This is a genomic window from Bradyrhizobium canariense (assembly GCF_019402665.1).
Lineage (GTDB): Bacteria > Pseudomonadota > Alphaproteobacteria > Rhizobiales > Xanthobacteraceae > Bradyrhizobium > Bradyrhizobium canariense.
Window position 1 is genome coordinate 1 of sequence record NZ_VSST01000027.1, and the last position, 57671, is coordinate 57671.

The window sequence follows — 57671 nt, forward strand, 5'->3', positions numbered from 1 at the left end:
GCCGATCGACTACATCGAGAGGCGCAACGCCATCGTCGATGCGGTGACGTTTGACGATGCCAAGGCGGCGGCCAAGCGCCTGTGGGGCCAGGGCTTGCTCAGTGTCATCGTCGGCCGCTCTTCACCGGCAGCAGCCGAGTCGAGCACTGCGCCATCGGCCGCGAAGCCGGCGACCCAAAATTAACTTTTCAAGTAGCTCGGGGCGGCATAGCCCCGAGCCTGGCGCTGCCTTGTCCCCGCTTGCAGTGTTCGCGCCGGTCGCGTCGTTGTTCCTGGAGAGCTTGGCACGCTCCTCGCGTGGCCAGCTCTGCCGCTCGATAATCAACGGGCGGCGACGCTCGTGACAGGCGCCTAGGCGCTCCCGCGGGCCAGCAAGCGCTCCAGAACAAGTTGAGCTTCTCGTGCTTGGACCAGCATCGTCGGCAACCCGTCTCAACGGCTTCGAGTCGCCCCGACCTGGCGCCCTGACCTTACCACGTATCCATAATGACAGTTCATCGGATTCGCACCCCAGATCGAGTACCGCCGCGCCGGGCTCGATATGCCACTTCGAGATCAGTGCGTTCGGTGCGTGACCTACCGGGCTGTTCCAACCATAGGATCGAGCGCGAAAAATCCGCGATCCAGGAGACGCTGATAAGCAACCTAATCGTGAGGTCATCGTCCCGGCTTTTAGTCCCTTCTAATGCGATCCAGAGCCAATGGACTTGCTTTGGCTGCATAACTAAATCCGTCCGCCAGCCAAGCGGCGCTTTGATCAATCGGATTCTCAAGCATCATTTTTCTTCTGCGTTGAGGTGCAGCATAACGGCTTCCGGATGACCGAAATACCGCGTCGTGCTAGTAGGTGCAAGGTTCCTTCCAAAGAGTTCTGCTCGCACTCGATGACAGCGACAAGAAGTCCGTCTCGAGGCGATATCGATGCACGTTCGTGCCGCGGTGCTGCGCCTGTGCCGGGTCCCGCGCCTGCCGGCATGAATGTCCGTGATGTGCCCGAATTCGAACGGCTCGAAGCCGAACTGCGGCGCATGGATGCCGGCGGACCAACTGCGGTTGATTGGAGCAAAGTCAGTACGCTGTCGTTCCATATCCTGGCGAACCAGTCGAAAGACATTCTGGTTGCCTGTTGGGCCGCCTATGGTCTCTTTCGGACCAAAGGATACCAGGGCCGACCAAGCGGGGACGGGCGCGGATCGGAGCGATCGATTGGCTCGTTTGCCGCGTTGCCGGCCGAAGTCGGCAGCACAACCACTGACCTTTCGCTGGTCGATCAAGTCCTCGCCGAAAATATCTGCTGATTCCCCAGGGTGCGAAGCTGATCGGCCAACACGACAGCTCTGTCGGTTCGGCCAGAGCCGCATCCTCTTGGTCTGGACCGGCGCCATCATGCCCGACGGCAACTCGATTATGCTGGAACGCCAACCCGGCGCCTGCCGCAGCAGCCGCTGAGCTGGCGAGAGACGGTCCGAGGCGCTTCCTCAGACGGGGCGGTTTTCGCTTCTGTTCTTTACCGGCTCCATTTTGGCCAGGCCGTCCTCGTATGAGATCTCCGTGTATGATCCATCGATGTCCTTGGCTGCGTCGAGCAAGTAGTCGAGTCTACCGGCGGTACCGAGCTTCTTGATGTCATTCTTGTCGACGCCGGCGAGGTCCATCATCTCTTTCCACACAGTTGATTCATCGCAAGGCAGAATGCGGAAGGTGATCTCGCCTATCTTGGTGCGGTACTTCGCGAGCAGATCAACGTTGTTGCAGAAGATGAAATAGCTGCCTTTGGGGCTCAACCTGCCGTCCAGCACCTTTGCGGCCTCAGGTAGATATGCGAAGGAATGCAGATATCCGGCAAGAACTGGAATGGTGGGTTCGCCCTCCTGCGCGATTGCAAGAACTTGTTCGATAGAATAGTCCGGCGGTCGTTTTTCGTCGGCGAGCTGGGATTGAAACTTCAGCGCGATGTCGCCTCGAAATCCAAATCGCCCCGACTTCGTTGTTTCACTCTTAAGCACCGCATTCAGCAACCGCCCCTCCTTGTCCAGCGGGCCAAGAGCGGTGTTGTCGATCGAGGTCATGGAAGGCTCCCCATCAATGTGTGGTGTGCACGCGTCGCCCAATGCGACGTGTCCGCTACCTTCATGCAAGTTGTTTGCCGTCCCCCTATGTCTGCGTCGACGTAGAGCGTAAGCGGCGGCTTGGCGCGATGTGCATGGATACGTGCTGGCACCATCACCAGGTCTCGGCCGGATGATGTTGGGATGCTGGAAAGCCGCCTGTCGCGAACCCGACAGGTCGCAAATCGAATGGGTCGTCGCCTGCAAGACCAAGTGATTTCAGCTGCATCTCGACTGGCATGGGATTTGCGAAGTGTACCTTGCCACAGAAGTGAGAGCGAGCCAGAGATGATCAACCTAACGGTTAGCGCCATCAACGCACTGAAGGCCGCAATCTCCTCGACAGCGCAGCCGGCGAGCGGTTTGCGGATCATGATCGAAGGCGGCGGCTGCCAAGGGTTCACATACAAAATGGGCCTTGCCGATGAGCCGAGCTCCGATGAGACCGTGTTCGAGCAAGGCGGGATTAAAGTCTTCGTCGACAACGCGAGCCGGGCGCATCTGAGCGGCACCACGATCGATTTCGTGGTGTCACTCGAAGGATCAGGGTTCCGCTTCGATAACCCAAATGCCAAATCGAGCTGCTCCTGCGGCAAATCGTTCGGCTAAGTTGCCTTGGGACCATTGGCGATGGAAGGAGCATCGAACATGGCCCTGAAGGCTGAACGAACGAATCAGTCTTCGACTATCGAGCCTGCCGATCGCGAGCGGATTGTCAGCGCCGTGCTCGATGAGATTCGGCCAAGCCTCAGGCGTGATCGTGGAGATTGTGAGCTCGTCGAAATCGACGGCAACAAGATCATGGTCAGGCTTACCGGCGCCTGCATGTTATGCAAGCTTGCGGGCACGACGCTCGCGGCCATTCAGGCGCGCCTGGTCGAGCGGCTCGGCGAGTTCGTCCGCCTGATCCCGCTCCCCGGAGCTGCCAAAGTGGGACATTAAGTGCAGAGCGGAGAGTCCGTGCGGCCGATCTACCTGGATAACAACGCGACGACCCGTGTACATCCCTTGGTGGTTGCGGCGATGCTGCCGTTCTTCTCTGCGCAATTCGGCAATGCGTCGTCCGCGCACGCATTCGGCATTGAGGTTGCGCCCGCATTAAAACAAGCGCGCCGGAAGGTGCAGGCCCTCATTGGCGCGGCATTCGATCACGAGATCGTCTTCACCTCGGGCGCGACTGAATCCGACAACACGGCGATCCTGTCGGCGCTCGCCGTACAGAAGGGACGCGACGAGATCGTCACAACGGCCGTTGAGCATCCGGCCGTGTTGTCTCTTGCCGAGGAGCTGGGCCGACGAGGAGTCAAGACCCATGTCATTCCGGTCGATGCAAGCGGCCGATTGGACATCGAGGCTTATCGCAACGCATTGTCGAGGCGCACGTCAATCGCCTCGGTCATGTGGGCCAATAATGAGACGGGTACGATCTTTCCGGTGAAATCCCTCGCCCAGATGGCGCGCTCAGTCGGCGCGCTCTTTCACACCGACGCGGTCCAGGCGGTCGGGCGGATTCCGATTGACCTGAAGACCACGGACATCGACATGCTGTCGCTCTCCGGCCACAAGCTCCATGGTCCGAAGGGGATCGGCGCGCTGTATCTGCGCAGCGGCATCAAGTTCCGGCCGCTGATCTTCGGCGGCGTTCAGGAGCGGCGTCGCCGCGCTGGCAGCCAAAACGTTCCGGGCATTATTGGGCTCGGCAAAGCGGCGGAACTCGCAGCAGCACACCTCATACAAGAGCAGATGCAGATTGGCGCCCTTCGCGACCGGCTGGAGCAAGGCATTCTCGCTGTCGGCTGTTGCATGGTGCTTGGCCATATCAAGAATCGCTTGCCAAATACGTCAAACATTGCCTTCGAGCATCTCGAAGCAGAGGCAATCGTCCACCACCTGAACCGCAACGGAATTGCCGTCTCACTCGGTTCGGCCTGCGCGTCCGGCTCGATGGAACCGTCCCACGTCCTGCGCGCGATGAGAGTACCACCGGCCTTCTTGCGCGGTGCGGTTCGCTTCTCGCTGTCGCGCGAGACGGCGCCGGATGAGATCGATCGTGTCCTACAGGTCATGCCGGACATCACTGCCAAACAGAGAGCCATGTGGCGTGCGCGTCAGGAGCGCGCGGGCGAGAGCTCACAACTTGCGGAGCTCCCATGAAGGTCATGATTCGCCGTTCGCCCGAGACGGGCCTTTCGATTTATGTGCCCAAGAAGGATCTTGAGGAGCCGATTGTCGAATGGGAGCACGAGACGCTGTGGGGTGGTTGGATTAGAATCGCGAACGGCTGGGTGCTCGACCTACCGGCGATGGCGAGTGACACCACTCTACCAATCACTATCAACGCCAGGAAGCGCGGCGGCGAAGCAACCGAATGATGAATGCTGCGGTTCCACAGACTTCGCCAAACCAGCGATGCGGAAGCTATTCTTGCCGGGGCGGTCCGGCATCTGCGAGGAAGGCCACTTCGTTCCTTGGGCTTGGGCCTGGCGTAGCGGAAGGTTTCAGCCGAGCGCGCTGATCACTCCGGAAGCGCTCGAAGCGTTCTTCGGAACCAAGATCGCGGCGGCGCACGGTGGCAAACGCAACATCTCGGCCTAGGCCAGCACTGAGGCGTCGGGCCAGCGCGTTGGCGTTGATGGGGGAAACCCTCGCGACGCCCATTGCACTGACATCGCCAGCCCGGTCGTCGCATTAACGGCGTCAGGCCAATTGCTGCAACTCCGCAACATTCAGTGTCGAGAGGATTGAATGTCGCGCCGGGCCAGGTCGTAGCTGAAAAATCGTGATGCAACGTTCGCGATGCAAATCCTTGAACCATCTCGGAGCTACGCGTCAATGCCAAGGTTGTAATGAAGCATGGTCACAGAAAGAGCCTCGACGAAGTCGCGAACCGGAAGGCCAACGCCTTCCGCTCCTGACGATGATCCCTATCTATGGCTGGAACAGATCGAAGGCGCGCGTGCGCTGAACTTCGTCGAGCGGCAGAATAGCAGAACACTTCAGGTGTTTGGCGGACCGGCAGCCGAACGAGACAGAGATGCGCTGACGGCGATTTACGACCGACCTGACAATATCCCCTATGTCAGCCGGCGCGGCGGGTATCTCTACAATCTGTGGAGGGACGCCAACAATCCACGCGGCCTCTGGCGGCGAACCACCCTGGAAGAGTATCGCTCGCTGAAGCCGTCATGGGACGTCTTGCTCGACCTCGATCAACTTGCCGTCAGCGAAGGCGAAGACTGGCTTCTAAACGCCACGGTCGCACCGCCTGGAAGTCACTCGCGGTGGATCTTGAGTCTATCGCGCGGTGGCAGCGATGCCGTGACCTTGCGTGAATTCGACACTGATACGAAGCTCTTCATCCGCGATGGCTTTATCTTGCCCGAAGCCAAAGGCAGCGGCGTATGGTTCGATTCTGATACGCTGGTGTTGTTAAGCTCCTATGGCGACGGCATGGCCGCGACCACCGGCTATGCGCGCACGGTGAGGCTGTGGCGGCGCGGTACGCATGTTGACCAAGCGGCAGTGATCTTTGAGACCAAGGTTGCTCATGTGTCAGTCGATTGCAGTGTTGACGACACCGTCGTGCCGCCCAGGATCTGGTTCCTCGATGCGACAGACGTCTCCAATTGCGTGGTCTGGCTCGGCGATGAAACGGGCGCCAAGACGAGGCTCGATCTGCCAAGTAACATCTGGATGCGGTCGCATCGCAACTGGCTTGCCCTGAAGCCGCGCGAATCCTGGTCTGTGGCAGGGCAGACCTATGCGGCGGATACGGTGCTCGTCATCCCGCTGCCGGCATTCCTGGCGGGCAGCCGCCAATTCGAGGTTCTCTTCGAGCCGGGTCTGCGCCGTGCGCTGCAGAGCTTCTTTTGGGCTGCGGGCAAGCTCGTGCTTTGCATTCTCGACGAACTCCGGCCAGTCTTCGAGATCTGCACACCATCCGATTATGGCTGGAACCGCGAGCAATTGGCCGGGCTTCCTGATCTTGGCGTCGTCGAAATCTGGTCTTTCGATCGCGATCCGTCAGAGAGCAATGGCGACTTGCTGGCCCACGTCGAGGATCCGCTCACGCCGCCGTCCCTCATCCTGATGGAGCGCGGCGTTACCAGTCCCGCCGTGCTGAAGCAGGCGCCGAAGACGTTTGCCGCGGAGCAATGCGTGGTCACGTGGCACGAGGCCATCTCGATCGACGGTGAGCGAATTCCCTATCTGCAGACCGGTCCCGTCAGGCAGCCCGGCAACGCGCCGGTCCATATGAGCGGATATGGCGGGTTTGGGATCTCCGTGAAACCGTACTACAATTCCGCTCGGTAAGCTTTGGCTCGATTGCGGCGGCACCACGGTTCAGGCAAATTTGCGCGGCGGCGGCGAGTTCGGCACGCGCTGGCACGACGCCGGTCGGCTCGCCGGCAAGAGATTGTCGCATGATGATTTCGCAGCGGTTGCCGCCGATCTCGTTAGGCGCGGCGTGACACAGGCCAAGCGGATCGCGGCCGAGAGTGGATCAAACGGCGGCATCCTCATCACCAATATGCTAACGCGATATCCCGAGCGCTTTGGCGCGCTGTTCTGCGCGATCCCGCTGATTGACATGCGCCGCTACACAAAACTGCTCGCCGGGGCGAGCTGGCTCGCCGAATATGGCGATCCCGACAACGCTGAGGAGTGGGAGTGGCTGAAGACCTATTCTGCGTATCATACCGCAAGACCCGGGCAGTCCTATCCACCGATCCTGATGGCCACCAGGCGGCGGGACGATCGCGTCCATCCCGGACATGCGCGCAAAATGGTAGCGAAGCTGCAGGCGATGGGCTATGAGGCGTATTTCTACGAGCATGCCGCTGGAGGCCACGGCTACGGCAAGGACAACCGGGAGCACGCCGAGTTGCTGGTGCTGGGCCTCCGTTTCCTGAAGAGCAGGATCGGCTGGCTGGATGCCGAGACCTCAGCGATGTTGGTAGTTGTTGGACGGCAGTTCGAGCGATGTCGACCGAGGCGGCTGCAGCTCGTGAATCTGATCGGCATCTACACCCCCGCGATCTATTCGAGACCCAGCCAACGTTTGGACGCACGATCGAATTCGTGGCTGTCGGCACCGTGGCCACCAGGCGTTTCTCTTCACCTGCCTGACAATGCCTTCCGGAATGTCACGTAGAGGCCCGCGTGATCTTCGGCATAGGTCGGTAACGGGGCTGCTTCTTGTCTGCAACTACGAAGAATCGCCACACCAAGTTGTCCTTCAAAGCGTCCGGAACGTCTTTTGCGGATTGTGCTTTGCACTGGCGTCACATTTTGGCGACAAGATCAACTTTACAGGACGCCAGCCGCCCTGCTCTTCCAAGCGCCTAGATGAAGCAGCCTACCCGTCGCCAAAACAACGCTGCCAGCGCTCTTGTGATCGCAATCTCTGTCAGCTTTCCAACATGAGTTGATAACACCGACATACGAGCAACGTGACCTAACTGCTTGAAGCGAACGCAAAAATCATTTGTGGCAGACATGGCACGCCAGTTGCTCTTGGCTCTTCAGAAACGACTCTGGGGATGTTTGCCGGAAAAGTTCGGCCTGCGGAGAGAATTGGAAGAATGAGTACTTCAGCGCAACACCAGCTATCCTGCGGCGGCGGCGAGATCAGAGAGACCATGCAAGTTATGGCTAAGCACAAGGGCTGCGGTACGATCGGTGGCAGCGGGAAGGCGAGCTGCGGATCTCAGGCCGGCATCGGCAATCTGCCAAACGAGGTCTGGGAAAAGGCGAAGAACCATCCCTGCTACAGCGAGGAGGCGCACCACCATTATGCCCGCATGCATGTCGCGGTCGCACCCGCCTGCAATATCCAGTGCAATTACTGCAATCGCAAATACGATTGCGCCAACGAATCGCGCCCAGGCATTGCCAGCGAGAAGTTGACGCCAGAGCAGGCCGCCAAGAAGGTGCTGGCGGTCGCTTCCGCGATCCCTCAGATGAGCGTGGTCGGCGTTGCCGGCCCTGGCGACCCCCTGGCGAATCCGGACAAGACATTCAAGACGTTCGAGCTCGTCAACAAGCTCGCGCCAGATATCAAGCTGTGCCTCTCGACGAACGGTCTTGCGCTAGCCGATCATGTCGACACGATCACCAGACTCAAGGTCGATCACGTGACGATCACGATCAACATGATCGATCCCGAAATTGGTGCAAAGATCTATCCATGGATCTTTTACCGCCACAAGCGCTACACCGGAATTGAAGCCGCAAGCATCCTCAGCAATCGGCAGCTCCAGGGCCTGGAGATGCTGACCGCGCGCGGCATCCTGTGCAAAGTCAACTCGGTGATGATTCCCGGGATTAACGATCAGCATCTGGTTGAGGTTAACAAGGCCGTGAAGTCGCGCGGCGCCTTCCTGCATAACGTGATGCCGCTGATATCGTCGCCCGAGCACGGCACCGTGTTCGGTCTCGGTGGGCAACGCGGCCCGACCGCACGGGAAGTGACCGCGTTGCAGGACAGCTGCGAAAGCGAGATGAACATGATGCGTCATTGTCGCCAGTGCCGGGCCGACGCCGTCGGACTGCTCGGGGAGGACCGCGGCGCAGAGTTCACCATGGAAAAGATCATGGCCATGAACATCAAATACGACCAGCAGGCCCGAAAGGAGTATCAGGCCAAGGTCGAGAAGGCGCGCATTGCAAAGCTTGCGGCCAAGCAGGAGAAGCTTGCAGAGCTCGCCAGCGCGTCCAGCGAAATCAAGGTGCTGGTGGCGGTTGCAACCAAGGGCTCGGGATTGATCAACCAGCACTTCGGTCATGCCAAGGAGTTCCAGATCTACGAGCTCTCGACTTCCGGCGCAAAATTCATTGGTCATCGTCCTATCCACCCCTATTGCCAGGACGGCCATGGCGAGGACAGCAAGCTCGAAATCGCCATCGGCGCCATCAAGGATTGCCACGCCGTATTCGTCTCAAAGATCGGCGGCTGCCCGAAGGCCGAATTGATCAAGGCCGGCATCGAGCCGGTCGATCAGTACGCCTGGGAGTCCATTGATGGGTCAGCAATCGCCTGGTTCAAACTCTATCTCGATAAAGTCAATGAGGGAAAGATCAAGCACGTTGAGCGGGTCGATTCGGCGGCCAGCCACAACGCGCTGATTTCCGCCGCCTGAGGATGGGTTCAGATAATGCCGTTCAAGATCATCGCCTCACAATGCACGGGCTGTTCGGCGTGCGAAACACAATGCCCGAATCTCGCTATTTCCGAGCGAGCCGGCGTTTTCCTGATCGATCCTGAGAAATGCACCGAGTGCGCCGCCTACTTTGATGAACCGCAATGCGTGGCGGTTTGCCCGGTTGACAATACGTGCGTGCTCGACACGGCGCTGCCGCGTCACCAGATGCCTGCGTGAGGGCCACGATGGATGTCACCACGACACGAACGGTTCAGAAACTCTGGCGGGTAATGCTCGACGAGGCGCCGGTCGCGCCGGTCGCCTTGTCATACCGGGTGGACGGTTCGCCCTGGTCGCCGGCTTTTTCGCCAGTTGCTAAGCCATATTCTGGAGACGCGAATATCGGCGGGAGCGCGTTAAGCTATTCCTGTCGACCCGAAGGCCGCTTTCTCCAGCGCCAAGGGACGATTTCGCCGATGGGCCGACGAAGAGCGGACCCGTCTTCAGCGATATCAATCCAGTCACCTGCGGCCAGCCTTGCGCAGGCGACATTCATGCCCAAGGCCTTTAGTCGGTCATCCGAGAGAAACGAGGGCGTCCACACCGAGTCCTGTGTTGGTCGCACGGTGTCGAGCCGGCCCAGCATCATCCCAAGGCGGCAGAGCTATCCTATCACCTCGATGAAAGTGCCGAAATCTACCTGCGCCAAGCCAAGCCGTTGGCACCCGACCACGTGATGCGGAGACGAATTTCCTGCCACCGGCGCGGTCGGCCCCACCAAGCCGGAATTCGGCTGCAATGAGAGCACCTCGCGTGGGACTTCCAGTTCTCGGTCAAGGCTTGTTGCCTACTTGGAGATGCGTCTCGGGCAACTCGGGGAAGGACGGCAGCTGTCGAGAGACTGCTCGGGCTCGGTCACGCGGGGGTTGGCGCCAAGGTGTTGTTAGGCACGCTCGAGCGTATCGGCGGGACCGTGAGTGGTGACGTCCACAACGCCCTCAGTTGCCGGGGTAATCAGGTCGACTCTGCCGGCTGTGCGCATCCCGCGCTGAAACGCGCGGCTCGCCGCCGGCTCAAGCACGCCCCCGTCGAGGACGAACGCGCGTGCCGCGTCGACGGCTTCTTCAACATCAACCATGGGCTGACGGACGGTTATCTCAAGCATCTGGATCTTAAGTTGCGGGCGTTGATTTTGCTGCACTGGGATCCCGAAAGGCTCATGCAACTCATGATCACAGCCGCGCCGCCGTGCGGGGATCGAACGCGGTTGATCGAGGATCATGATAGGGCGCTCCGTAAGGCCGGGCGCTCGCGAGGCGCGGTACAGTTGAAGCATGGAACGGAGACGACAGCATGAGCAACATCGTCCGTGATAGTGACATCGTCGAGTTGACGGACGCCCCCTTCTTTGATTATGGCGACAAGGTGCAGGCAAACCGCACCATCCGCAACGACGGCACCTATGTGGGCAAGGAGATCGGTGAGGTTCTGGTCAAGAAAGGCGAGCTTGGTTATGTCGTCTCGATCGGCACGTTCCTGCAACAATTTTATATCTATGGCGTCGAATTCCTCGACTCCGGCTATCGCGTCGGCATGAAATGCAAGGAGCTCGATCTAGTCACGCGAAGTCACGGAGGCGAGGAGCCTTGCTTGTCAGGAAGGGCACCCCGATGATCGAACCGAGGTTGCCAAAATACCGCTCAGGCCAACGTGTCAAGGCTGCAATCGATCTGCTCAACGACGGTTCCTTTCCCGACGCGTCGGCGGAACAGTGTCTGGTCAGCGTCGGACACATTGGTGAGATCGTACAGGTCGGTCGCCATACGGAAGCGAACCTACCCATTTATATGGTCGACTTCGGCAAGCAGTTGGTGGTTGGCTGCCTCGAGGCAGAAATTTCCGCAGTCCAGGACATCGCGCAATGAACGCCGCCATCATCAGACGACATCATTCCGGATTGCCCGCGCATCCCAACGAGCTCGACCGGTGGCGGCTCGTGCGCGCGCTGACGAGGCGCGAGCGCTACCGATATGTCTCGCCAAAGGTGACAGCGATTGCTGGCGGCTATCTGGTCGAGAGCCCGTGCTGCTCAGGCAATATCGATGCGGAGGGAGGTCTCGTCGACGTCGCGCTGTTGCACCACGATAGGACTGGGGCGGCATGGCAGCTGTTCCGCAAAGATCACCGCAAGGGCGTCTGGGAGTGGCATTCGACCCATCAACGGCTTGGCTTGGCGACAGCGGTTCTGAACGCCGACCCTGAACGTTTGTTCTGGCAATAAGGATTATGCAGATGGTGCTCGCCGCAGGCGAATTGACGAACATCGAGCAGACGCTCGCCGCTATTGATACAGCGTCTGAGCCCTGCCTCACGCTCCGGCAGAAATTTCCACATCTCGCCTGGATTTGTTGCGAGGCCTCTGACATGACGCAGAGTCCGTTCCACCGCGTTGGACAGTTCGACCTGCATCTGCTCGACAGTGGCGGTCAATGTGCACAGATTACGAATGATCCGCAGCGCGCCACCGGCATTGTGCTGGCCAAGCGCTCTGGCAAGTCATGATCAAGCAATCGCCTGCCGGTGCCAAGCTCACCCAGGACGGCTAGGCCCGCGGGTTGTTTACCATGCGGTAGTGACCAGTCCGGGGAATATCACGACGCTGGTTCGTCGGGTCCATGAGACGGGGGCAGCGATCGTTCTCGCCGCGGAATTGCCTGGGTATCTCAACGTGGCTAGTTAGATCAAGAATACTGCGGCAGATCAAATTAGGACGGGCGAGCCGTGCTCGATCAGCTGACGAGGATCCGGCATCGCAAGATTTGCCATTGTGAGTACTTTCACTTAAAGCCGCTGGGCTTCGGAAAATAGGACAAGACGTTTGTTCTTCGCGCGGTAACGCCGTGCACTCGCCGTGGAGGCCGGTTAATGATGCGCGCTCAAGTGAGGCAGTGCGAGTGTCCCGCGATCCAGCGCTACTCCATCAATACTGGCGCCTGAAAATATCATTCTACGAAATGTCTTGGTGAGCTGAGGTCGGAGCATTCAAGAAGCGCTTTTCGAGTTGTCTTTCGATGGCGCATCGAGCGTCCCTTCTCTATTGCTCGCTTCCATGTTGAAGCTGGGTGACGTGCATGTCGAGAATCGGGTTTGTCACGCAGATAAAAATCCAGGGAGGACAAATTCGCGTGTAGTTCCAGTTCTTATCTCGAAGAGAAAAATCCGCTTGAATAGTTGTCGATGACCATTGATATGGTAATGGGAAGCAGCTGCGTCTTCGCCAAAAACAAGGCGCTGCAAATGTGCAAAGTGAAATCGGAGAACACCACGTGGCAAAAACCGCCAAGCGCAAAGAGTATAGTAAGGATGACGTCAAGCTGCTCAAAGCGCACTCAAAGGCTCGCACCCCTGTAGCTAGGGTTTCAAAGCTGATGAAGCGATCCGAGGGGTCTCTACGACAGAAAGCACGTACCTTGGGGATTGGCTTGGGTCACCAGCGCTGAGATATGATTCAATTTTCGGAAATTGACCGGCGTGATGGACGACCGCTAGGGCAGCTGATCGTTTCAGGTCCTGCGTCCGAGGGTCAGCTCGCGCGATGAACGAGCTGACTGGTCTGCCGATAGACCGGCCCGCTTGGCCTAGACCTCATCGGTTGTCATGGTTTTAATCAGCGACTGATAAAGGCGCGTCTGTGAATATAGATCTACCACCCGGAAATGCGGTCCGCGAGCGTGCCGGCGGATCATCAGCTCGGCCGGCAGACGTCATTCGGCGCTAAGCTGTCTCTCGCTGCTAGGGTCTGAACCTAAATAGCGCCACGTGATTCTCTTGCCTCCGTGTTCTTGATTCGGGAGCGAGACAATGCTCGCGGGGTAGGCAATGGGCTCGTATCGAACCTCATCTGCCGACGGGACTGACGGGGCCGGATCGGGACGACGATCGGCGCATCATCAGCGGTATTGTTCACATGCTGCTATCGGGTGCGCGATGGCGCGATTGTCCGCGCGAATACGGTCCTTACACGATGATCTACAACCGCTTCAATCACGGGGCCAAGCGCGAACGATGGTGCGCAATCTTTCAAGCACTGCTCAAAGCTGGCAAAGATGCCGTCGTGCTGTCGCTCGACTCGACTTCGATCAAAGCTCATCGGTGTGCCTCCGGCGGAAAAGGGGGAGCACAATCAGGCAATCGGCCGCTCGCGGGGAGGCCGTACGACAAAAATCCATGCGCTGAGCGATCCGCTCTGCCGACCGGTCGTCCTGCATCTGGCCCTCAGGTCAGGATGCCGACATCGCTGCCGCGCCCGATGTTCTGGCGCTCGCACCGCCCATGAGCGCGCTTCTCGCTGACAAAGGGTACGACGGGGACAACCTTCGGCCGAAATCGCTGGTCGCGGCGCCAAGCCCGTCATTCCCAATGATCCAACGTGTCGTCATTCATCGTTTCAACAAACGCGACGGAGGCCGAAATGTCATCGAACGCTGCTTTTGCCGGCTCAAGGACTTCCGCCGCATCGCCACATGATACGACAAGCTCGCCCGGAATTTCTTGGCCGCTGTTCAGCTCGCCGCTCTCGTCGCATATTGGCTCAATTGAGTCTGTACCCTAGTTTGCTGTAAGCGGCGCGAGACCGTGAAATCCTCTTGCAGCTGTTGGCGGTAGCCCACCGCAAGTCTCTTAGGGCGCCGCGCGCATTGCCAAAAAGGAATTGCCTTCAACCCGGATCAAGTCCGTGGGGCAAGGTCCGGATGCGTCAGCCCCTCGATCCTTGTCCGCTTTCTGACGGCGGTGCACAAAGCTGTGAGATTCAAAACACCCTGCGCCGTTTGCGTATCGCGAACCGTTTCAAAGCACAATCAGGCGCTTAGTGCGCGCGAGGAGCGCTGGCACGGCCCTTGCTGTATCTCGCCGTAGGGCAGGAGGCGCCAATCGCTGCGATGCTCAATTCCAAATGGAGAAAAAGTGAATGCGTAAACTAATAATCGGCGTCCTCGCGCTGTTCATTTCAAACACTACCGCGTTCGCCGGCTCCGGGGCCATCGCATACTCCAAACCAGATGACGTGGTCGGTGTCTCGCACGGGTGTAGATCACAAAGGGGCGCTAAACGGTGGGCCCTGCTCGACTGTCGCCGCAAGGGCGGCTCGGATTGCAAAATCGAAGCTTACGAAAACAACGCTTGCGCCGCCGTTGCCATAGGCAATGGACGCGGGCTGGGACGTGCGTGGTGGTCCCACCCATTTGGTGAATTTGAAGAGGAGCTATCGCAGCAAGGCGCGGTGGCCGGATGCAATGAGACCGGCGACGTGGACTGCAAGCTGCGGGCCAGGGTTTGCCACTAAGGCCCCTCAGTAAGCCAACGCCCTAAGGAAGGAGGTCAGGCGAACCCAATTTTTAGCAGACATCCAGCCGAACTCCGCGACTGAAGAGAGTTCTGTGCGTCAAGTTCAGCAAAGTCGGTCATGGGATCCGGCCGAGCCATCCCCTCGGAGCCGCCGTCGCTCGCCTCACCCAGAAGCGCAGCGGGCGAGCGACGGCGGCGGGGGGGGGTGGCGTCCATCCCTTTGGTGGGCCCGAGCATTGTCAGGCCACTTGGCGTAGCGCCTCCTTCTTGTGGTCCTTCAACAGATCCATGTTCAGCTAGCGACGGTCGTCGAGCCAAGGCTCATGGCGATTCGACGGTCAACGCACGGACGAGCCGTAGACAGCTCTCGCCATTGGGGAAGATACGTACCACATAGGTGCGTCGCCTGATCTCCTCGTTGAGCCGCTCCAGCATGTTGGTCGACTTCATGTGCTTGCGAGTGTGCCGGCGGCAGGCGGAAGTGGGTGTCCGCCATCCATCGCCGTCCCGCGCCACAACCCAGATCCGACGCTCCTGCTGTCTCTACGCCCGACGATCTCTCGGCCTAGCTGCACCGCTGCCGCGCGCTTCGCCCCCAGGATGCCGAAGATCCGCATTGCCAGGCGGTCTGGGAGGAGAACCGCGCGCGGTTGTTCGGCGGGCCGGCGCGGCCCGTGCCGCAACAGGCCGCGCCAGCCACACCGTCGACGACGAACGCTGCGGAGGGAGATAACGATGAACAACGTCGGCGTCATCGACACCTTCCTCAACACCTTCACCACCTATATCGATTCAGGCTTCGGCCTGATCCAAGGCGAGACCACTTCTCTCGCCTCGACGCTGATCGTCACTCGACATCACCTTGGCCGGCCGTTCTGGGCGTGGGGCGCCGACGAAGGCATCCTCCAGCGGCTGGTGAAGATGACGCTCTACATCGGATTCTTCGCCTTCAACACTCTCTCGGGCATCATCTTCAATAGCTTCGCCGGCCTTGGCCTGAAGGCCGGCGGCTCCTCCATCTCGACAGCCGATTTTCTGGGGCCCGGCCGGCTCGCGCAGGTCGGTCTCGACGCGGGGCACCCACTGCTGAACGCCGCAAGCCAGATGCTGGGCTTCACCAGCTTCTTTGCAGTTGCGGTGCTGATGGTGTCCTGGCTCCTGGTCCTGATCGCCTTCTTCATTCTGGCGGTGCAGCTATTCGTCACGCTGATCGAGTTCAAGCCGACAACGCTGGCCAGCTTCATCCTGATTCCCTTCGCCCTCTACAACAAGACTGCCTTTCTCGCTGAGAAGGTGCTGGGCAATGTCGTCGCCTCCGGCGTGAAGGTGATGGTGCTCGCTGTCTCGTTGGCATCGGCACCGGACTGTCTCGCAGTTCACCACCACCTATGGCGCCGGCCAGCCGACGATCGAGCGGGGGTTTTCTGTCGTGCTCGCCGCACTCACCATGCTCGGCCACGGCGCCCGGCATCGCTAACGGTCTGTTCCTGGCGCGCCGCAGCTTGGCACGGGCGCTGCTGTCGGAGCTAGCTCGCCGTCGCCGGCACGGCGATGGCGGCGCTTCGCTCGCTCTCGCCGGAAGGGGAGCGATGGCGGCGGCCTCGGGTGCGGCGGCCGCCGCGCGTGGTGGTGCGGCGATGGCGGGAGGCGTGTCCTCCCCCTACAGCCTCGCCTCGGCCGGTCGGTCCGGCACGGGCCACGTTGCGTCCGGCCTTAGCGGCGCGGGCCGTGCGGCGGCCAGTGCTGTCGCCGCACACGTCAGGCGCGCCGCCGAGCAAGCAACCGGGGCAATGCAGGAGAGCTTCGCCTCAGGCGCCCGCGCCAGTTTCGCTAACACGGGTGGCTTCTCGACTACGGGAGTCGTTGAGGGTGGCGAGGCCGCAAGAGCGACCGCTTCCCAAGGAGCGAGCGAGGTTTGCCCACCTGGGTCCAGCGCATGAAACGCAATGAGGCGGTTGTTCGCAGCGCGCAGTCCGCCGCGCAAGCCCTCAAATCCGGCGATAGCCATGGCGGCGGCCACTCCGTCGACCTCTCGGGAGGAGAATAACGAATGTCAGTCTTTCGGCGATCGTCGGTCCGCTACGGCCGCACGCCCGAACCCGCAACTCCGTATCAGCGCGCGGCGCAAGTTTGGGATGAGCGCATCAGCTCGGCCCGCGTGCAAGCCAAGAACTGGCAGCTGATGGGCCTTCGGTTCGCTGATCGTGGCTTGCGGCCTGGTCGGCGGGCTCGTCTGGCAGTCCACGCACGGCACCGTCGTTCCCTGGGTGTACAGGTCGACAAGCTCGGCGAGGCGCCAGCCATGGCGCCGGCTGCGGCCGACTACAGGCCGAGCGACCCGCAGATTGCCTGGTACCTCGCCCACTTCATCATGATGGTGCGCTCGCTTCCAGCCGATCCGACCATCGTGCGGCAGAACTGGCCGCAGGCCTACGATTTCACGACCAGGGCGGGCGCATTGGCGCTGAACGACTACGCCCGCGCCAATGACCCCTTCGCTAGTCTCGGCAAGCAGCAGTTCGCGATCGACGTCTCCAGCGTCATCCGCGCTTCGCCCGACAGCTTCCGCGTCGCCTGGGTCGAGCACCGCTATCAGGATGGGGCGCTCGCCGGCACCACAGACTGCGATCCTTACCATCGCGATTCGGCCTCCAACCGACGCCGATCGGCTGCGCAAGAATCCGCTCGGCGTCTACGTCAACGCCATCAACTGGTCGAAGGAGCTGGGACAATGACCCCGCCGATTTCCGTAAGCGCCGGCGGTCCGGCTTCGCCTCTCTCAATCGTTCAGCAAAGCCGGAAAGACAGGGATACGTGCTTCCGTAAATCCGCACTTACGGCTTTGCTGCTGTCGTCGCGACGCTCGGCGGCTGCGCACAATTTCATCCCCCGACATCAACTACGATACCGCGGAGCCGGCAACGCTCACCGCCGATCCGCCGTCGCCCGTCAAGATCGTGGAATTGCCAAACCCCTGCCGCTACCCGGGCAGTTGAAACCGCTCGCCGCCGGCAAACGAATCCCGGAAGCTGCTGATCCGAAGGTTCGCGTCAAACAGGCCAACGCCGCAGCACGGGTGCAGCCGGTCCGCACCGGTTTCATCAACGCGGTCCAGGTGTATCCGTTCTCCGGCGGCGCTCTCTACCTAGGTTTATACGGCACCGGGTCAGATCACCGCCCAGATCACGGAGGCGGTCTATGGCAGTCCGTCCGGCAAATATCTTCTGGTCCCGCAAGGTGCGAAGCTAATCGGCCAATACGACAGCTCCGTGGCTTTCGGCCCGAGTCGGATCCTCTTGGTCTGGACCCGCATCATCATGCCCGACGGCAACTCGATCGTCTTGGAGCGCCAGCCCGGCGCCGACACCGGTGGTCATGCTGGGCTCGAGGACGAGGTCGAAAACCATTGGGGCATGCTGTTCAAGACCGCCGGTCTTTCGACCATGCTCAGCGTCGGAGCCGAGGCGGGCACGAGCCAGGACGAGAACAACCTTGTTCAAGCGATCCGCAGCGGCGCATCCAACAGCATCAGCCAGACCGGGCAGCAGGTCGTGCAGCGCCAGCTCAACATCCAGCCGACGCTAACTATCCGGCCACGCGTCCCGGTCCGCGTGATCGTCACGCGCGATTTGGTACTGGCGCCCGACGGCAAGGGAGGAACACCATGACGAAGCTGAAACTTGGGCCGCTTGAAGACGACAAGCCGGTCAAGCTCACCATCGAGCTTCCAGCGGCGGTCTTCAGGGACATCAAAAGCTATGCCGAGATTCTGACGCGTAGCGGAGGCGCGACGGCGCCGACCGATCCTGCCAAATTGATCACGCCGATGATCGAGCGGTTCATGGCGACCGACCGCGCCTTTGCGAAGGCGCGGCGAAATGCTGCTCAGCCCGCACCTGCGTCACCGGAAAGATCCGGATAGCGCTCGCGAAGCAGGTCGAGGACGGACGCAGCGATGGATTGCAGTTGGCCTGCCGCCAATAGGCGCGGAAGCTCAGCCGCGTCGGACCCTCGGCATCATGCACCTCGCGGAAGGTGACACCCGGATAGACTGCGCCAGTCGCACTTTCCAATATCAGTAGAATGCCCCAGCCCACGCCGACCAAGGAGAGGAGCGGTCGAGCACGACATCATGGCGAAGCAGCAGGCAAGGGTCGGAGGATCCCAATTTGCTGATGAGGAGCTTCAGGAATTCCGGTCCCAGCCTCGCTGTGACATTAAAAGCGATTCGCGCCTCAGTTCGCCCCAGTGAACTACTCCACGGCCCGTCAACGGATGGTTCGCGGGGAGGGCGGCAACGACACGCTCGCTCCAGAGCAACAATGACCTGTCACTCCATTTCGGGTTGGGCTCGGCCACCAAGGCGACGTCAACGGCGGAGCTGGCGAGATCCGAGATCAGATGGTCGCTCGCTCCGTCGACCAGTTGTCTATCGACATCGGGGAAGCGGTGCCGGTGCTCGAGGAGAGTGGCCCGGAGATTGCCGGCTGAGAGGGAGGTGTGGATGCCGATGGTCAACCGACCGCTCTCGCCACGCGAGCGGGTCTTGAGACGAGCGCTCATTGCATCAGCTTCGCCCACGACGCGCCGGGCGGCATCGAGGAATTCCTGACCTTCAATGGTCGGTCGCGTACCGCCATTTGTGCGCTCGAACAGAGTGCTGCCCAACTTGCATTCGAGATTGCGCAAGCGGCGACTAAGAGTCGACTGCTTGATGTTGAGCGTCTCCGCCGCTTGCCGCAGGCTTCGGTGCTGGGATGCGGCGATCGCCCAGCGTAGATCTCGAAATTCCACAGGCGCGGTCGAAGCCCTATGGCGAGTTGCCGGTAACAAAATTGTTTCTTGAATGGGTCACTCCATTTGCTTGCGCTTCTTCAGCACCCCTGCCAGCGAATTCGTTGACTACTGTGAGGTGCGGTCAATTCGGAATAGCTAGGATTCCGGTTCCGGCGTCGACCCAGACGAGGACACCACCGAAATTTTGGAAGCTTTGATCTTGCGCTTGAGCGCCCGCCTTTTCATGGTAGCCGTCAATCGAGCTTTCTCAGTCCTCTCTTTCGATGTGTTCAGAGGTGGGTTGCGAACCGATAGCCTCAGACTGGACATGCTGGTCTCCTTCATTTTCCTCATATGTGTCGATGAGGCCGCAGCCCACCTATTGCCTCCTATCGCGAGTTGAGTGGACTTCCACGGTGGCTTGCCTCTCTTGGCCGTTCAAATCAGTCAGCCCTCTGGAGGGCAGGCGCAATCGATGAGCCTCTCCAGAGCGGGGATCTCGTTATCTGGCCTCCATTGCGCAGAAAATTTGAGCGTCTCGGCCCGCGGAAGTGTTCCTGATCGCTCAGCCGTAGTCAGGTCGATTTGGGAATCATTGCCTGAATTCAAGCATGGCGCACGCAGATTTCTGGCGCTGAGAGACCTCCATGTTTTCGAGTATGAACCGCGCAATACGAAAAAAGTACGACTTGCGGCTGTCGACGAATGCCAGCGTTCGACCGCTCAAAAATCGCAATACCCACGAGATGCTCGAACTGTCGTATCGAGCGGCTAAGCGTCGTTTGTTTGACAAGAGGTACGTCAGCCGCCTGTCGGAGACTTCCGAAGTCCGCGGCTATAACAGCATAGCGAAGTTGCCGAGGATCAAGGTTCGGAATGCGAGGTGCTTCGATAGACAGTCGCGAGCCTGGATCATCCATCGCACACTTACCAAATTAATCGAAGGTACCGAAGCTGTGCGCAGGGATTGTGACGAGTTTTAGTTGTGTGGGACGGTCCGCCAGCGGCCGAGCTCAGCCAGATGACCCACCGCGGGCCCGCCGGCTTTGCATGCTCAGCACAGGCTCACATTCGGGATTGCGAAAGATGGGTCCGGTCGAGATCAATGCGCTGCTCATGATCGACCGACTACGCACAAATGCTTGAGAGATTTGATGCATTTGCGAAGCTCTAAGCGCTCCCCTGTTACTGTGAGAGGGTCGCCGCTCAAGGCGTCTCACGGACCTGCATCGGGCTTACGTCATCGGCCGCTGCCATGCTGCAAGACGCGCTCAGATTGTAGCCCGAGCCCAACGGAGGGCGGATGTCATCCATCGCAAAACCAGGGCGTTTCATCAAACGATTCGATGTCTGTTGCGCGATGCGAGATCGTGAATCTAACTATCGATCAGGGCGGATGCTTTGAGACACGCCGTCCGAAGTTACGCGCTGATCCGGGTATAGCCAGAGCTGTCGCGCTCACGTCGAGCTAGGCGCCAACAACCGACGCACCTATTTGGTTTGGCTTGCGCCAACAAGGGAGCTTCCACCGTGCTCGAAAATCCGCATCTGAGCGCCGGAGATCAGTCCGACAAGGATGAGAGCATGCGCGCTTCCTGCGTTTTGGCCTTCGCGATTACACGAGGCGTTGCGCGTTGCGCCAGTCCGGCGATGTTGCGTCATCGTGACTGAAGCGCTCGCGCGCTCGCGGGCTATACACGCGCCGAAGCGTTTCCTGCGCGTTGCGCGGCGATCCGGCTTCGTCCCCTTCGCGTGTCGGAGCGGCGCGCTCCGTCACGCTTTTGCGAAATCTGATTAGACTAGCTAGATCAGAGTCCAGCGGTCGATGGGCCTTGGCGCGACAAGCTAGTGAGTGGTGGCGCAATCAGCTCTTCAGCCAACCAATAAGTCGGATTAGAGATGACCATCTGGAGATTCCACGATAGCCTCATGCGATATCAAGCGGCTTCCGGAAGGGTGGCCTTTTTACAAAGGCGGACGAGCCAACGGCAAAACGCACGAGCGAGTTCGGGATTGTCACTGCGGTCGACGGCATAGGCCCGATAGTGCATGCCGCTGGGAGCACGTGATCCTGGTATCACATGTAGAGCGCCCCCGCGCACCAGATCGCTGACAATGATTTCGGGCGCTACCAGAAGGCATTTTCCCGTCATGACCGCCGGCAGAGCCAGGTAATTGTGATCATAACGCGCCCCCGAGCTTATGTCTTTAGTGGTCAGGTTCATCGCCCGCAACCATGTGGGCAGTATGTCGGGCCTGGATGTGATATTCAGAATCGGCATCGCGCGAACAATCGAGAGGCCTTTGCCATCGACGTGATCTGGAGAGCCCACACAGACCAGTTGCTCGTTGTAGATTTCCCAATCGTCGGCCGGTTCGACGATGGAAAGATCGCGTGTAATCAGGATGTCGAAATCGTCGGAGGATATCGGCAGCGACAGTGAGCTGATCACATCCACGATGACGCCGCCCATTTCAGTGGAAAACGCCTGGAGATTCGGAATCACAAGAGAGTACGCGAAGGTCGAAAGCGACGTGCGGACCACAAGCCGATTGACGTCTGGACGATCCCGCCGGCGCATTCTCTTAGCGGTGAAGCACACGGTGTCTAGCGGCTCGGCGACTGTGTTCGCAAAGAGCCGTCCGAATTCGGTCAATTCGCTCCGCTTGCCGCGTCGTTGCATGAGGTCTGTGCCCAGATGGTCCTGCAGCACGGCCAGGTAGCGGCTGACGGAGCTCTGGGTCATTCCCAATGCGTGAGCCGCGCGCGTGACGCTTCCTTCTCGCGCGATCGTCACGAACACGCGGATCGCGTTGAGGGGCACTTCATTATCTTCGGTGGCCATCCTCTATTCCGGAAAATTGTCGCCAGTTCGTACTGGCAGCAGGCCACGACAAAATGAAAGTTCCCAGCACATTATTCGATGTCTATCGCCGGATTACTGCTTATAAACGATATATCGCGCGCAAAAACGGCTTAAGCCAACACGAACGGCGTAATGGCCTATGGCGCTGAAAACCTCGCCATTCGCGGCGCGGCTGGAACGGATCAGCAAAGGAAGCGGGATTCGGCTGATTTAATCTCGTCCATCCTCTGAAGTCTAAAAATCTCCTCCACCGGCAGAATGTCCTTGTGAACGTTCTGGACGCCGCCATCGGCGATGATCCGGCGGAAGGTTTCCTGCAGGCCAGTTGCAGCAGCGCGGATCCCGTAGTTGCCGTAGATCGTCATGCGAATATTGCCGAGTGCCTTGACGCGCTCGGCATTAAGTTCCGGGTACGCGTTCGGCACGATCGCCAGCGGCACCGATCCGGTCCAGGCGCGCGAAAAGCTTTCGATCTCGGAAGGATCCTTCTTTTTCGAATGGATCAAGATCATGTCGGCGCCAGCGTCCACATAGGCTTGCGCACGCTGCAGGGCTTCGGTTTCGCCGAGGCCTGCGATCAGCGCTTCGGTGCGCGCGATCACGAGAAAATCCGGATCCCGTCTTGTCGTGACGGCGGCCGCGATTTTGCCCTTGAACTCCTCAATGCGCAGCAGTTCCTGGCGCCCACTGGCAACGAGGCTCGTCACTTTCGGAAAGGTCTTGTCTTCGATGACGACGGCACTCGCACCGGCCCGCTCGTATTCGCCGATCGCATGGATGACATTGATTGCGTTGCCGTAGCCGGTATCGATATCGGCGACGATCGACAGCGTCGTGCGTCCGGCGATCGCCCGCAGCATGTCGAGATGCTGGGTCATCGAGATCAGGCTCATGTCCGGAAGGCCGTAAAGCGCCGACAACTCGAAGCCGGAGGCCCATAGGCCATCGAATCCGGCTTCTTCCGCGAGAATGGCCGAAAGCGGGCTGTGGGCGGCCATGATGTGGACAAGGCTGGTCTGGGTCATGCGAGCGCGAAGGCGTTTGGCAGGAGACATCCGGAGATCTTTCAGGACAGGGCTGCGCAGGCGGCGATGATGCGGTCGCAGGCGCGGGTGAGGTCCTCGAGCGATGAGGCGTAGGAAATGCGGATATAGGGCGAGGCCATGAATCCGCTTCCGGGCACGACGGCTACGGCGAATGCGTCGAGCAGGTACATGGCAAAATCGGTGTCGGTTTCGATCACCTTGCCGCCCGGTCTGCGCTTGCCGATAACACCCGCGCAAGAGGGAAAAACGTAGAAGGCGCCGTCCGGCACGCGACACGAAAGCCCCGCGGCCTGGTTCAGCTTGGCAACGACGAGGTCGCGGCGCTGCAGAAAGGCGCTCGCGAATTCCTGGATATGCTTCCGCCCGCCAGACAGCGCCTCGATGGCAGCATATTGAGAAATCGAGCTGGTGTGCGAGGAGGTCTGGCCCTGGATGAGGTTCATGGCCTTGATCAGCGCCAGAGGCCCTGCGCCATAACCGACGCGCCAGCCAGTCATCGCGTCAGCCTTGGACACGCCGTTGACCGTCAGCGTGCGCTCGTGGAGGTCCGGCGCGACCGCCGCCATGCTAGCAAAGTCGGCGTTGTAGGTGAGCTTTTCATAAATATCGTCGGAGAGCACATGGACATGGCCATGGCGGCGCAACACCGCAGCGAGCGCGAGCAATTCGCCTCGGCTGTACACCGCACCGGTCGGGTTGGACGGCGAATTCAGCATGAGCCACTTGGTGCGCGGCGTGATCGCAGCTTCCAGTGCCTCGGGGCGTAGCTTGAAGCCATGGAATTCATCGCAGGCGACGAGAACCGGCTTGCCGCCAGCCAGCGCCACCATATCGGGATAGGAGACCCAGCAGGGTGTCGGGATCACCACCTCCTCGCCCGGGTCGAGGGTGGCGAACAGTGCGTTGAATACCACCTGCTTGGCCCCACAGCCGACCGTAATCTGGTCGATACCGTAATCGAGCCCGTGATCGCGGCGGAAGCTCTCGCCGATCGCCTTGCGCAGCGGCTTGATACCGGCGACCGCCGTGTATTTCGTCCGCCCCTCGCGGATCGCCCGGATACCGGCTTCGCAGACAGCAGACGGCGTGTCGAAATCCGGTTCGCCCTGGCTGAGCGTGATCACATCGGCGCCCTGATCTTTCAGTTCGGCGGCGCGGGCCGTCATGGCCTTGGTTTCGGAGGGACGGACGGCATTGAGCCGTTCTGCAACGAGAGACAAGATCGAATACCTGCGAAGTTCAAAGCAAAAATTCCCGACGACTTCTACTCGTTCCTTGATGGGTTAACCAATCAGATCATCGCGTTTTCAAATGAAGGCATCGAGAACTACGATCATTTACGCCCGTCGCGTCGACATGCCTTTCTCGCAGGCGCGCCATCCAGCGGTCGAAGCCGCGAGCAAGACAAGATCAGAACACTGATGACGTTGGTCACGGCTCGTCCCACCTCGGACAAGTGAGACTGAAGATTTGAACGAGCGCGCCCAGAAAAACATTGTGAGATAGGTGCGTACGCCGGTACGGTTCGCTTCCGTTTTGTCGCGCCGATGCATGCGCTCCGCAGTAAACAGGATCGCTCGCTTCGCGAGGGCGTCGCCGGAGGCCGACAATTCGCTGTTCGGCTGCCCAACTCGGCGACCTTTGACTCGAGATAGTTTTCCCGACAGCGAGGATGCTGGCCGAAACTCCGGCTGATACCGAGGCCTTTGCCACCCGCGTCGCCCACGAGACCTTCCCACCAAAGTTGCGCACCGCGCTCACCGATTGCACTTATTTTCCGTCGTTCTCCCCAAGAGCGGAACACGTCATCGCATCTGCGGATGTACAAATCGAATTATTCGATGAGCGTCATCCGACTGTAGCAGTACGAGTTTCTAACGTCTGCCACGGCAGCGTACACGTCCAGACGGGATGATCTCGTTACCGTGCTCTGCGGGGTTTTTCATGACGATGTGGAGGTAACGGCGATGGCATCCGTATCGATTGACAGCATCCATAAGAATTACGGCGCGACATCCGTCCTGCGTGGTGTTTCGCTGTCGATAGCGGATGGCGAGTTCCTGACGCTGTTGGGACCATCGGGGTGTGGGAAGTCGACGCTGCTGCGTATCCTGGCGGGACTCGAGATGCAGGATGCAGGTTCGCTCTCGATCGGCGAGCGGGCGGTCGACAACCTCAGGCCGAAGTGCCGGGACGTAGCGATGGTGTTCCAGTCTTACGCGCTCTATCCCCATATGACGGTTGCCTCCAACATGGGCCTGCCGCTTCGAATGCGCCGGCTCTCGACCTTCCAGAGGCTTCCTCTTCTGGGCCGTCTGCTGCCGGGAACGGCGCGGATCGCTGCCGAGATCGACGCGGAAGTCACCCGTACGGCCAAGTCCCTCGGCATCGGCCACCTGCTGGCCCGCAAACCGGGGCAGCTCTCCGGCGGCCAGCGCCAGCGCGTGGCGGTCGGCCGGGCAATGGTGCGTCATCCGGCTGTTTTCCTGATGGATGAGCCGCTGTCCAACCTCGACGCCAAGCTCCGTGTGCAGATGCGCGCCGAAATCAAGGAACTGCACCAGCGGCTCGGGGTCACCTTCGTCTATGTCACTCATGACCAAGCCGAGGCCATGACGCTGTCGGACCGCGTGGCTGTGATGCTCGACGGCGAGTTGTTGCAGGTCGCTCCGCCGCAGGAGATCTATGCCGATCCGGACGACCGGCGCGTCGCCGAATTCATCGGTTCGCCCAAGATCAACATGCTCGACGGTGTGGTGCGCGAACGTGGCCTGATCGATGTGGCCGGATCGACGCTTGCTATCGGGGCTGATGCGCTTGCCGGAGCGCATCTCACACTCGGTATTCGCCCCGAGGCTTTTCATCTCGCCGAACGCGGCGGGCAGGGCGTACTGACCGGTTCCGTGCGCATGATCGAGCATATGGGCTCCGATCTCTTCGTCCATTTCGATCTGGCGGGTGGCGATCATCCGTTGATCGCAAGGCTGCTCGCCGAACGGGCGCCTGATATCGCCCCCGGCCAGACCCTACACGTCGGCGTCAGGCCAGACCGTGTGCTTCTGTTTGATCGTAACGGGCGGCGTTTGCGCCAAGAAGTCGAATCCGGCCGCGCATCGGTCACGCCGATCCGGGAGGTAGCCCGATGAGCGAGCCTCTTGCTCTTACCGGCGCTCCCAACGAGCCATCTGCGACCGGTAGCGTTCGAACACTTCCGCCATCCCTTGCCGCCGCACCGGCCCGCAGGCGGGCCTTTACAGAAGCGCTGGCCGCTTGGGCGCTGGCCGGGCCGGCGGTCTTCTTTCTGCTCGCCCTGTTCTTCCTGCCGGTGATCGGCGTCTTTGTCATCGCGATCACCGACTGGCAGTTCGGCGGGCTGACGCTCTCCTTTGTCGGCCTCGCCAACTTCCGCGAGATCTTCGCTGACGATGGTTTTAGGGCCTCGCTCGTCAACACAATCGTCTACGTTCTGATCGTCGTGCCGGGCACCCTCGTCTTTGGCCTTCTGATCGCACTTCTGATCGAAAGCGGAAAGTCCTGCCGCTCCTTTTACCGCGCCATCCACTTCCTGCCCTTCATGGCGACGCTTACGGCCATGGCGGTCGCTTGGGAGGCATTGCTGCATCCCACGATCGGCCTCGTCAACCAGACGCTCGCCGCCATGGGCCTGCCGACCGCCAACTGGCTGCGCGACGAGAATACAGCCCTCCCGGTGCTGGCCGTCATCGGTATCTGGCAGAACCTCGGCTACGCCATGGTGCTGTTTCTGGCCGGCCTGAAGAGCATCCCGCAGGATCTCTACGATGCTGCCGATACCGACGGTGCTGACCTTTGGCTCGACCGACTGCGCACCGTCACCTTGCCGCTGCTCGGGCCGGTCTCGATGTTCGTCGTCATCGTCGTGGCGCTGAGGGCATTCGAGTCTTTCGACACCGTGAAAGTGCTTACCCAAGGCGGGCCCGGCCACGCATCTGAAATGCTGCTCTACACGCTATATCGGGAGAGCTTTGAGTATCTGCGCTCCGGATATGGCGCCGCCGTTGCGGTCGTCTTTCTCGCCATCGTCGTGACCCTCACCCTCGCTCAAGTCCGCCTCATGGATAGGAGGGTGCATTACCAATGAGCATCAACATGCACCCCAACCGCTTGTTGCAGCCGTCCGCCATCGTCCGCCATGCGGTTCTACTCACCACCGGCGCGCTCATTCTTGTACCGGTCGTCTGGATGGTGTCGCTGTCGATCAAGCCACCCGGCGAGATCTTCCGCGCCTCGTTCTCCTTCTGGCCGGCGCAATTCTATGGCGTCGAGAACTACACCAAGGCGCTCACCGAAGCGCCGCTGCCGCGCTACATGGGCAATGGCCTGATCGTTTGTGCTCTAATCCTCGGCCTTCAGATCCTCGTCTGCGCCCCTTGCGCCTATGCGCTCGCCAAGATTCGCTTTCCCGGCCGCGACCTGCTCTTCGCCATGGTGTTGATCGGCCTGCTGCTGCCGCACCAGGTGCTCTCGCTGCCGCTCTTCGTCCTCGGTTACCAGCTTGGCATTCTCAACGGCTATGCTGCGCTTATCTTCCCTTATGTGGTCTCGCCCTTCGGCATCTTCCTGTTCCGCCAGTTCTTCAAGACCATTCCCGATGACGTGGTCCATGCCGCGCGGCTCGACGGTCTCTCAGAAATCGCGATCGTGTGGAAGATCATGGTGCCGATGGCGCTGCCGGCCGTAATCGCTTTCTCAATTTTCTCCGTGGTTGGCCACTGGAACGATCTTTTCTGGCCGCTGATCGTGGTGCGCGACCAGTCTCTCATGCCACCCCCGCTCGGCATCATCGCCTTCAAGACCGAGGAGGCCGGCAACGACTACGGCCCCCTCATGGCCGCATCCACCCTCGTCGTGCTGCCCCTCGTCATCGCCTTCCTGGCCGCTCAGAAATGGTTCATCCAGGGAATGACCGGAGGGGCAGTAAAGTGAAACGCCGCCGTTCCGCCGTCAAGTTCTAAAGAACGTAAGCCCATGACTAATTTGACTCGCCGGCTTTTCCTGGGCGCCGCCGCGACTTCTGCGGCCGCTTTCGCTCGATTGCCGGCTCGAGCCGAGGACAGGATCGCAATGCGCGTGACAGCGTCACCCTCGACCGAGGCCGACATGTACCGCCTGCTAGCTAGCGCTTTCGAGGCAAAGCACCCTGGCGTTTCCGTCAAAATCGACGCTAGCCAGCCAGATTGCAATGCTTTGATTCAAGCGACGCTCCGGGACAGTCTCACGGGCCAACTGGCGGATATCTCCATCCAAGACAACAACACGCTCAGGTTTTACGTGGACCGCGGTATGGCGTCGATCTCACTGACGCCCTCGATGCCAAGATCGCCGCCCCGCGCTATCGCCATCGGCCGGGTCGCTCGGACGCTTTCGCACAGGGTCTACGGCCTCCGGCTTGTGTGGTCGCGGATGTGACGAATTTCTCCATGCTTAGACAGAGCCAGATTAATTGCTGACCATAGAAAACCAGTTGCAGCGAACCTACTTGACCGCATTCGATCGCGTCAGCGCAGGTAGGCAAGAGAAAGTGAATCCCCCTCATGACCCAGTCAGCTAGTCCCATCATCGAGATGAGCCGAACCCACCCGCCGCTCGTGTCTGCGGTTTTCGACACCGAATATCGTTCCGCAATGCAGAGTGTGCTTTCGCGTTATACGCCCAGCGAAATGGTAGGCGCGCATCGCTGGATGGGGACCGACGCAGATCGGCGGGCGGGTGGTGTAGTTACCGGTCACCGGTTGGGAAGCATTCCAGATGCGGGCCGCGTCATCGTAACCAACGGGACCCAGAGTGCTTTTAACATGCTGCTAGGCGGACTGGTGGGGCAAGGTAATGTGCTGGCCGTCGAAAGCCTGACCTACCCGCCAATACTTGTTCTGGCACAACGTTTCGGTTTTACACCGAAAGGAGTCGAGATGGACGAAGAGGGAGTCATTCCTGAAGCTCTCGAAGCGCTGTGCCGCAGCGATCGCCCCAAGGCACTTTATTTGCTCCCGACGCTTCAGAACCCGACGACTGCGACAATGTCGCTCGGCCGTCGTCAGGCCATCGTCGATGTAGCGCGCCGTTACGACCTGCAGATCCTCGAAGACGATATCTATAGCCTCTTGCCGCAAGATTTACCGCCCCCGATCTCAGCGCTGGCGCCTGAGCGTTCGTGGTACATGCTGGGCGTCGCCAAGACAATAGCGGCGGGTATGAAGATCGCCTATCTGGTTGCCCCAAGTGCGGCCTTGGGCGAAGCTCAGTTCTGGCCCGGCGTTCGCGCGACATTCTGGATGGCTGCGCCGATCAGCGCGGCAGTCTCGACGCAAATGATTGAAACTGGCGGAGCGAAGCGGATCATCGATGCGGTTCGTCAGGAGATGGTCACGCGTCACCAGATCGTCCGGCCGTTGTTGTCAAAAACAGATTTCGTGACAAAAGACGGCGCATTGCATGTTTGGATCAGACTACCGCAATCGGCATACGCCTCCGAGCTGGCCGCCGCCATCCGTGTGCAGGGCGTCAGTGTAGGGACTGCCGATCCTTACGTGCTGCCCGGCGAAGTCGTCCCGCAAGCCATTCGTATTGGTATAGGTCACGCGAAGTCCCAAGAAGAGCTCGAAAACGCCACACGGATCATTGCCGAGTGCCATGACGACATAGTTAACGCAGCGCGCTGAGAGGGAGCCAAGGAAAGGACCTCGTCATCGAGATCAACGAGAAGGAATAATCGGAATGACAATGAACCAGATGACCGTAGCGGTGCTTAGTCTCCGTGCCATGGGGAGTGCTGCTGCGGCGACTCTGGCGCGACGCGGCTGCAGGGTGATCGGCTTCGAACAGTACTGGCGAGCCCATAATCGGGGGGCGAGCCACAGAGACACACGCGCGATCCGCAAGGCCTATGTGCGGGAGGAGCAATATGCTCCGCTCGTGCTGGACTCTTATGAGCTCTGTCGTCGCCCGGAGAGGACAGCGGCGCCGAGCTACTTCGCGACATCGGCGGCCTCGTTGTCGCGGCGGCAGGCGAGCGAACCCTGAGCAGTTCAATTGCGACCGCGACGAGATACGGAATATCCCATGAAGTGTTGGACCGGCAGAGGTAACGAGGCGCTGGCCGACCATGTACCCGCCAGCCGGCACTGCGAACTTCTTCGAGCAAAGCCAATCCATCATGCCACTGGAAAAAACCGTCGCCACCGATATCGAGATGGCGGTCCGGCACGGGGCGGAGCTTCATTTCGATATGCCCATCATGTCTTGGAAGCAACGTCAAACGGTGTTGAAGCCTCCACCGGGGAAACGATTCCGATCAAAGCTGAGCGCCTGTTCCAGGTCTGGGTGAAACCAGATGACCAGATTGCAGCCTTTTCAGTCAAACACCATTCGCGGTGGGTGCTGGAAGATAACGGAAGAAGGTCGGCCAATGCTTTTCCCATTCTTTAACGGCGGGACGCCATTAAAATGGCCTTCACTTGCCGGAATAGCTGCGATCCAAACAATCTCGAAAGAGCGGCCCTGCTTGGCGAGGTCGAGAGCCTGGTTAATTTTATGGCGCAGCTGGTCTCATCGCTTCGCGGCAAAGGGGCGTCCCGGTTTGCTGTCTGCTTTTCGGGAAAGGCCGGGGACGACAATTTCACTATCGGAACGCATCCCGCGCGATATCAGCCTGCTTGATCCAAACCGCTTAGTGCCATCAGATTTGGAAGGCTTTGATGACATTGCCCGAGTATAAGTTCTTGATTGTCAGCTTCGACGGCCTCCGCCCCGATTTGATTGACGCCGTCCAAACACCAAATCTAGCCCGGTTGCAAAGGCTCGGATCAACGTTAGCCGCGCAGCGGACGATCTATCCAAGTGAAACACGGGTGGCTTTCCCGAGCTTGGTGGCCGGTGCCACTTCGAGCCGGCACGGAATGGTCGGCAACAAGTATTTCGACCGGGCCATCGACCCACAGCGTTATGTGGACACTGCGGACGCCACGCTTCTCGACCGGCTAAATCGCGATAGCGGCGGCATGCTGATGACCGCTCCTACCCTCGGTGAAATCCTTGGTCGTGCAGGCAAGAGTGTAGCGGTTTTAGCGACCAACACTCCGGGCACAACTCGCCTCTTCCACCACAAGGCGGAGGACTTTGGCCATATCCGCATCTCCGGACACTTCCCGGAAGCTTGCACCCCCGAGACGGCCCTTTTGGAAATCACAAATCGCTTCGGCCCTCTACCCCCGGTGCCCCCTCAGGGTGAACCGGACATCGAAGCGCAGACACTCATTACATCCGTCTTTCTCGAGCACATCTGGCCGAAGTGTGCGCCGGACGTCACAGTGCTGTCCTATGGCGAGCCGGACACTGCCTCGCATTTCAACGGGACCGGCGGTGCGAAGACCCGTCTGGCGATCGCCTATTGCGATGCGGAGTTCGGGCGCGTCCTCGACTGGTGGGAGGCCGAAGGCAGGGCTGCGGGCGTGCAGATCGTCGCGCTTTCGGATCACGGTCATATCACCGCCCATACGCGAGTTTCGGTCGCCGATAGTTTGAAGTGCGTAGGCTTCAACCCGGCAACGGCTCCTGGATCAGGTGTGGACGTCGTTGTGGTGCCAGGACAGGTTGGGGCGTTGTATCTGAGTGAACGATCCACAACGCAGCTAAAACGAATTGTTAAAGCGCTGATCGAGCAATCTTGGGTTGGTCCAATCTTCACGATGGGTAGAAACGAGGTGGAAGGGGTAGCTCCCGGAAGTTTTGCCAGCAGTATCGTTTTTGCCGATCACGCTCGCGCACCTGATGTGTATTTCTGTTTCCGCGCTGACGACAGTATCGATGAATTCGGATTGGTCGGCGGCACATTCTACGACAACGACCGGCGTCCAGGGCTCGGAGTCCACGGTGGTTTGCATCCCAAAGAGTTATCTTCGGTCGGGATACTGGCAGGGTCCGCCTTCCACACAAGTAATTATACCTCCCTGACCCCCTCAGGCGTTTGTGACATTGTCCCGACCATTCTCTCACTATTGGGACTGCCTGCGCCAAGTGGGATGACTGGACGGGTTCTGCGTGAATTGTTGGTCGACTCCGAAACAAGCCCATCATCCCCATTAGCAGCACCTGAACGGTTTGAAACGGGGCTAAACGGCTATCGCCAACAGCTGCGGCGAATAAGCGTCGGGCGTACGACATACTTGGAAGGCGGGTGGGTGTGCGTGAGTTAAATGGATCACCTCCCGTGCAAGTAAGAATGCCGCAGGAACAATCACTCAATGCGGCTGTCTATAAATCAAAAACCGTGAAAACTGCCTGCCATCCAAGGTTTGGACATGGCTCGCCTAAACGTGGAGTAGTTACGATGAGGAACCACTTGAAAATATTGTGCTGGGCGATGGCCTCATTATTACCGATGACAGCTGCCGTGTATTCTGCGGATGTTACAACGCTTAGCCTTAGCTACTCTGATCCAAGCACTAATCAAAAAGCCGTTGAAGCAATATCCGAAGCATTCATGCAGAAGAACCCGGACATAAGATTAAAGATAGATGCGCCAATTCGTGAGCACGCCGAACTGTTGCAAAACACCCTTCGAAGCGCAATCATCGGTGACACTGTAGATGTTTCATTTCAGGGCTTGCAAAACATTCCAATCCTCGCTGAAAGAGGCTTGGCCGTCCCACTCAATAAATTCATCTCCGAACTTAAGGGCCCCGATCAGCTTCTTCCATCGGTAAGCTCCATGGTGACCTACAACGGACAAACGGTAGGCTTGCCGTTTACGGTAAGTATGCCCATCGCCTATTATAATGTCGATTTAGTCAAGGATGCGGGAGGCGATCCGCAGAAGCTTCCTAGCAGTTGGAAAGATCTATTGGCCTTGTGCAACAAGATCGCCAATATCAAGCCAAAAATCGTCGGATGCCACATCGAATACGATTCATCAGGCAATTATACCTACCAAACATTGATCGATAGTTTTGGTGGCTCAATGATGAACGATGACCGAAACACGGTAGAATTCAACAACGACAAGGGCCTGCGTGCCCTGGAGATCCTTCGGGAGTTCGGAAACGCCGGTATGATTGATATGACCCGGGATCAGGCTCGGCAGAACTTCGCGGCCGGGAATGTGGGCATTCACTTGGGTGTCGACTCTTTATATGATTCCTTCGCAAGCCAATCCAAGGGAAGATTTGAATTGGCTTTGGGGATCACACCTATTTCTTCACCCGACGGGCGGTTGCCAGCTGGAGGCGTAGGCATCGTGATGCTTACCAAGGATCCTAAAAAGCAGGATGCGACATGGCGATTCATACGGTTTGCGACGTGTAAAGAGGGGCAGCTGATCGTTCTCAATAAAACTGGAAATGCGCCGATTGACCCGAGAATCTTCCGGGATGAGCTGGCGATGAAATCCGTCGATCCTGCCCGCCGGGAACGGCTTGCGCAAATTACACGTGTCAATCAGATAGATAAAATGACGGCATGGCAGTCATTTGCCAGCCCGAATGCATCCAGGATAGTGGAAGCCGTCAAAACGGATCTGCAGGCTGTCGTTACGTTGCGGAAGAGCCCGGATGAAGCGCTCTCTTCGATGGCCGCCGAGACCAACGAGTCGTTGGCCAAATGAGCGGAAGAATTCCCGTTTGACATTTAGACTCTCTCTTGAATTGGAAGATAAACGTGCTCGCTCCACTCACAACGCAAATTGTTGGCAGCTACACTAAGCCAAAATGGCTGATCCGCTATGAACGTGCTTTCCGATTCGATGAATCCGCATGGCGGGTCGAAAGAGATGCTCGCGACCAAGCTCTTGATGACGCCGTGTGCCTGGCAGTCTTTGACCAGGAACGGGCTGGGCTGGATCTGCTGACGGACGGGGAAGCCAGGCGTGTCGCCTATGATCGTTATATTTATGCGAAACTTGACGGCATCGATTCTAAGAGTTTAGGACGACGCGAGATGCCGCAGGCACTGAATCCTGTGTGGCGGGCTACGAGAGCCAATACCGTCGAGGAACGTAATAAGGTACAAACTGAACTACCGCGCGTGGTAGCACCGGTGAGATGGCGTGAGCCGATTACAGTTGGTGACCTGGAGTTTGCCAAGAAACTTACATCTAGGCCGCTCAAGGCTACGATCGTTGGCCCTCTGACAATCATGTCGCGCATTCTCGACGAATACTATGGCGACGAAAGGCGCCTGATTCACGCGCTCGCAAGCGCACTCAACAAGGAACTGCGAGCTCTTCAGGATGCAGGTACCTCAGTTTTACATGTAGACGAGCCGATCTTTCACTTCTTTCCTGAGAAGGCCGAAAAGATTGGGATGGCGGCAATTGAGGAACTGGCCGACGGGATATCGGTGCCACTGATTCTCAACACGAATTATGGATCGTCATACGGTTCGGTTGAAAAGAGGCCACATGATGGGTATCGCCAAGTCCTCAGCATCATGTCGAAGATCGTTGGCATTGATGCGATCAGTCTCGAATATGAGGAGCCGGGATACACTGGCGAAATGTTGACTGCCTGCGGTGACAAGCACGTGGTTTTGGGCCTGCTAAACCTCGGTAAGACGGAGATCGAAACTCCCGAGCACATTGCCGCCCGCATTCGCGACGCATTGAAGTTTGTTCCTTTAGAGCGCCTTCATCCAACCAATGATGGTGGGTTCTGGCATGTTCAGAAAGATGTTGCCTTCGCTAAAATGAAAGCTCTGGTCGATGGCACACGGATCATTCGTTCTGAGTATAAGGCCGAACTCGCTGCGCGGAGGTAAGCGCTTGTCCAACTCGAAGTCCTGCATCAAAATCTGTGGAACCGGCTCGAAGATACTATTGTTTGTTCATGGATTTGGTGACGATAGTACGGCATTTTCGAATCTTGTGGAGACACAACTTGCGGAGTATTTCAGGCTCGTACTTGTTGATTTGCCAGGCTTCGGATCCAACACGACTGGCAATCTGGTTCTGCCACCGCCGCAGTATGGAGCCTATTTGGCGAAGTTAACTAGGGAGCTATTTTCTGGTTGCCAGATCGGTGTTGTTGCTCACTCTGTAGGATCGATTATCGCGATTGATGCAATCAGGTGGCTAGGTGACTGCTTTTCCGGCTTATTCTCAATTGAAGGCAATCTGACGCGGTACGACCTATTCTTAACCAGCAAGGTGGCCGTCCGTAGTGATCCGGAATCATCCAAGATCGCGTTCTTGCGCGAACTCAGCGAGATGCACAAAGACAATCCTGTTATGGGTCGATATATGCAAGCTGTTATGAAGGCCGACGCTTACAGTCTATGGCATCTCGCGAAGTATGTCGTCCGATCGAGCGAGGGTGACAATCCAGGGCTGTCCCTTCTGGCGCTTGAGCATCCTTATCTTTTCTACTGGAACCCGGAAAACACCTCTACGGAAACGGCAAGATGGATCTCAGAAAATCGGATAGCGGACCGAAAGTTTTATGGTGCCAGTCATTGGCCAATGGTTGACGATACGACGCAAACTGCCTCAGTGATTGCTGAATTCTACCATTCGGCCACGAAACGACTTACCTGACCGTCATCAGATGAGTGCGACGCGGTGCCATACTCACGCCGGGTAGTCGTCCGTTTTTTAATCGCGGGCACGGTGTCAACCCCGATAGACAAAAATGATCCGCTGCCGGGTTCATGGTTCTTTCCGCGGTCGTCTCTATGCAGGAGCGCCGCATGATGGCGTTCAAAAGGCGTGGCATCTCGATGTGAAGAGCGCGGTGCGTAAAGCCCGCAGGGACGACTTCGAGATTGCCCACACCTTCGTCCCGGCAGGGAGGCTTGTTCCGCCGAAGGCGGATCCGGGTTGGTTTAAGACTGGTTCATGCGGTGCGCATCTCTGCCTGGAATTCGGTGCCGTCGGTCCAGATAGCATGGAGGATGACAGCCATTTTGCGAGCCACGGCAACCTTGGCCTTTTTGGCGCCGATGCGTTTGGCCAGCTTGCTGCCCCAGCGCTTGAGCGCAGAACCTCGCCTGACAACGGTCAGCAGGACGTTCGCGGCCTCGAACAGATAAGTTCGCATCTGGTGGTTGCCGCGCTTGGAGATGCGGCCAGTACGATCCATCTCGCCGGATTGATAACGTCTTGGTGTCAGGCCTAGATAGGCACCCACGTCGGCGGAATGTCTGAAGCGAGTGGGGTTGTCGATGGTTACGACGAAGGACAGGGCAGTCAGGGGACCGATACCGGGAACGGTCATCATTCGCCGAACAGTTTGGTCGCCTTTTGCCACTGCCAGGAGCTGTCGATCGAACCTCTCAATTTGCTCGGTCAAACAGGACTGGGCAAGGACCAGCGGTGCGAAAATGTCTTGTAAATCCGGCGCTTCAGCAAGCACGGCGTCGATTTTGCGAGCCAAGTTCGTCGAGCCGGCCTTGCCGAGCACTATTCCCAACCCCTTGCACAGACCTCGCATTTGGTTGTCAATATCTCGCCGCAGATTCACCAGCTTGGTTCGAGCCGCCAGCATCGAACGGGTTTTCCAGCTCTCCGCCCCCTTCACGGCAGCTTCCCGATACCATCCCATGCGGGCCATTTCGGCCAACCCCTTGGCGTCGTTGTGGTCCGACTTGTTGATGCGCATCGATAACGCTGCGTTGGCATGACGCGCATCAAGGCAAATGACCGGAAAGCCCAGCGCCTTGAGTTGGTGCCAAAGCCAGTTCGATAGCGAGCCTGTTTCAAAAACGATCCGCTCAGCATTGTCGGCATGACGTCGCAAGAGTTTAGCGATGGCCTCTGGATTGGTGGGCACGCAACCTTCGAATGTCACGCTGCCGGTCTGGTCCAAAACGCAAATGCTGGTTTCTTCCATAGAGATGTCCAGACCTACGTACTGCTTCATAGCGCTGCTCCCTTTCGATAATCCGCTAAGGCCGATCCTAACAACCCTCGTGTCCTCAAGAAGACGTCAGCCGCGATTACGCCATGTGAACAAGCTTCTAAGCGATTGAGCAAGAGTCTGTTTTTTGGATTCGATGCGGTTTGAAATTGCAGGGAATGGGAGGTTGAGGCCGCCAAACCCAGCAATTTCGTTTTTGGATTGAACGAAGCCGCTGTGGCGGCGTGCGTGGCGAGGTGGCGTAGATCGCCTCCTGGCTGAGAGGATGGGGTGTTGGATCCCCCCTCAGAACAGGAGTATTGAGATGGCCGATTTGAGCCCTCTTCGCCGCCGCATGATCGAGGACATGACAGTCCGCAATCTGTCGCCGGCGACGCAGCGATCCTACATCAGCGCGGTTTCGAAGTTCAGCCGCTATTTCGGCCGATCGCCTGACCGGTTAGAGCTGGAAGACGTCGGGGCCATCCAAATGCATCTGGTCTCGACCGGCATCTCATGGCCGCGCTGGACCAGATTGTCTGTGCGCTACGGTTTTTCTACGGCGTCACGCTCGGCGAGGCGCTCATCCCCATGCGCGAGAGCCCCGCAAGCTGCCAGTCGTTCTCAGCGCCGACGAAGTGATGCAGTTCCACGACGCGGTGTCGCGCCTGAAGAGCCGCGCCGCGCTCACCACCGCCTATGCGGTCAGGCTCAGAGCCTCCGAGGTCGCGGGACTGCGGATCGAGGACATCGACAGCGTTATCCGCTGGTCGCAATGCAGCGCGTCAACTGGATTGTTCACGCCAAGCGGCCCTTCAGCGGACCCGCACAGGTGCTGGCCTATCTCGGCCGCTACACCCATCGCGTCGCGATCGCCAACAGCCGGCTCGTAGCACTCGACAACGATCATGTCGGTAAGCGCTTAGCCGGAACCCTTGCTTCGGGATCTGGATAGCTGTGCGAGAAGCGTCACGCTTGGACGGAGGTCTGGATGGGATTGGACAGCAGAAAGGACGTCCATTTGGACGGCTCATCGGCAGGGGCGGTGAGCCGGCTCGAGGTTCTTGAAGGGCCGTCGGGGCGCCATGTGCGCATGTGCGTTCGGAAGCGGAGAGAGCTCGGATCGTCGCCGATTACCTGGTGCCCAGGTGTCCGAGGTCGCGCGCAAGTATGGAGCGACGCGCTGGCAGATCTACGATCTGCGACTGGCGCCGGCGCTTTCGACAGCGAGGCCTGTTGCCGGCGCGGTAGGCGTCGCAGCCGACATTCGCGCCGCTGGTGGTGGTGGGAGGTGCGTTGGGGGAGCGTCAGGCGCCGGCAATCAAGCTTGAGATCGCGACCGGTGATATCGTGCTGCGGACGGATACGGCCATTGATGCCGAGCATCTGTCCCGGGTGATCCGCGTGCTGCGAGCATCACGATGATCGCGGCCGGTGCTGATCCGAAGATTTACCTTGCAACGCGGTCGATCGACTTCCGCTGTGGCCACGATGGGCTTGCGGTGAAGGTGCAGGAGATGCTTCGTCTCGATCCGTTCAGCGGCGCAGCCTTCGTGTTCCGATCGAAACGAGCGGATCGGATCAAGATTTTGGTCTGGGATCGAACGGGCCTGATATCGGAGCACAAACGCCTCGAAGTTTGCAAGTTCGTTTGGCAGATCACGGACGGCGTGCTGCGCATGTCGGCAGCGATGTTCGCGGGCCTGGATTGGAGGTTGGTCCGCCCGGAGGAAGCGCGGCGTCGGCTGGAGGTCATTCTCGGCGAACTGCGACGCGACAAGTTCGGCGCACAATCCGAGAAGCTACGACCAGATCAATATCATTTGCCGCTCGAAGACGTGGAGACCGCACAAGGCATCCTGGACGCCGCGCAGGAGAGAGCCGAGGCGGTGATCCAGGGTCGGTCGCGGAACGCGCCGGATCAAGGTTCTCATCGCAGTCGCGGCTGCTTGCCTGCCCATTTGCCGCGAGTGCAACGGATCATCAAGCCTGCGAGCACGCTCTGCCCGTGCGGTTGTGGCGCCATGACGAAGATCGGCGAGGACGTCAGCATGCGCCTCGACGTGATCCCAGCGCAATGGCGGTTGTTGGCCACGCGCCGCCTGAAATATATCTGTCGCCGCTGCTCGGGCCCCGTCATGCAGGCGCACGCACCGGAGCACGTCGTGCCCGGCGGGCTGCCGACCGAAGCGGCCATCGCGCACGTGATCGTCTCCAAGTTTGGCGACCATACGCCGTTTTACCGTCAGGCCGAGATCTATGCGCGCCAGGGCATCCGCCTTGATCGGGCGACAATGGGCAATTGGTCCGGCCGCGCCTGCTTCCATCTTCAGCCCATCGCAGACCACATGTGCCGCCGCCTGGCCATGGCGGATCGTCTGTTCATGGACGAAACCACGGCCCCAATACTCGATCCCGGGCGTGGCCAGACGAAGGTGAGCGTCACGATAGGATCACCGGTGCCCGGGCTTGACTTGCGCGGAATGCTCTGGATAGCGCGGTCGGGATGATTGACGCCGCCGGGGCGCGGTGATGGGGTGATCCCGGTTCGGAGCGGGCAACGGGATCAGAATGAACAGCGAGTCGCAGCTGCGCGAGAAGCTTCGGAAGATCGAGGCGTTGTTCGTGGGGGCCGGAACTGCTGGTGAGCGCCTTGCGGCGGAAGCCGCGCTGCAGCGGGTGCGGGCCCGGGTCGAGGAACTCGCTCGCCACGATCCACCAATCGAACAGCAATTCTCACTTCCCGACCAGTGGTCTCGGCACCTTTTTCTGGCGCTTTGCCGCCGATATGGGCTGCGGCCGTTTCGTTATCGCCGGCAGCGACGCAACACGGTGATGGTCCGTGCGTCACGGGGCTTCGTCGATCGAGTCCTGCTGCCGGAGTTCACCGAGCTGGAGGGTGCGCTGCAAGTGTATCTGCACGAGGTGACGCTGCGCGTGATCCGCGAAGAGATCTACGACGACGCCAGCGATGCGCAGGAAGTTCCAGATGCGCTGCCGTCGAACTGATCAGGCGGCGAGCTTTGCCTGCGAACTATCGCGCTCGGCCTTCCAATTCCACGGCAACAGCATGTGCAGCTGATTGATCTTTGTACGTCCGGAGACGATGCGCTCGAGAACATCGGTCAGATAGTGCCGCGGGTCGATGTCGTGCAGCTTTGCCGTGTTGATGAGCGATGCAAGGGTGGGCCCAGGTTTCGGCGCCGCCCTCACTGCCGGCGAACAAGTAATTCTTCTTTCCCAGGCCTATCGGCTTGATGCTGCGTTCAACCGTATTGCTGTCGATCTCGATGCGCCCATCATCGATGAAGCGCGTCAGGCCTTCCCAATGGTTGAGGGTGTAGCGGATCGCCTTGCCAAGGCCGGATTTCTTCGAGACTTCCAGTAGCCGCGCCTCGAGCTAGGGTTTGAAGTCCTCGATCAACGGCCTGGTGTCGGTCTGCCGCACTGCAGCCCGATGCGCCGCCGGCAGACCGCGGATGCGATCCTCGATGGCGTAGAACATCGCGATCCGTTGCAGCGCTTCCGCAGCAATCGGCGACTTCGTCGCGACGTGAACGTCCCAGAACTTCCGCCGCGCATGCGCGAAGCAGAACGCCAACTGCACCAGATGGCCGCCGTTCTTGATCAGGCCCTTGTAGGCGGCATAGCCGTCGACCTGCAGGATGCCGTGGTAGTCCCCGAACAGCTGCTTGGCGCGGATCGCCTTGCGATCCTCAGCAAACATGTAGACTACCGCCGGCGGTGCCGGGCCGCCCCACGGACGGTCATCGGTGGCGATCGCCCAGAACTGGCAGACTTTGGTCTTGCCACGGCCGGGATCGAGAACTGGCAGCGGCGTCTCGTCGGCAAACAGCCGCGGGTAGGACATCATTGTGTCGCGCAACAGCGTGTGAAGCGGCTTCAGCCACCAGGCGGCGCGGCCCATCCACGAGGCCAGCGTCTGCCGATCGAGCGTGATGCCTTGCGCGGCGAACATCTGTTCCTGCCGATACAGCGGCAACTGGTAGCCGTATTTCATCACCGCGATGTGGGCCAGCAAGGCTTCCGTCACCATCCCGCCATCGATCGCCTGGGCCGGCGCAGGTGCCTGCATCACACCCTGGCGGCATCCCCGGCAGCCATACCGCGGACGCACAATGCGCTTGACCCGGTACTGCATCGGAACGACGTCGAAGGCTCCCTTGACGGTCTCCCCGATCTTGTGCAGCCGCTCGCCGCAGCAAGGGCAGATGTGGCTCTCGACATCGATTACGACATCGATGCGCGGCAAATGCTCCGGAAGCTTCCCCCGGTTGCGTCGCGCCGGTCGCTTTCCACGGCCCTCCGCTCCATCAGGCAGCCTGCCTCCGGTTACGTCGTCGTTGGCCGCGGCATGACCCGCCTGTGCCGCGATGGTGAAGAGAGGCAGCTGTCCGGGATCCAGTGTCTCGGAGCGGGGACCGAAGATCGTGCGCTTGAACTGGGACAGGATCATCAGGAGCTTGTCGTTCTCCTGAACCGCAGCGTCGCGTTGGGCGATCGCCGCATCACGCTCGGCCGAAAGCGTGCTGCATTCCGCCGACAACGCCGCAAGCCTTGACGACAGCGCCATCACGGTGTGTCGGAGCAATGCTGGATCGGAAGGCAAATCACTCATGCAGAGTGATTTTACAACAACTCCGCATGAGGGACGAGCTACTCTTGATACGGATCAACCAGCTCGCGCTGGCTGATCCACAACCCGCATCGGCACACGCTTCCAGTCTGAGCCATCGAGCAGCACCGAGAGTTGAGCATGAGATAGCGGTATGACGCCTTCCTTGATCGGCGGCCAGGTGAACTGCCCCTCGATTCTTTTGTAGTAAAGGACAAGGCCGCTTCCGTCCCAGGTCAGGATCTTCACGCGATCTCGGCGCTTGGACCGGAAGACATAAAGTCCGCCGTCGTACGGATTGGCCCCAAACGCCTCGCTCACCAGCATCGCCAGTGAGTCCATCCCCTGACGGAAATCGATCGGCTGCGTCGCGATCCAGATCGACAACCCAGGTCGGAGCCCGATCATCGGCCAACCGTCCCGACTGCCGCAAGCACCTCGCACAGCGCCCGCCGGTTGACCGTCCCCCTGACACGGATGCGAACCGCGCCGACTTGGATCTCAATTGCTGCCTGCTCTTCGCGCGATGACAATTCGCCGCCGCAACCAGTGATCGCGACCGGCACAAAGCCAGGTGGCACATCTCCGTCCCGGCGCTCCGCGAGCTTCACCCGCGTGGTCTGACGACGCCACAGAAACAACAGGCTTGGGCTGATGTCGTGTCCTCGTGCCACCGCGGACACGCTTGCACCCGGCGCGAAACTCTCCGCGACAATCGCCGCCTTCGCATCGGTCGACCAGCGCCGACGCCGGCCCGTCCCGGTGATGATTTCGACACGCCGCAGCGTGTCGGCGCCGTGCTCGAGGATAGGCGTATGCCTATCCTTATCGCTATCCTTACGACTATCCTTCGACATTGTGACCTCGCGACCAACCATTCCGCGAGATTCTTCTAGCCGATCGGATCACCCCTTAGCGCGTGGTCCCTGCATGACGCTCACAAACGAAGAAGGGCTACTTCTGGGCGATCGTCTCCGACGACCGCGGCCACAGCGGCCCAAGTCCACCGATCGTGCTGTTCTGATACCCCCGGTCGCAGCGGTGCCTTCGCTGAGAGGTTCGCTTGTTCACGGACAACTAGTTAGACCTGAGCTCGCCGCTCGTTATCCTGCGGTGCTCTCGCGCGCTGGTTTCGTGCCGAGGTGGGGTCCTCAAGCGCCGACGGACTGCGTCACAGCGTTTGAGCAAGCGGATCACGTGAGGCGTTGAGCATTGTCAGCGCGAGTACGTAGACGCTCGATAAAATGACTACGTGCTTCAACATTCGCGAGCCACACTTTTGATCCATTCTCACGGCTTGCAGAGTGGGCATCGCCTCATCCAGCTTGTCGGCGGGATGCGTTCCGTCGTCCTTTGCTACCGTTGATAAAGCAGTTACCAGCTGTTCGCTTAACTCGCGACGACCTCGCGATCGGTAACACATTCAGCATTTGGCCGTGAAGTCGCATTGAATGGCGGCGCGTTCTCACTCTCATATCGCCAAATCACCATAGACCATCACATTATTCGATAGTCGTCACCGGACTGTTGCTTCCCAACGATATTGCCTCGGCCGCACAAGTTTCGCCTAGAGGATAGGGTGGCAATGACTTTATCGCATACGATCTTTGACTTCTATCGGACGATTAAACAAATCGCGCTGACACCAACTGTAGGCTTAATCGCATTGAGTCAAGCGCAAGCGGCGGATCTGCCCGTCAAGGCAAAGGCGGTCCAGTACGTGAAGGTTTGCTCGCTGTATGGTGCCGGATTCTATTACATCCCCGGCACCGACACCTGCATCAAACTGGGTGGCTTCCTGCGCGCCGACATGATGTTGGGTACCAACAGCTTCGTGCTGCCCCCACTGTCTGGCGTCGGCGCTGCGCACAATCGTCTAAGCAACTACTACACAACTCGTGCTCGCCAAGACCTCACAATCGATACGCGCACAGCGACCGAATACGGCATGGTCCGCACCTACTTCGAGGCGACCTTTAACTGGAAGGCAGGTTCCACTAGTTCCACCGGAACGGGCGCCACGTCGTATTCGGGGGACGGCGTTGGGCTCGGTTCACTCGGCGTCTACTTAGCCTTCATCCAGTTTGCGGGCTTCACCATGGGGAAGACCGTCTCCCAGTTTAGCTCGCCGTGGACCAACTATCCTGCCAACAGCTTCGATGGCCTCCCGGGTGGTGGCGGCGATGCTACAGGTGTCAACCAGCTGAGCTATACCGCTGACTTGGGTCAGGGTATCACGGCAACAATTTCGGCGCAGGACCCAACTGCTTACTACCAGACAAACATCTGGAACACGACAGGCGCCACGGCTGCCGGTATCGTGACGGGTGCTTATGGGGCGCAGAATTTGGGTGGCAGCCGCGCTCCGGACGTCGTCGGCATGATGCGCGTTGACCAAGCTTGGGGTCTCTTCCAAGCGTCGGTCGCGGCGCACAACAACCATTCGGCGTACTATGGTTCGAACGAAACCACTGGGTACCCAAGGGACAAGTGGGGCTGGGCTGGTCAGCTGGCGCTGTCGATCAAGAATCTCCCAACTGGCGCTGGTGATACGATCAACTTACAGGGTGCGTATACCAGTGGCGCAACCATGTTCAGCATCCAGGAAAACTTGCCGACCGCGTGGGCAATCTACGGCAGCACCGGCCGCGCTGGTGCCTACCAGAGTCTCGGCATTGCTGGCGTTTCGGATGCCATCTACTCCGGCGCGACGGCAGCGACGGGGACGGGTCTTGAGCTGACCACCACGTACGGGTTCAATGGCGGTTTCACCCATAACTGGAATCCCAACTGGAATACCGGCTTCTTCGGTGGGTGGGCTGCTATTCGCTACAGTGGCGCGGCTAAAGCTCAGATCTGCGGCAGCGCAGGCATGGCGGCGCTAGGACTGACGGGTGTCTGCAACCCCGACTTCAACATCGCAGCGGTCGGTACCATCACACGCTGGACGCCGGTGAAAAACCTGACGTTCTCGGCGGAGCTTGGCGCGATTTTCCTCGATCAGAAATACTCTGGCACAATCACGGCGCCGACGGTGGCGGCAGTTGCCAAACCGGCTGTCGTGTATGAACTCAAGAACCAGAGCGCAGTGAGTTTGCTCCTGCGCGCCCAGCGCAATTGGTGAGGTCCTTTAGATAACATTAGGAAGGAGGGCACCTCTCGAGAATGGTTCGCAAAGGCTGAGGCGCTCCAGGCCAGCCGCCAGCTCGGCACTTTATCTCCAAGGAAGGCCTCCCATATGCCCATCGGAGGCCTTTTGGAAATTGGGCAGCATGTTCCAGACAAATTCGCACTCGTTGTCAGCGCAGCACGGAGCGGAAGCAGAATGGCTGTTGGGCCTCAAGGAAGCTCACCGCCTTCCATCGGTTCGCCGTCAACCGCTTTACAAGTCCGCACGGCTGTAATCATCACGTGCCGGCGACATCCCACAACACGCGAGACTCATGATGCGCGAAGAGAATAGTATGCTCCCGCCCATGCCATCACCAAATTGCCTTAACAGCCCGCCAAATCGTTGACCAAGACGGCGTCCTTGAAAGCCGTCTTGTCGATCTCGCACTCAGTCCAGTGTGCGACGGCGCTTTCATCACGATCATCCTGGTGACCATCCGGGCCCGCCGAGCGCCGAGATATCGCACCGCTCGAACACATGAAGACACCTCGCCGTCGCGATTCAGGTGCTCAACAATGAATCACATCCATCAAGATTCTTCAATGCGATGCAATGGCACGAGCCGCGACTTGCTGAACTTGGTCACCGGACCGTCAGCACGCGTCGAGGTCGACGTCATCACGCTCTAGCCTCATCGCCTAGGATATACGCATGCCCCTCACCGCGATCAGCCCGAACAGGGTATGGTAGGTCCATCGGTGCAGCCTATCCTCTGGCGGCAGAGCCAGCGCCGCCGTCAGCAACGCATCTATCTCCGCGTCGCTAAACACATAGGGTTGGCACGCTTCCATCCTGGCAGCATGCCGACGGGGGGCACCTCCGTTCTCGGATCGAAGTTAGCGACATGGCGCGCGAACCCCCGCACGTCCAATCGCAATCGGAGCGCCCAGGATGCATGACGATCTGGCGGCAGCGTTGCCCATTCCATTGCCAGGCTCGCGGTGATGATCCTGGCTTTGCGCTTCTCCATGAAGGTGACGAAGTCGGCAAGCAGACGGGTCTGATGCTCGTATTTGTATCCTAGTCCCTTGCGCATGCTCAGGAACTTGTCGAGTGCAGAGCGCAGATTGGTCAATGCACGCCTCCCGGCCAGGGCAGGCTCAATGTTCTCAGCGCATCGATGTCGACCTTCGCGTAAATCCGGGTGGTGTCGTGGCTCTCGTGCCGTAGCAACTGTCCGATCTCCGACAAGGTCGCGCCAGATTGGAGTAGCTCGGTAGCGAGACTGTATCGGAAGATATGGGCGCCGCGGTGTGCGCAACCTTCGATTCCAACGAGATCGAGAGCGGCCTTGGCGATCGTGGTGATCGCATCCGGGAGCAAAGCCGACGTCTGGCGCGCGTGTGCGGACGGACGAACAACCGTCGGCAGGACTTTGGGCGGCCATTGCGCAGATATGCTACGATGACCGCGCCAACGTCTGGCGGTACCAGCATCCGTGCACGCCGGCGGCCCTTGGCGCGAACGAGTATCTCGCTGGCGCGCCAGTCGACATCATCGAGCGTGAGCGTCGCGACCTCGTCGGCCCGCAGGCCGAGCTTGGCCAGCAACAACAGAATGGCGTAGTCGCGTCGCCCCGTCACCGTCTCTCGGTTGCATCCGTCGAGAGCCTTCCGTACCTGATCGGCAGGCAGATAGGTCGGTAGAGTTGCGAGCTTCCATCGGCGCATGGATGGAACGAAATCCGCCAACGGGCGCGAGTGCAGACCCCGATGGTGGAGGCAACGGAGAAAGGCACGCAACGACCAGCACATTGCCTCGCCTGTTCCCGGACTCCGATCCTGGGCGTCACGCTCAACGTAGTGACGTCCTCTTGGTTGATCTTGCACAGGGCACCGGCGCCGCCGGAGCATTCTTCGTGCAAGAACCTGCGGACGACAGGGAGATGGCGGATGATGGACCTCGGGGTCAAGCCGCGCTCCGATCGCAGTTAGGTATCGAACTCCCTAAAGAAACGTTAGCGCGGGGTGAGAGGCGGTAGCGCCAACCGCGTGATCACGCTTTCCTCGCGCAGCACCGACAGCCATCGCTTGAGCGCAGCTCGGTCACCGGTTGGATAGACTGCCTCCCGCCTCGATGTCGGCGGTACCGCTCAACGAGCTGCTCATCGAAATCGACCAGCTTGTAGCGACGGCCCGCGATCCAACCCAGGAGCTCCCCAACCCACGTTGAGGCAATGCCACGTGCCGCGCCGAACGAGCCTCTCTTCGACGAGACGAGCGGCGTAGCGCTCGACGAACCGTCCGTGCGGCCCGCTTCAGAGACGCCGGTCCAGCGGCTTCTGCCTAAGTACTCTTCAACTTCCATCTTCCTGTTCTCCGCTGTTGAAAGCGGAGGCACAAAACGAAGTATGCCGAACCGACCAAACGCCGGTCAGCGAGAATTCTGAGGAAAATGACCGACTCGGCTTAGTTCGGCGGGCGGCATAAACCTGCAAGCTCAACGACGTCAACCCGGCCGCCTACATCGCCGAAACACTCGAGGCGATCATCGACGGCCATCTCGATAGCAGGATCGAAGACCTCATGCCGTCGCGAATCCGCAAAACGCCAAGCCAGCATCAATAGGGTCGCGGCTAAGCGGCTTACGATCAAGTTCACTCCCCATCCGCTGAACGCCTTGGTTCTAATGAATCTCATTGAGTGTGGATGATGAAGGGACCGAGCGGAGATGCTGGCAGAGCCATCCCAGAGAATATCTCAGTGAGATGTTCGAAGACTTGGGCCCTCACATGGTTGGAAAGGCAAGGCGGTCTCTAATGCGATCGCGACATTCAATCTCGGGTGCTGGGAGGAACCCGGCACCAAAGAAGTTTGATACGGCATCCGCCAATAGGTCGCACGAATTAAGCCTGTTCGGTCTCATCCTTTGCCCAAGGGCGACCGTCACGTAAGCTGCCAAGCGCGAACACACAATCACCTATCTTCGTTTTGGCCGGAGCTCGCCGTGCGAGAATCCTGCCTCCCTTTTCGAAGCTGATCGTTTCAGGAACACGCCAGGGGACCTCGGGAAAATGAATCCGCCCTGCTATGTCTCCTTCCTTCACCACATCACCAAGCCTAGCAAATGCCTCGAAGATGCCGGCTTCCGTGGCATAGAGTAAGTCGTGTGCAGGTTGCCTAAGATAGAATTGCGTTGGTGGCGCCGGCTCGCCGCTATCGTCATCTACCAGAACGCCGACGTGGCGCAACAAGCGGGGAAGACCGCGTTCGGCGGCTCTATAGGCCTCAACCGAAAACGCCCCTCCGCCACCTAACTCCGTCGACATGTGGCCCACACTATGCTTCCGACACGATCCAAGCAAAAGCTGGTCGTCTCCTTTAAGGCCCTCAATTACAATGCTGTTCGGCATTGCGAACGCTTGGAGGAAGCCGATAGCTTCTCTCCGGAGTGCTGGCTCCGCCGGTACGACAAGGTGGGCAGCGGGGATGTACTCCAAAGAATAGCCCCCCGAATGGAAATCAAAGCAGTAACGGACCATCGGTAGTAGGACACTATCTATGTAATGAGCAATCATCTGGGTCGGCGTGCCGTCTGCATTTCCAGGAAACAGACGGTTGAGGTTGCCTCCATCAATTGGCGAGACCCTCTGACCAACCATGACCGCGGGCGCATTAACGCCTGGTAGAATGATGAGCCGCCCGCGAACCTGTCGAGGAGAGACGTTGCGCAGAAGATTCATGAGCAAAACTTGCCCCTCATATTCATCGCCGTGATTGCCTGCCATGAGAAGAACGCTTGGACCACCGCCATTTTTGACTACAGTGATCGGCACTGGGATCCAGCCGTAGGCAGAATCCGTCGTCGAGTGAGGCACGTGCAGATACCCGTGTGCTATGCCATCAATCTCAAAATCAATATCTGTGCTGATTCGACTTTTCTGGTTCACTAGTGATTCTCCGGACCTCGTGTTTAAGTTCCGCGCAAGGCATCCAGACAAAGGACCCTTAGTAGCCTAGGCATCAATGGATCCGGTCTCTACCAGCGCCGCGACGCGCAGCCCCGAAACATGGATTGGAGCGCGCGTTCCGAGATCGATTAGGGCGAGCGCTTCGCCAACGTGATCTCGGTAACATATGGAACATCGAGCCATCCGTCAGCGCTGGCAAAGAGGTCGAGAATATCACGCAATGCCCTCATCACCACGCCTTCGCCGCTGTTCGCAAGGGCTCTCCTTGTGTGGCTGGTCGAGAGGCTCAAAGACTCAAATTCCGCTTTGGAGAGAGTCCTGTTCCACTCCCATGACGCCTTGCGAACGCCCTCAAAATTGCTGTTCGCCCCGAGATCTGATGCAAATGTCTCCTCTGCAAAGCCACCAAACCGATCAGGAAACGTGCCCCTTCGGTAGCCTGGCACAAACTTCTCGTGAAATTCTTCATAAGTCTCGAGGAACAAGCTGTCCCACCAGCGCCGTTTGTTTTGCACTATTGCAATGACACCGTCGGAGGATAGTACCCTTACGACTTCGTTATAAAACTTTGGCAGGTCGAACCAATGGGCCGCTGATGCGGCGGTCACCAGAACCGCCGCGTTATTGCCAACTGGCAGAGCTTCGGAAGAACCGGCTACAAGTTCGATATTTGGATGCAAAGCCGAAGCGCTGATCGCCTGATGCCGCATATCATCATTCGGCTCGATCCCCAATATTCTATCGGTTTGCCGCAGGACGCCAGCGATGCGCCGGGCAAATATGCCGGTGCCGCAGCCGACGTCAACGGCGAGTCTAGGTTCCCGTGACGGCGGGAGTGCTTGCAGAATCCAATCCGCGGCAGCATTCGGATAGTCAGGTCTCATAGCCTGATATTGACCCGCCGCACCCGTGTAGATTGTCCAATTTGGAAATGCTTCACTGGTCCCAGTCGACGCTTGTGTCATGTCCCGATCCTCCTTGTAGATGTTTGCGTGCATCAGTGAACGGTAAGGGCGAACGGCCGCCATGCTGAATTCATGGGCTGCGCGAGTTAAAGCAAACTTCATCGCCAGGGTCGATCCGTTCGAGTTGCCTGACGTAAAGAGCATGTAAGCCCGCCCCAGGAATGTCGAAGATCTCTCCATCACGTTGGAACCCATGACCCTCATAGAACCGCGCGGCAGACGTTCTGCCGTAACACCACACGAGGGGACCTTTCCGCCTGTTGACTTCCGCGACCCCTTGTTCGAGCAACTGCCCACCAACACCGTGGTTCTGCATTTCGGGCTTGGTGGCCATTCCGCGAAGCCGCCAGATTTCACCGCGTCGCATGAAGGTGTTATCTGATGCTTCTACCAAGAACGAGACGACCGAAACGAGCCGGTTGCCGTAGAAAGCCCCCATATGAAAGAAGTCTGATGTTGGCGAAAACGGAAAGCGCCAGTTCTTTTCTCCCGGCCGGAGTACACGTTGCCTCAATTCCTTGCCATCTTCCAGAGAGATGAGCCGAACCTCTACCTCCAAATTCCCCACTCTGTCCCGAGGAGCGGCGGCTATCGATTCTAACATCATCTTGTTCCCTCCTTGGTCATGATTGTTCATTGCGCCACTAGGAGAGGGCGCGGCGAATTCTCGAGATCGCTTGTTCGAGGACTGAGCGAGTTTCAGGGTTCCCGATGCCAATTCTTATTGCGTCTGGCGGTATGAAGCCGTCACGGGCATAAGAGGCGCTGGCTGCAACCTGAACACCGTGCTTAAAAATTGCTGCCGCGATTCGATTGCTTGATAGGCCTTTCAGCGGCATCCAAACGTGAAGGCACCCCGGGTCACTGGCGAGCGGTTTTCCCCTGAGTCCGTTTACGACTAGCTGATGACGTGCCGCGAGTTCGACTTTTACGGCGGCAAGGATTTGCAGGTCCTCGCCAGTCGAAATCAGCTCAGTCATAAGAGCTGCGCTCACCGGGGATGCCATCCAGTATGTCGCGCGAACGCCGGGCCAGAAAGCCCGCGCAGCTCCAGCCCCATTTGGAGCAACGACGAATGCCAGCTTTAAGCCCGCTGAAAAGCTCTTTGCCGTCCCGAGCAAATACCAGGAAAGCTCCGGCACAAAGGCTGAAATGGGCGGGGGCGGTGACGCTGCCAGCAGGCTGTAGACATCATCTTCGATTAGTTGAACTTGGTGCCGGCGTGCGACCGCAGCGATTTCTTGCCGCCTACCGACGGACATTGTTACCGTGGTCGGATTCTGAAATGTCGACAGCAGATACAGAGCGGCAGGTTTCTCTCGCCGACAAACCTGCTCGAATGCGTTCGGATTAAGTCCATCGCCGTCAATTGCAACGTTTACGACCCGGATTCCATAGCGGGCTGCGAATGAGCGAACCGGTGGATAGCTCAACTCTTCGATAGCAAGCGACCGCCCGTTGCCAGCGATACTTGGAAGAAGCATGTGCACTGCGGCTTGAATGCTGTGCGTAACAATTATTCGATCTGGACTTGGGATTTCACCGAGGCGTCGCGCCACGAAAGCCGCACCCTGCTGTCTGTCCTCTTCGCTGCCCATCCAGCGATGGGTCGCCATCAGTTCGACCGGTGGACTCTTGGCCAAAACGCGGTTCAGGGCCTCAGAAACTATCGGATTGAACACATCAGGAACTGGAGGCGGATGATTCAATGCGAGCCGGATCACACCGTCAGGGGAAATCGCTCTATCCCGGGTGTTTTTTGAGCTGTGGTTTGAGAGCGCTATTGCATTCATGATCATTCCTCCAAGAGAATTGTTATTGTCGGCTTAGTTGCTATCCTTGGCGCGATAGGGCGGGCTCGATGAGCAGGGCCAAGGCGACTGAGGCGACGACAGCAAAGCCTGTCGCGACTGGTATCGCTTTCCCTCGAATTGGTGGCACCTTGATCGCCGTGTTCACGTGAAGGATTGCCAATACGATGAACGCGATGGCGACTATGTCGGGAAATGTTGTGCCAGGAACCAACGGCCGTACGAGGATCAGTATCGCGATAAGTGGCGTGTCATAGGAAACTGGAATGCCGACAAATCGCGCGTCCGTTGTTAATCCGACATTTTCGAAATAACTGAGCCTGATCGCACCACACAAAATGAGACCCAAACTGGCGACGAACGAAAGTGCCGTGCCATGACCAACAAGGATGATGACAACAGCCGGGAACACGACGCCGTGGATTAAGTCGGCAAAGCCATCAAAGCTTTTTCCGAATTCCGCCGCACCTCGACCGCGAAGATGGCTCGTCTTGCGGGCAACATGCCCGTCCCAATGATCCAAAAACCAGGTCCAGAGCATTGCCGCAACGCCGAGCTCGATCTTGCCGTTTAAGGCCAGGAACAGCCCAATGACGGCAAACAGATAGGCGAGGGCGGTGACGGCATTTGCGTAGTCACGGAGATACCCGATCATAGCGTTGCTCCCGTCGACGGCGCGAAAATCTTCTCCGCTAGGCCCAGATCCTCCTCGCTATCGATCTCGAACCAGCGGGTATCGCTGCAATCCGCCGCAAAAAGCTGCAGCTCTCGCTCCTCGACAAGCCGTGCGAGGACCTGCTCAACATAGGCCGTACGATGCCCGCTTTCCACAGCCTGGTGCAATGCTGGCACCAGCTGTTCGCGCGAAGCGTCTGCGGAAAAGCGCGTCAAGTTGATGGTCTTGAAGAGACCCCTGGCCTGGGCCTCGACGGGCGTCTGGTTCATGACGAACGCGACGATAGAACCATCGTCAACCAGCTTGACGGCGGAACCACTCATTGCTGCGTTGAACGCCGCAACAGCCGCTACGCTCTGCTGGGTAGATGAGACCGTTCGAATTGTTCTTTCGAGGACTTCGCGCTCAAAGAACACATCGCCTTCGAGAAAGACGGTGTCGCCGGCAAGCATTGTATTTCGCGCTAGCCATAAGGAATAGGCGCTGCCGGTCCGATCGAAGATGGGATTGTGGACATACTCGATGTCGACCTCCTCGAACCGATGGCCGCAGGACTGTTCGATGGCTTCTTCGCGATAACCCACGACGATGGTTGCTTCGCGAGCCCCGAGCTCAGACAACTGATGCAGCGCGTTGTGCAGCATCGGGGTTCCGTTCACCTCCACCAAAGGTTTCGGAACGAATTCCGTGTAGGGGCGCAGCCTGGAGCCCATTCCTGCGGCAAGGATCACCGCCCGTGTACCATTGAGCATTTTGAAACGTCCTTCCTGAAAGTTTTAAGTCGCTGCCTGTCTGGTCTTCAGGCTGTTCAGGGTCTCGACGAGGCGTTTCAGTCCCGTCTCCAGCAGGTCTGGCGGAGCGCCGAAGCAGAGACGCAGGCCATTCACGTCGCCAAAGGTACCGCCGGCAACGGATCCCACATCGGCTTCCTCCAGGAGCAATCGTGCAATGTCGTCGGTGGATCGAAGGTGGCCGCCGGCCGGCAAAGCTGAGACAAGCCTACTGAGATCGAGATAGAAGAAGAACGAGCCGTCGGCGCCCGGCAAGCTTACGTCCTGCAGACCAGAGAGGATGCGAAGACCATTTTTGCGAGCGTCGGACAGACGCTCATGCATCTTTCGTTCAAAACTGCCGTCGCCGACTTGAAGGTGATGCAGGATGGCGTGCTGTGCGATTACATTGGCATTCGAGGTCGTATGGCTCTGCAGCTTCTTGGCCGCGGAAACGATCTCCGGCGGAGCTGCGAAGTAACCCAGGCGCCAACCGGTGATCGCCAGCTCTTTTGAGAAGGCGTTGACCAGGATTGTCCTTGAACGGGCGCCGGGATGCGCCATGACGATCGACTCATGGCGCGAACCGGTGAATACGAAGCTGGAGTAGCTTTCGTCGGAAACGATCCAGAGCTGATAGTTGATCGCGAGATCGCCGATAGCTTGTAGAGTCGCTCGATCATAGACTGCGCCGGTCGGATTGTTCGGCGAGTTAATGATAACGGCTTTCGTGCGCGGGCTGACAGCGGCGCGAATTGCGACAATATCAGGAGTATATGTCGGGGGGCGAACGTCGACGAACACGGGCTTTGCGCCAGCGAGAAGAACCTGGGACGGGAATGTCGGCCAGCAGGGGCGAATGATGATGACCTCATCTCCAGGATTGAACACCGCCAAGGCAGCGTCGAGCAGGCCCTGCTTTGCACCCGCAGTGATAGCGATGTTATCCGTATTCCAGTCGATGCCTGTTTCCGCAGACAGCTTTGCGGCAACGGCGCCGCGAAGCGGCGTCAGGCCGATGGAATCGGTATACCGGTTCGCCCCGGCATTGATGGCGGCAATCGCTCCTTCGCGCACGGATGATGGTGGCTCGATGATGACTTCGCCATCGGCCAGATCGATGATCTGACGGCCGGTCGCGGCAGCCATCTTAGCCGCCTCACGGGCGGCGGCAGTGCCCGAACCTGACAGCAAAGACATCCGTTGCGCCAACATGTGCGCTCCTCCTGCATCGATGGTCGAATTTGTTTCGGTGATCGCAACCGCTTCGCCGCCGGTACGCGATCCGCCTCGGCCGATATCACTCTTCCGATCGACAACCGCGTCGTAGCCAAATGGGGCTTTACAGTTCATTGAGACCGGCGACCTCTTCATCGCGCCAAGATGCCCTTCATGCACTTACAATGAGGGGCGCGGTTGGAGCAGACCTGAGCACACAGTATTTTGGAACCGAGGAGCCAACGCATCGATGGCGGCCGTCGGCCAGGACAGATTGTGAGTGAGTCTGCATGCTGAACTCCTTGCAGCTGATGTTTTGCGTAGCCCGATGCTCATCCGACAAATAGTTTGCTCCCATCAGTAGATCAGATACTAACGTTGGTAGTTGACCCGAGCGCAAACGTAAGTCGTTAGAATTGAGACGAGAGTTGCGGCTCTACGGTGCTCGGAGTCGAGCAGGTCTAGACTTGCCCTTGGCGATGGCTTCTATCATTTGCAAGCATGTCGATGCACAAGGCAGTTGAAACATGCCGCCGTCCGATCCTGAGAGGTGCCGGCCGCGCTACCGACGATGCTTATTGAGCTCAGAGTGGTGCGGATAAGCGATGCATCGATGTGAACGACATCGGCGGTCGCGATCTTCGCCTTGAGACGGGCCCCGCCCGCCCCGCTTTAAGATCATGCGGTGGCGCACTGCACCCCACCGCTCGCGGATGCGTATCAAGCTGGAGTGGTCGGGGAGAGCGTCATGCGGTCCTTAGCCGACGAACCATCGGATGGCGACATTGACTTGAGCCTCCGATCGTTGACGATGCCCAGTGACAGCGCAGCGAGGATCAACCCTACAGCGGCTCCCGGATAATCGCCCGGCCATCGCCGAACAAATAACAGTGAGACTTCGTGGTGCAACCAAGAAGAATAGAGTACGCGATCGAGCCGAACCATCAGGTGATCGTCGGGATCAGCTGGCAAGGCGAGCCCGTGACGAACAACTCTAGTTGATTCTGTTCCTTCCCAGCATGTGGCGCCCCTCCGACCGCGACTCACAAGGAAAACGGAATCAGTCCGCGCGAACTCTTTTCAACAACCTCCACTCGGCAGCGCTGTCACGTGGCGTTCTGCACCTTGGCGGCGGCCTTGATGCCCTCGTGGGCGTCCGAGACTCACTAGCTTGAGGCGGCGCAGACTCCGCCTGGCGAGCCTGCGCAGGAAGCCATCCGCGGATGGGCCGACATCCATGCCGGGAACTTCGCGCCGGCCATCACTGTATGCAGATCGCGAAGATCCCCACGACCGAGACAATGCGGCCCCTGCGGGCGCATCTTCACGTAGGTGGCGTCGATCCACAGAGAGGGCCATCGCCCTCGACCGGACGGGCGAGGAACCCCTGTCAACTATCAAGCCTGCTAATTGATCTAGATGTCAGAAAAGCCGAGTGATTGCCGAATGAAGGTTTGGCTGCTCAGTCGGGTTGCCCAACCGTCGCTCCTGGGGTGTTCGGGATGAAACGTCAACCACAATCCGTACACGCCAACGGTCCTGATCGATGCACCGCATCCTCGCTCGCAGAAATGCTGCGTGCACAGGTGTGCTCTAATCTTCGACTCTCCTTCCTCATGGAAGCGCATGACGGCCTCTCCGCTGCGATCGCCGAGCGCGCAGGGTTCAAAGGTCTCTGGGCGTCGGGTCTTTCAATTGCTTGCTCTCTCGGCTATCGTGATGTCAACGAAGCGTCATGGAGCCAACTTGTCGATGCGGTCGAGCGGATCGTGGACTCAACCAAACTGCCTGTTCTGGTTGACGGGGATGGTGGCTTCGGGAATTTCAACAATGCACGCCTCCTCGCCCGCAAGCTCCGTCAGCGAGGCGCTGCGGGCGTTGCGCTGGAGGACAGCTGCTTTCCGAAGATGAACTCGCTCATTGGCGATCGTCATCCCCTCGCCGATATCCACGAATTTTCCGGCCGCCTGCGGGCAGTTAAGGATACAGTCGCGGAAGACTTGGTCCTCGTGGCCCGGATCGAGGCGTTGATCGCGGGGCATGGAATGGACGAAGCAATTTTACGCGCTCACGCTTACGCAGACGCGGGTGCGGATGCGATCCTCATTCACTCGCGAAAGAGCACCGCGGACGAGGTTCTTTCCTTCACGCGCACCTGGCAAAGCCGATTGCCCGTCGTGATCGTGCCAACGACATACTATCGAACACCGGTCTCTGCGTATCGTAATGCCCGCATCTCAACAGTGATCTGGGCCAACCACTCAGTGCGAGCTGCGATAGCGGCAATGCGGCAGATCTGCCGTCGCATCATTGCTGAAGAAGGCGTTGCCGGTATCGAGCCCAATGTTGCGACGCTCGACGAGGTCTTCGAACTGTTGAGGTATGACGAACTTGCCCGCGCGGAAGCGCGCTATCTTCACCCTCCTGACTGAGGGCAATGACCTCTCATTTACACGCAACAAACTCGTTCTCGAAGGACCACCGCCATGCAATCGGCCGCCTTACTGTCACGCTCCACCGCATTTTTCAGCGAAGCACAGGCGTTCCCTCCCAAAATTGGATGCGCCATAGACGGGCGCGACAGCTCTTGCGCGGCTGATCCGAACATGCTTCAGATCTACAAGCTTGTTTCTCTCTTGAAGAAGCGCCAACGCGGACAGTGATCCGTCTTCCTCTTCAAGAAAGCCGGTAGACTCCACACCGCAACAGCAACCACAAGTAACATTTGAGACCGACGGAGAGCGCTCATGTTGAGGCAACGGACAGTTCTGCTCAACTCTTCGGGCACCGCCGCCAACGTGACAGATCTGCGTGGCGGCACCGTCCGCAACGTGTTCTCTTTCAGTGCGCGCCGCTGGCGCAAGCAGCTGACCCGGCTAGGGTTGATTGGGACCATGGCTGTCGCCTCAACTGTAGCTGGCAGTGTCACCGATGCGATCGCGGGAGACGGGGCGAAGGCTGGCATGCAAACCCAAATCGGCCGGGTGCAGCTGGGCGCTAACGCCATCTCTCTACCGGTTCCCGCATGTGGCGAGACAACCCAAAAATTTGGCTCCAATGATCCGGACGATCCCGTCGATGGCACCGTCAACACGACGATAACCGAGTGGCTGGCGGCCGGCAACAAGGCCGCTTGGAAATCCAGCTTCGGTCTGGATAGGCCCGCTCTTGGCGACGCAGAGTCCGAAATCGACACCTCCGGTTACGGGAAGGATCTTTTCCTGACGGGCCCCGAAGCCACGACCCGCGGCATTGATCCGCATCGGAAGCAAATACTGCCGCATCGCGGTCTATTCGATAATTCCAAGGGCATTCTCGAAAACACCATTTCAGCCGCCGACAACGCGCTTAAGCACGGTTTCC

General features: G+C 59.1%; 47 protein-coding genes and 15 pseudogenes (1 of these 62 running past the window's edge). 40 read left to right on the forward strand and 22 right to left on the reverse strand.

Annotated features, from left to right (window positions below; all coding sequences use genetic code 11):
- The 3 genes and pseudogenes from FXB41_RS15190 to FXB41_RS40775 form a co-directional block, all read left to right on the forward strand.
- Positions 1–184: pseudogene (locus FXB41_RS15190) on the forward strand (insulinase family protein); the annotation flags it as partial.
- A 700-nt stretch (positions 185–884) separates the two neighbouring features.
- Positions 885–1298, forward strand: a complete 414-nt coding sequence (locus tag FXB41_RS15195) for a type VI secretion system ImpA family N-terminal domain-containing protein (protein ID WP_259217576.1) — start codon at positions 885–887, stop codon at positions 1296–1298.
- Positions 1274–1431 (forward strand): annotated as a pseudogene (locus tag FXB41_RS40775) (TrbI/VirB10 family protein); the annotation flags it as partial. The gene FXB41_RS15195 and the pseudogene FXB41_RS40775, both read left to right, overlap by 25 nt.
- Before the next feature lie 47 nt (positions 1432–1478).
- Here FXB41_RS40775 and FXB41_RS15200 read toward each other — a convergent pair.
- Positions 1479–2069, reverse strand: a complete 591-nt coding sequence (locus FXB41_RS15200; RefSeq protein WP_219682315.1) for a hypothetical protein — start codon at positions 2067–2069, stop codon at positions 1479–1481.
- 327 nt (positions 2070–2396) lie between these two features.
- Here FXB41_RS15200 and FXB41_RS15205 point away from each other — a divergent pair, with 327 nt between their 5' ends.
- From FXB41_RS15205 to FXB41_RS15270, 14 genes and pseudogenes are all read left to right on the forward strand, one after another.
- Positions 2397–2717 carry an iron-sulfur cluster assembly accessory protein gene (locus FXB41_RS15205; RefSeq protein WP_219682368.1) on the forward strand — a complete coding sequence of 107 codons (321 nt, stop codon included), beginning with the start codon at positions 2397–2399 and terminating at the stop codon, positions 2715–2717.
- Positions 2718–2756: 39 nt separating this feature from the next.
- Positions 2757–3050 carry a NifU family protein gene (locus FXB41_RS15210; protein ID WP_219682316.1) on the forward strand — a complete coding sequence of 98 codons (294 nt, stop codon included), beginning with the start codon at positions 2757–2759 and terminating at the stop codon, positions 3048–3050.
- Positions 3051–3068: 18 nt separating this feature from the next.
- A complete protein-coding gene (nifS, locus tag FXB41_RS15215; protein WP_219682317.1) occupies positions 3069–4262 on the forward strand; it encodes a cysteine desulfurase NifS in 1194 nt (397 codons plus the stop codon).
- A complete protein-coding gene (nifT, locus tag FXB41_RS15220; protein WP_219682318.1) occupies positions 4259–4480 on the forward strand; it encodes a putative nitrogen fixation protein NifT in 222 nt (73 codons plus the stop codon). Before nifS ends, nifT begins: the two co-directional genes overlap by 4 nt.
- 481 nt (positions 4481–4961) lie before the next feature.
- Positions 4962–7050 (forward strand): annotated as a pseudogene (locus FXB41_RS15225) (prolyl oligopeptidase family serine peptidase); the annotation flags it as partial.
- 643 nt (positions 7051–7693) lie between these two features.
- Complete coding sequence (gene nifB, locus FXB41_RS15230) at positions 7694–9250, forward strand: nitrogenase cofactor biosynthesis protein NifB (RefSeq protein ID WP_219682319.1); 1557 nt, start codon at positions 7694–7696, stop codon at positions 9248–9250.
- A gap of 15 nt (positions 9251–9265) precedes the next feature.
- On the forward strand, positions 9266–9490 hold the full coding sequence (locus tag FXB41_RS15235) for a 4Fe-4S binding protein (RefSeq protein WP_219682320.1): 225 nt from the start codon (positions 9266–9268) through the stop codon (positions 9488–9490).
- 736 nt (positions 9491–10226) lie between these two features.
- A complete protein-coding gene (locus FXB41_RS41965) occupies positions 10227–10610 on the forward strand; it encodes a 4Fe4S-binding leucine-rich repeat protein (RefSeq protein ID WP_219682321.1) in 384 nt (127 codons plus the stop codon).
- Positions 10607–10927, forward strand: a complete 321-nt coding sequence (locus FXB41_RS15245; RefSeq protein WP_219682322.1) for a nitrogen fixation protein NifZ — start codon at positions 10607–10609, stop codon at positions 10925–10927. The genes FXB41_RS41965 and FXB41_RS15245 overlap by 4 nt, the downstream gene beginning before the upstream one ends.
- Positions 10924–11178: a nitrogen fixation protein NifZ gene (locus tag FXB41_RS15250; RefSeq protein ID WP_219682323.1), complete on the forward strand. Its 255-nt coding sequence runs from the start codon at positions 10924–10926 to the stop codon at positions 11176–11178. Before FXB41_RS15245 ends, FXB41_RS15250 begins: the two co-directional genes overlap by 4 nt.
- Complete coding sequence (locus FXB41_RS15255; RefSeq protein ID WP_219682324.1) at positions 11175–11534, forward strand: DUF3024 domain-containing protein; 360 nt, start codon at positions 11175–11177, stop codon at positions 11532–11534. Before FXB41_RS15250 ends, FXB41_RS15255 begins: the two co-directional genes overlap by 4 nt.
- Positions 11535–11545: 11 nt before the next feature.
- A complete protein-coding gene (locus FXB41_RS15260; RefSeq protein WP_246648881.1) occupies positions 11546–11815 on the forward strand; it encodes a DUF6129 family protein in 270 nt (89 codons plus the stop codon).
- A gap of 1312 nt (positions 11816–13127) precedes the next feature.
- Positions 13128–13852: pseudogene (locus tag FXB41_RS15265) on the forward strand (IS5 family transposase); the annotation flags it as partial.
- Positions 13853–14222: 370 nt separating this feature from the next.
- Positions 14223–14597, forward strand: coding sequence for a DUF4189 domain-containing protein (locus FXB41_RS15270; RefSeq protein ID WP_219682325.1), 375 nt, complete (start codon positions 14223–14225; stop codon positions 14595–14597).
- Positions 14598–14895: 298 nt separating this feature from the next.
- On the opposite strand, the pseudogene FXB41_RS15275 reads toward FXB41_RS15270, so the two are convergent.
- Positions 14896–15086: pseudogene (locus FXB41_RS15275) on the reverse strand (transposase); the annotation flags it as partial.
- Positions 15087–15168: 82 nt separating this feature from the next.
- Here FXB41_RS15275 and FXB41_RS41970 point away from each other — a divergent pair.
- The 5 genes and pseudogenes from FXB41_RS41970 to FXB41_RS15300 all read left to right on the forward strand — a co-directional run.
- Positions 15169–15237: pseudogene (locus tag FXB41_RS41970) on the forward strand (putative entry exclusion protein TrbK-alt); the annotation flags it as partial.
- A gap of 97 nt (positions 15238–15334) precedes the next feature.
- Positions 15335–16646, forward strand: a pseudogene (trbL, locus tag FXB41_RS41975) (P-type conjugative transfer protein TrbL).
- A 3-nt stretch (positions 16647–16649) separates the two neighbouring features.
- A pseudogene (trbF, locus tag FXB41_RS15290) lies at positions 16650–17310 on the forward strand (conjugal transfer protein TrbF); the annotation flags it as partial.
- 20 nt (positions 17311–17330) lie between these two features.
- A pseudogene (locus FXB41_RS40795) lies at positions 17331–18267 on the forward strand (TraB/TrbI/VirB10 family type IV secretion system protein).
- Positions 18264–18521: a DUF2274 domain-containing protein gene (locus FXB41_RS15300; protein ID WP_219682326.1), complete on the forward strand. Its 258-nt coding sequence runs from the start codon at positions 18264–18266 to the stop codon at positions 18519–18521. The pseudogene FXB41_RS40795 and the gene FXB41_RS15300 overlap by 4 nt, the downstream one beginning before the upstream one ends.
- A gap of 263 nt (positions 18522–18784) precedes the next feature.
- Here the strand turns inward: FXB41_RS15300 and FXB41_RS15305 are convergent, their stop codons facing one another.
- From FXB41_RS15305 to FXB41_RS15325, 5 genes are all read right to left on the reverse strand, one after another.
- Positions 18785–19393, reverse strand: a complete 609-nt coding sequence (locus tag FXB41_RS15305) for a LysR family transcriptional regulator (protein ID WP_311985853.1) — start codon at positions 19391–19393, stop codon at positions 18785–18787.
- 587 nt (positions 19394–19980) lie between these two features.
- Positions 19981–20295 carry a helix-turn-helix domain-containing protein gene (locus FXB41_RS15310; RefSeq protein WP_219682327.1) on the reverse strand — a complete coding sequence of 105 codons (315 nt, stop codon included), beginning with the start codon at positions 20293–20295 and terminating at the stop codon, positions 19981–19983.
- A gap of 1017 nt (positions 20296–21312) precedes the next feature.
- Positions 21313–22221 (reverse strand): LysR family transcriptional regulator, encoded by a 909-nt coding sequence (locus tag FXB41_RS15315; RefSeq protein WP_219682328.1) that lies wholly within the window; start codon positions 22219–22221, stop codon positions 21313–21315.
- 203 nt (positions 22222–22424) lie between these two features.
- Positions 22425–23297 carry an isocitrate lyase/phosphoenolpyruvate mutase family protein gene (locus tag FXB41_RS15320; RefSeq protein ID WP_219682329.1) on the reverse strand — a complete coding sequence of 291 codons (873 nt, stop codon included), beginning with the start codon at positions 23295–23297 and terminating at the stop codon, positions 22425–22427.
- An 11-nt stretch (positions 23298–23308) separates the two neighbouring features.
- Positions 23309–24508 (reverse strand): pyridoxal phosphate-dependent aminotransferase, encoded by a 1200-nt coding sequence (locus FXB41_RS15325; RefSeq protein ID WP_219682330.1) that lies wholly within the window; start codon positions 24506–24508, stop codon positions 23309–23311.
- Between the two features lie 747 nt (positions 24509–25255).
- Here FXB41_RS15325 and FXB41_RS15330 point away from each other — a divergent pair.
- The 9 genes from FXB41_RS15330 to FXB41_RS15370 all read left to right on the forward strand — a co-directional run bounded on the left by FXB41_RS15330 (position 25256) and on the right by FXB41_RS15370 (position 35850).
- Entirely contained in the window at positions 25256–26434 is a 1179-nt protein-coding gene (locus FXB41_RS15330) for an ABC transporter ATP-binding protein (protein WP_219682331.1), read from the forward strand.
- Positions 26431–27408 carry a carbohydrate ABC transporter permease gene (locus FXB41_RS15335; protein WP_219682332.1) on the forward strand — a complete coding sequence of 326 codons (978 nt, stop codon included), beginning with the start codon at positions 26431–26433 and terminating at the stop codon, positions 27406–27408. Before FXB41_RS15330 ends, FXB41_RS15335 begins: the two co-directional genes overlap by 4 nt.
- Positions 27405–28253 carry a carbohydrate ABC transporter permease gene (locus FXB41_RS15340; protein ID WP_246648884.1) on the forward strand — a complete coding sequence of 283 codons (849 nt, stop codon included), beginning with the start codon at positions 27405–27407 and terminating at the stop codon, positions 28251–28253. Before FXB41_RS15335 ends, FXB41_RS15340 begins: the two co-directional genes overlap by 4 nt.
- A gap of 608 nt (positions 28254–28861) precedes the next feature.
- Positions 28862–29986, forward strand: a complete 1125-nt coding sequence (locus tag FXB41_RS15345) for an aminotransferase-like domain-containing protein (RefSeq protein ID WP_219682333.1) — start codon at positions 28862–28864, stop codon at positions 29984–29986.
- Positions 29987–30386: 400 nt separating this feature from the next.
- The gene (locus FXB41_RS15350; protein WP_219682334.1) at positions 30387–30752 is read left to right on the forward strand and encodes a hypothetical protein; all 366 of its coding nucleotides are present in this window, start codon (positions 30387–30389) and stop codon (positions 30750–30752) included.
- A gap of 269 nt (positions 30753–31021) precedes the next feature.
- Positions 31022–32518: an alkaline phosphatase family protein gene (locus FXB41_RS15355; protein WP_219682335.1), complete on the forward strand. Its 1497-nt coding sequence runs from the start codon at positions 31022–31024 to the stop codon at positions 32516–32518.
- Between the two features lie 26 nt (positions 32519–32544).
- The gene (locus tag FXB41_RS15360; RefSeq protein ID WP_219682336.1) at positions 32545–33924 is read left to right on the forward strand and encodes an extracellular solute-binding protein; all 1380 of its coding nucleotides are present in this window, start codon (positions 32545–32547) and stop codon (positions 33922–33924) included.
- A 53-nt stretch (positions 33925–33977) separates the two neighbouring features.
- Positions 33978–35075, forward strand: a complete 1098-nt coding sequence (locus tag FXB41_RS15365; RefSeq protein ID WP_219682337.1) for a hypothetical protein — start codon at positions 33978–33980, stop codon at positions 35073–35075.
- A gap of 4 nt (positions 35076–35079) precedes the next feature.
- Positions 35080–35850, forward strand: coding sequence for an alpha/beta fold hydrolase (locus tag FXB41_RS15370; protein WP_219682338.1), 771 nt, complete (start codon positions 35080–35082; stop codon positions 35848–35850).
- A gap of 298 nt (positions 35851–36148) precedes the next feature.
- Here the strand turns inward: FXB41_RS15370 and FXB41_RS15375 are convergent, their stop codons facing one another.
- Positions 36149–37174, reverse strand: a complete 1026-nt coding sequence (locus tag FXB41_RS15375) for an IS110 family RNA-guided transposase (RefSeq protein WP_219682339.1) — start codon at positions 37172–37174, stop codon at positions 36149–36151.
- 301 nt (positions 37175–37475) lie between these two features.
- Here FXB41_RS15375 and FXB41_RS15380 point away from each other — a divergent pair.
- The 5 genes and pseudogenes from FXB41_RS15380 to FXB41_RS15395 all read left to right on the forward strand — a co-directional run.
- Positions 37476–37908 (forward strand): annotated as a pseudogene (locus tag FXB41_RS15380) (phage integrase N-terminal SAM-like domain-containing protein); the annotation flags it as partial.
- Positions 37869–38051: pseudogene (locus tag FXB41_RS15385) on the forward strand (transposase); the annotation flags it as partial. The pseudogenes FXB41_RS15380 and FXB41_RS15385, both read left to right, overlap by 40 nt.
- 395 nt (positions 38052–38446) lie before the next feature.
- Entirely contained in the window at positions 38447–38575 is a 129-nt protein-coding gene (locus tag FXB41_RS41500) for a hypothetical protein (RefSeq protein ID WP_283843433.1), read from the forward strand.
- Positions 38572–39660, forward strand: coding sequence for an IS66 family insertion sequence element accessory protein TnpB (tnpB, locus tag FXB41_RS15390; protein WP_219682340.1), 1089 nt, complete (start codon positions 38572–38574; stop codon positions 39658–39660). The genes FXB41_RS41500 and tnpB (FXB41_RS15390) overlap by 4 nt, the downstream gene beginning before the upstream one ends.
- Positions 39661–39721: 61 nt before the next feature.
- Positions 39722–40159, forward strand: a complete 438-nt coding sequence (locus FXB41_RS15395; protein ID WP_018457659.1) for a hypothetical protein — start codon at positions 39722–39724, stop codon at positions 40157–40159.
- Here FXB41_RS15395 and tnpC read toward each other — a convergent pair.
- The 3 genes and pseudogenes from tnpC to tnpA form a co-directional block, all read right to left on the reverse strand.
- Positions 40160–41744, reverse strand: a pseudogene (gene tnpC, locus FXB41_RS15400) (IS66 family transposase). It abuts the gene before it with no gap.
- Positions 41745–41843: 99 nt separating this feature from the next.
- On the reverse strand, positions 41844–42194 hold the full coding sequence (gene tnpB, locus FXB41_RS15405; RefSeq protein ID WP_219682341.1) for an IS66 family insertion sequence element accessory protein TnpB: 351 nt from the start codon (positions 42192–42194) through the stop codon (positions 41844–41846).
- A complete protein-coding gene (gene tnpA, locus FXB41_RS15410; RefSeq protein WP_246648888.1) occupies positions 42191–42664 on the reverse strand; it encodes an IS66-like element accessory protein TnpA in 474 nt (157 codons plus the stop codon). Before tnpA ends, tnpB (FXB41_RS15405) begins: the two co-directional genes overlap by 4 nt.
- 707 nt (positions 42665–43371) lie before the next feature.
- On the opposite strand from tnpA, the gene FXB41_RS15415 reads away from it, so the two are divergent.
- Positions 43372–44910 (forward strand): porin, encoded by a 1539-nt coding sequence (locus FXB41_RS15415; protein ID WP_219682342.1) that lies wholly within the window; start codon positions 43372–43374, stop codon positions 44908–44910.
- A 796-nt stretch (positions 44911–45706) separates the two neighbouring features.
- Here FXB41_RS15415 and FXB41_RS15420 read toward each other — a convergent pair.
- From FXB41_RS15420 to FXB41_RS41740, 3 genes and pseudogenes are all read right to left on the reverse strand, one after another.
- Entirely contained in the window at positions 45707–46033 is a 327-nt protein-coding gene (locus FXB41_RS15420) for a hypothetical protein (protein ID WP_219682343.1), read from the reverse strand.
- Positions 46030–46281 carry a tyrosine-type recombinase/integrase gene (locus FXB41_RS41505; protein WP_283843434.1) on the reverse strand — a complete coding sequence of 84 codons (252 nt, stop codon included), beginning with the start codon at positions 46279–46281 and terminating at the stop codon, positions 46030–46032. The genes FXB41_RS15420 and FXB41_RS41505 overlap by 4 nt, the downstream gene beginning before the upstream one ends.
- 119 nt (positions 46282–46400) lie before the next feature.
- Positions 46401–46811 (reverse strand): annotated as a pseudogene (locus tag FXB41_RS41740) (tyrosine-type recombinase/integrase); the annotation flags it as partial.
- A 588-nt stretch (positions 46812–47399) separates the two neighbouring features.
- On the opposite strand from FXB41_RS41740, the pseudogene FXB41_RS15430 reads away from it, so the two are divergent.
- Positions 47400–47525 (forward strand): annotated as a pseudogene (locus FXB41_RS15430) (transposase domain-containing protein); the annotation flags it as partial.
- A 278-nt stretch (positions 47526–47803) separates the two neighbouring features.
- Here the strand turns inward: FXB41_RS15430 and FXB41_RS15435 are convergent.
- The 8 genes and pseudogenes from FXB41_RS15435 to FXB41_RS40805 all read right to left on the reverse strand — a co-directional run.
- Positions 47804–48847: a succinylglutamate desuccinylase/aspartoacylase family protein gene (locus tag FXB41_RS15435; RefSeq protein ID WP_219682344.1), complete on the reverse strand. Its 1044-nt coding sequence runs from the start codon at positions 48845–48847 to the stop codon at positions 47804–47806.
- 149 nt (positions 48848–48996) lie between these two features.
- Positions 48997–49977: a class I SAM-dependent methyltransferase gene (locus tag FXB41_RS15440; protein WP_219682345.1), complete on the reverse strand. Its 981-nt coding sequence runs from the start codon at positions 49975–49977 to the stop codon at positions 48997–48999.
- A complete protein-coding gene (locus FXB41_RS15445) occupies positions 49904–50440 on the reverse strand; it encodes a GNAT family N-acetyltransferase (RefSeq protein WP_219682346.1) in 537 nt (178 codons plus the stop codon). Before FXB41_RS15445 ends, FXB41_RS15440 begins: the two co-directional genes overlap by 74 nt.
- A gap of 37 nt (positions 50441–50477) precedes the next feature.
- Positions 50478–51626: an aminotransferase-like domain-containing protein gene (locus FXB41_RS15450; protein WP_219682347.1), complete on the reverse strand. Its 1149-nt coding sequence runs from the start codon at positions 51624–51626 to the stop codon at positions 50478–50480.
- Between the two features lie 40 nt (positions 51627–51666).
- Positions 51667–52299 carry a CDP-alcohol phosphatidyltransferase family protein gene (locus FXB41_RS15455; protein WP_219682348.1) on the reverse strand — a complete coding sequence of 211 codons (633 nt, stop codon included), beginning with the start codon at positions 52297–52299 and terminating at the stop codon, positions 51667–51669.
- Positions 52296–53072, reverse strand: a complete 777-nt coding sequence (locus FXB41_RS15460) for a phosphocholine cytidylyltransferase family protein (protein ID WP_219682349.1) — start codon at positions 53070–53072, stop codon at positions 52296–52298. The genes FXB41_RS15455 and FXB41_RS15460 overlap by 4 nt, the downstream gene beginning before the upstream one ends.
- A gap of 24 nt (positions 53073–53096) precedes the next feature.
- Positions 53097–54305, reverse strand: a complete 1209-nt coding sequence (locus FXB41_RS15465) for a pyridoxal phosphate-dependent aminotransferase (RefSeq protein ID WP_219682372.1) — start codon at positions 54303–54305, stop codon at positions 53097–53099.
- Positions 54306–55417: 1112 nt separating this feature from the next.
- Positions 55418–55692 (reverse strand): annotated as a pseudogene (locus FXB41_RS40805) (transposase); the annotation flags it as partial.
- Between the two features lie 187 nt (positions 55693–55879).
- Here FXB41_RS40805 and aepX point away from each other — a divergent pair.
- Together aepX and FXB41_RS15475 are read left to right on the forward strand one after the other, a co-directional pair.
- Complete coding sequence (gene aepX, locus FXB41_RS15470; RefSeq protein WP_219682373.1) at positions 55880–56740, forward strand: phosphoenolpyruvate mutase; 861 nt, start codon at positions 55880–55882, stop codon at positions 56738–56740.
- A 315-nt stretch (positions 56741–57055) separates the two neighbouring features.
- On the forward strand, positions 57056–57671 hold the 5' portion of the coding sequence (locus FXB41_RS15475) for a glycerophosphodiester phosphodiesterase family protein (RefSeq protein ID WP_219682350.1). Its footprint extends 164 nt past the window's final position; the window shows 616 of its 780 coding nt (coding positions 1–616); its start codon is at positions 57056–57058; the stop codon falls past the right edge of the window.

Bases quoted from the DNA above. Each gene is read 5' to 3' on its own strand.
- FXB41_RS15195 (WP_259217576.1), top strand. From the start codon at position 885: ATGACAGCGACAAGAAGTCCGTCTCGAGGCGATATCGATGCACGTTCG.
- FXB41_RS15200 (WP_219682315.1), bottom strand. From the start codon at position 2,069: ATGACCTCGATCGACAACACCGCTCTTGGCCCGCTGGACAAGGAGGGG.
- FXB41_RS15205 (WP_219682368.1), top strand. From the start codon at position 2,397: ATGATCAACCTAACGGTTAGCGCCATCAACGCACTGAAGGCCGCAATC.
- FXB41_RS15210 (WP_219682316.1), top strand. From the start codon at position 2,757: ATGGCCCTGAAGGCTGAACGAACGAATCAGTCTTCGACTATCGAGCCT.
- nifT (WP_219682318.1), top strand. From the start codon at position 4,259: ATGAAGGTCATGATTCGCCGTTCGCCCGAGACGGGCCTTTCGATTTAT.
- nifB (WP_219682319.1), top strand. From the start codon at position 7,694: ATGAGTACTTCAGCGCAACACCAGCTATCCTGCGGCGGCGGCGAGATC.
- FXB41_RS15235 (WP_219682320.1), top strand. From the start codon at position 9,266: ATGCCGTTCAAGATCATCGCCTCACAATGCACGGGCTGTTCGGCGTGC.
- FXB41_RS15245 (WP_219682322.1), top strand. From the start codon at position 10,607: ATGAGCAACATCGTCCGTGATAGTGACATCGTCGAGTTGACGGACGCC.
- FXB41_RS15250 (WP_219682323.1), top strand. From the start codon at position 10,924: ATGATCGAACCGAGGTTGCCAAAATACCGCTCAGGCCAACGTGTCAAG.
- FXB41_RS15255 (WP_219682324.1), top strand. From the start codon at position 11,175: ATGAACGCCGCCATCATCAGACGACATCATTCCGGATTGCCCGCGCAT.
- FXB41_RS15260 (WP_246648881.1), top strand. From the start codon at position 11,546: ATGGTGCTCGCCGCAGGCGAATTGACGAACATCGAGCAGACGCTCGCC.
- FXB41_RS15270 (WP_219682325.1), top strand. From the start codon at position 14,223: ATGCGTAAACTAATAATCGGCGTCCTCGCGCTGTTCATTTCAAACACT.
- FXB41_RS15300 (WP_219682326.1), top strand. From the start codon at position 18,264: ATGACGAAGCTGAAACTTGGGCCGCTTGAAGACGACAAGCCGGTCAAG.
- FXB41_RS15310 (WP_219682327.1), bottom strand. From the start codon at position 20,295: ATGGATGATCCAGGCTCGCGACTGTCTATCGAAGCACCTCGCATTCCG.
- FXB41_RS15315 (WP_219682328.1), bottom strand. From the start codon at position 22,221: ATGGCCACCGAAGATAATGAAGTGCCCCTCAACGCGATCCGCGTGTTC.
- FXB41_RS15320 (WP_219682329.1), bottom strand. From the start codon at position 23,297: ATGTCTCCTGCCAAACGCCTTCGCGCTCGCATGACCCAGACCAGCCTT.
- FXB41_RS15330 (WP_219682331.1), top strand. From the start codon at position 25,256: ATGGCATCCGTATCGATTGACAGCATCCATAAGAATTACGGCGCGACA.
- FXB41_RS15335 (WP_219682332.1), top strand. From the start codon at position 26,431: ATGAGCGAGCCTCTTGCTCTTACCGGCGCTCCCAACGAGCCATCTGCG.
- FXB41_RS15340 (WP_246648884.1), top strand. From the start codon at position 27,405: ATGAGCATCAACATGCACCCCAACCGCTTGTTGCAGCCGTCCGCCATC.
- FXB41_RS15345 (WP_219682333.1), top strand. From the start codon at position 28,862: ATGACCCAGTCAGCTAGTCCCATCATCGAGATGAGCCGAACCCACCCG.
- FXB41_RS15350 (WP_219682334.1), top strand. From the start codon at position 30,387: ATGAAGTGTTGGACCGGCAGAGGTAACGAGGCGCTGGCCGACCATGTA.
- FXB41_RS15355 (WP_219682335.1), top strand. From the start codon at position 31,022: ATGACATTGCCCGAGTATAAGTTCTTGATTGTCAGCTTCGACGGCCTC.
- FXB41_RS15360 (WP_219682336.1), top strand. From the start codon at position 32,545: ATGCCGCAGGAACAATCACTCAATGCGGCTGTCTATAAATCAAAAACC.
- FXB41_RS15375 (WP_219682339.1), bottom strand. From the start codon at position 37,174: ATGAAGCAGTACGTAGGTCTGGACATCTCTATGGAAGAAACCAGCATT.
- tnpB (WP_219682340.1), top strand. From the start codon at position 38,572: ATGATCGCGGCCGGTGCTGATCCGAAGATTTACCTTGCAACGCGGTCG.
- FXB41_RS15395 (WP_018457659.1), top strand. From the start codon at position 39,722: ATGAACAGCGAGTCGCAGCTGCGCGAGAAGCTTCGGAAGATCGAGGCG.
- tnpB (WP_219682341.1), bottom strand. From the start codon at position 42,194: ATGATCGGGCTCCGACCTGGGTTGTCGATCTGGATCGCGACGCAGCCG.
- tnpA (WP_246648888.1), bottom strand. From the start codon at position 42,664: ATGGTTGGTCGCGAGGTCACAATGTCGAAGGATAGTCGTAAGGATAGC.
- FXB41_RS15415 (WP_219682342.1), top strand. From the start codon at position 43,372: ATGACTTTATCGCATACGATCTTTGACTTCTATCGGACGATTAAACAA.
- FXB41_RS15440 (WP_219682345.1), bottom strand. From the start codon at position 49,977: ATGCTCTTTACGTCAGGCAACTCGAACGGATCGACCCTGGCGATGAAG.
- FXB41_RS15445 (WP_219682346.1), bottom strand. From the start codon at position 50,440: ATGATGTTAGAATCGATAGCCGCCGCTCCTCGGGACAGAGTGGGGAAT.
- FXB41_RS15450 (WP_219682347.1), bottom strand. From the start codon at position 51,626: ATGAATGCAATAGCGCTCTCAAACCACAGCTCAAAAAACACCCGGGAT.
- FXB41_RS15455 (WP_219682348.1), bottom strand. From the start codon at position 52,299: ATGATCGGGTATCTCCGTGACTACGCAAATGCCGTCACCGCCCTCGCC.
- FXB41_RS15460 (WP_219682349.1), bottom strand. From the start codon at position 53,072: ATGCTCAATGGTACACGGGCGGTGATCCTTGCCGCAGGAATGGGCTCC.
- FXB41_RS15465 (WP_219682372.1), bottom strand. From the start codon at position 54,305: ATGTTGGCGCAACGGATGTCTTTGCTGTCAGGTTCGGGCACTGCCGCC.
- aepX (WP_219682373.1), top strand. From the start codon at position 55,880: ATGCTGCGTGCACAGGTGTGCTCTAATCTTCGACTCTCCTTCCTCATG.